The 56,211-nt window shown below is 63.3% G+C and carries 54 protein-coding genes (2 of these 54 only partly in view); 28 read left to right on the plus strand and 26 right to left on the minus strand.

Going from position 1 to position 56,211, the window contains the following annotated elements; translation table 11 throughout:
- Positions 1–1,079, plus strand: partial view of a bifunctional diguanylate cyclase/phosphodiesterase gene (locus VA599_RS15305; protein WP_346789359.1) — the end only. Its footprint begins 2,857 nt before the window's first position; 1,079 of the gene's 3,936 nt are visible here — the last part of the coding sequence; its start codon lies off the left edge, out of view; the stop codon is at positions 1,077–1,079.
- Positions 1,080–1,088: 9 nt separating this feature from the next.
- Here VA599_RS15305 and VA599_RS15310 read toward each other — a convergent pair whose 3' ends face one another.
- Complete coding sequence (locus VA599_RS15310; RefSeq protein WP_346789360.1) at positions 1,089–1,508, minus strand: hypothetical protein; 420 nt, start codon at positions 1,506–1,508, stop codon at positions 1,089–1,091.
- Positions 1,509–1,845: 337 nt separating this feature from the next.
- On the opposite strand from VA599_RS15310, the gene VA599_RS15315 reads away from it, so the two are divergent.
- The 4 genes from VA599_RS15315 to VA599_RS15330 all read left to right on the plus strand — a co-directional run bounded on the left by VA599_RS15315 (position 1,846) and on the right by VA599_RS15330 (position 6,436).
- Positions 1,846–2,244: a c-type cytochrome gene (locus tag VA599_RS15315; RefSeq protein WP_104946242.1), complete on the plus strand. Its 399-nt coding sequence runs from the start codon at positions 1,846–1,848 to the stop codon at positions 2,242–2,244.
- Positions 2,241–3,632 carry a D-arabinono-1,4-lactone oxidase gene (locus tag VA599_RS15320; protein ID WP_346789361.1) on the plus strand — a complete coding sequence of 464 codons (1,392 nt, stop codon included), beginning with the start codon at positions 2,241–2,243 and terminating at the stop codon, positions 3,630–3,632. The genes VA599_RS15315 and VA599_RS15320 overlap by 4 nt, the downstream gene beginning before the upstream one ends.
- A complete protein-coding gene (locus VA599_RS15325; protein ID WP_346789362.1) occupies positions 3,629–4,906 on the plus strand; it encodes a DSD1 family PLP-dependent enzyme in 1,278 nt (425 codons plus the stop codon). The genes VA599_RS15320 and VA599_RS15325 overlap by 4 nt, the downstream gene beginning before the upstream one ends.
- 105 nt (positions 4,907–5,011) lie before the next feature.
- Positions 5,012–6,436: a carbohydrate-binding protein gene (locus tag VA599_RS15330; RefSeq protein WP_346789363.1), complete on the plus strand. Its 1,425-nt coding sequence runs from the start codon at positions 5,012–5,014 to the stop codon at positions 6,434–6,436.
- 83 nt (positions 6,437–6,519) lie between these two features.
- On the opposite strand, the gene VA599_RS15335 is transcribed toward VA599_RS15330, so the two are convergent.
- Positions 6,520–8,019, minus strand: coding sequence for a hypothetical protein (locus VA599_RS15335; RefSeq protein ID WP_021475910.1), 1,500 nt, complete (start codon positions 8,017–8,019; stop codon positions 6,520–6,522).
- The gene (locus VA599_RS15340; protein WP_021475911.1) at positions 8,016–8,888 is read right to left on the minus strand and encodes a hypothetical protein; all 873 of its coding nucleotides are present in this window, start codon (positions 8,886–8,888) and stop codon (positions 8,016–8,018) included. The genes VA599_RS15335 and VA599_RS15340 overlap by 4 nt, the downstream gene beginning before the upstream one ends.
- 371 nt (positions 8,889–9,259) lie before the next feature.
- Between VA599_RS15340 and VA599_RS15345 the strand changes: the two genes are divergently transcribed.
- A complete protein-coding gene (locus VA599_RS15345) occupies positions 9,260–10,024 on the plus strand; it encodes an SDR family oxidoreductase (protein ID WP_346789366.1) in 765 nt (254 codons plus the stop codon).
- A gap of 16 nt (positions 10,025–10,040) precedes the next feature.
- Here VA599_RS15345 and VA599_RS15350 read toward each other — a convergent pair whose 3' ends face one another.
- The 3 genes from VA599_RS15350 to VA599_RS15360 form a co-directional block, all read right to left on the minus strand.
- The gene (locus VA599_RS15350; RefSeq protein ID WP_346789368.1) at positions 10,041–11,657 is read right to left on the minus strand and encodes a methyl-accepting chemotaxis protein; all 1,617 of its coding nucleotides are present in this window, start codon (positions 11,655–11,657) and stop codon (positions 10,041–10,043) included.
- Positions 11,658–12,094: 437 nt separating this feature from the next.
- Positions 12,095–12,700: a hypothetical protein gene (locus VA599_RS15355; RefSeq protein WP_346789370.1), complete on the minus strand. Its 606-nt coding sequence runs from the start codon at positions 12,698–12,700 to the stop codon at positions 12,095–12,097.
- Between the two features lie 165 nt (positions 12,701–12,865).
- Positions 12,866–13,321, minus strand: coding sequence for a GNAT family N-acetyltransferase (locus VA599_RS15360; protein ID WP_346789371.1), 456 nt, complete (start codon positions 13,319–13,321; stop codon positions 12,866–12,868).
- A gap of 280 nt (positions 13,322–13,601) precedes the next feature.
- Here VA599_RS15360 and VA599_RS24190 point away from each other — a divergent pair, with 280 nt between their 5' ends.
- From VA599_RS24190 to VA599_RS15370, 3 genes are all read left to right on the plus strand, one after another.
- Positions 13,602–13,859: a double zinc ribbon domain-containing protein gene (locus VA599_RS24190; protein ID WP_081665913.1), complete on the plus strand. Its 258-nt coding sequence runs from the start codon at positions 13,602–13,604 to the stop codon at positions 13,857–13,859.
- 189 nt (positions 13,860–14,048) lie between these two features.
- Entirely contained in the window at positions 14,049–14,471 is a 423-nt protein-coding gene (locus VA599_RS15365) for a hypothetical protein (RefSeq protein WP_021475916.1), read from the plus strand.
- Positions 14,472–14,956: 485 nt separating this feature from the next.
- Complete coding sequence (locus tag VA599_RS15370) at positions 14,957–16,048, plus strand: CV39L family lectin (RefSeq protein ID WP_346789373.1); 1,092 nt, start codon at positions 14,957–14,959, stop codon at positions 16,046–16,048.
- A gap of 143 nt (positions 16,049–16,191) precedes the next feature.
- Here VA599_RS15370 and VA599_RS15375 read toward each other — a convergent pair whose 3' ends face one another.
- From VA599_RS15375 to VA599_RS15400, 6 genes are all read right to left on the minus strand, one after another.
- Positions 16,192–16,605, minus strand: a complete 414-nt coding sequence (locus tag VA599_RS15375) for a GFA family protein (protein WP_346789374.1) — start codon at positions 16,603–16,605, stop codon at positions 16,192–16,194.
- Positions 16,606–16,960: 355 nt separating this feature from the next.
- Positions 16,961–17,377, minus strand: a complete 417-nt coding sequence (locus VA599_RS15380; protein ID WP_346789375.1) for a DUF1484 domain-containing protein — start codon at positions 17,375–17,377, stop codon at positions 16,961–16,963.
- Positions 17,378–18,338: 961 nt separating this feature from the next.
- A complete protein-coding gene (locus VA599_RS15385; protein ID WP_346789376.1) occupies positions 18,339–19,916 on the minus strand; it encodes a hypothetical protein in 1,578 nt (525 codons plus the stop codon).
- Between the two features lie 186 nt (positions 19,917–20,102).
- Positions 20,103–21,611 (minus strand): lysine--tRNA ligase, encoded by a 1,509-nt coding sequence (gene lysS / locus VA599_RS15390; RefSeq protein ID WP_021478558.1) that lies wholly within the window; start codon positions 21,609–21,611, stop codon positions 20,103–20,105.
- 89 nt (positions 21,612–21,700) lie between these two features.
- Positions 21,701–22,808 (minus strand): peptide chain release factor 2 gene (gene prfB, locus VA599_RS15395; RefSeq protein WP_104946273.1). Its coding sequence is split into 2 segments (ribosomal slippage): positions 21,701–22,723 and positions 22,725–22,808, totalling 1,107 coding nucleotides; the frame shifts between segments, so codons are not numbered across the junction.
- Positions 22,809–22,920: 112 nt separating this feature from the next.
- Complete coding sequence (locus tag VA599_RS15400) at positions 22,921–23,901, minus strand: malate dehydrogenase (protein WP_021478556.1); 981 nt, start codon at positions 23,899–23,901, stop codon at positions 22,921–22,923.
- A 198-nt stretch (positions 23,902–24,099) separates the two neighbouring features.
- Here VA599_RS15400 and VA599_RS15405 point away from each other — a divergent pair, with 198 nt between their 5' ends.
- The 13 genes from VA599_RS15405 to sucD all read left to right on the plus strand — a co-directional run bounded on the left by VA599_RS15405 (position 24,100) and on the right by sucD (position 38,056).
- The gene (locus tag VA599_RS15405) at positions 24,100–24,834 is read left to right on the plus strand and encodes a GntR family transcriptional regulator (protein ID WP_346789378.1); all 735 of its coding nucleotides are present in this window, start codon (positions 24,100–24,102) and stop codon (positions 24,832–24,834) included.
- Between the two features lie 217 nt (positions 24,835–25,051).
- On the plus strand, positions 25,052–25,429 hold the full coding sequence (sdhC, locus tag VA599_RS15410) for a succinate dehydrogenase, cytochrome b556 subunit (protein WP_021478554.1): 378 nt from the start codon (positions 25,052–25,054) through the stop codon (positions 25,427–25,429).
- Positions 25,423–25,767 carry a succinate dehydrogenase, hydrophobic membrane anchor protein gene (gene sdhD, locus VA599_RS15415; protein WP_021478553.1) on the plus strand — a complete coding sequence of 115 codons (345 nt, stop codon included), beginning with the start codon at positions 25,423–25,425 and terminating at the stop codon, positions 25,765–25,767. The genes sdhC and sdhD overlap by 7 nt, the downstream gene beginning before the upstream one ends.
- Positions 25,767–27,542, plus strand: a complete 1,776-nt coding sequence (gene sdhA, locus VA599_RS15420; RefSeq protein WP_231179508.1) for a succinate dehydrogenase flavoprotein subunit — start codon at positions 25,767–25,769, stop codon at positions 27,540–27,542. Before sdhD ends, sdhA begins: the two co-directional genes overlap by 1 nt.
- Before the next feature lie 13 nt (positions 27,543–27,555).
- Positions 27,556–28,266: a succinate dehydrogenase iron-sulfur subunit gene (locus tag VA599_RS15425; RefSeq protein ID WP_021478551.1), complete on the plus strand. Its 711-nt coding sequence runs from the start codon at positions 27,556–27,558 to the stop codon at positions 28,264–28,266.
- Complete coding sequence (locus VA599_RS15430) at positions 28,263–28,511, plus strand: FAD assembly factor SdhE (RefSeq protein ID WP_021478550.1); 249 nt, start codon at positions 28,263–28,265, stop codon at positions 28,509–28,511. Before VA599_RS15425 ends, VA599_RS15430 begins: the two co-directional genes overlap by 4 nt.
- Positions 28,512–28,545: 34 nt before the next feature.
- Positions 28,546–29,853, plus strand: a complete 1,308-nt coding sequence (gene gltA / locus VA599_RS15435) for a citrate synthase (protein WP_031296837.1) — start codon at positions 28,546–28,548, stop codon at positions 29,851–29,853.
- A gap of 135 nt (positions 29,854–29,988) precedes the next feature.
- Entirely contained in the window at positions 29,989–32,817 is a 2,829-nt protein-coding gene (locus VA599_RS15440; protein ID WP_104946277.1) for a 2-oxoglutarate dehydrogenase E1 component, read from the plus strand.
- A gap of 52 nt (positions 32,818–32,869) precedes the next feature.
- Positions 32,870–34,117 (plus strand): 2-oxoglutarate dehydrogenase complex dihydrolipoyllysine-residue succinyltransferase, encoded by a 1,248-nt coding sequence (gene odhB / locus VA599_RS15445; RefSeq protein ID WP_346789383.1) that lies wholly within the window; start codon positions 32,870–32,872, stop codon positions 34,115–34,117.
- Positions 34,118–34,173: 56 nt separating this feature from the next.
- Complete coding sequence (locus VA599_RS15450; protein WP_021478971.1) at positions 34,174–34,359, plus strand: hypothetical protein; 186 nt, start codon at positions 34,174–34,176, stop codon at positions 34,357–34,359.
- A gap of 16 nt (positions 34,360–34,375) precedes the next feature.
- On the plus strand, positions 34,376–35,809 hold the full coding sequence (gene lpdA, locus VA599_RS15455) for a dihydrolipoyl dehydrogenase (RefSeq protein ID WP_346789385.1): 1,434 nt from the start codon (positions 34,376–34,378) through the stop codon (positions 35,807–35,809).
- Positions 35,810–35,971: 162 nt separating this feature from the next.
- A complete protein-coding gene (gene sucC, locus VA599_RS15460; RefSeq protein ID WP_021478969.1) occupies positions 35,972–37,144 on the plus strand; it encodes an ADP-forming succinate--CoA ligase subunit beta in 1,173 nt (390 codons plus the stop codon).
- A 27-nt stretch (positions 37,145–37,171) separates the two neighbouring features.
- Positions 37,172–38,056 (plus strand): succinate--CoA ligase subunit alpha, encoded by an 885-nt coding sequence (sucD, locus tag VA599_RS15465; RefSeq protein WP_021478968.1) that lies wholly within the window; start codon positions 37,172–37,174, stop codon positions 38,054–38,056.
- 107 nt (positions 38,057–38,163) lie between these two features.
- Here sucD and VA599_RS15470 read toward each other — a convergent pair whose 3' ends face one another.
- Entirely contained in the window at positions 38,164–38,805 is a 642-nt protein-coding gene (locus tag VA599_RS15470) for a TetR/AcrR family transcriptional regulator (RefSeq protein ID WP_346789387.1), read from the minus strand.
- Positions 38,806–38,850: 45 nt separating this feature from the next.
- Entirely contained in the window at positions 38,851–40,356 is a 1,506-nt protein-coding gene (locus VA599_RS15475; RefSeq protein ID WP_346789388.1) for an MFS transporter, read from the minus strand.
- Positions 40,357–40,444: 88 nt separating this feature from the next.
- Here VA599_RS15475 and VA599_RS15480 point away from each other — a divergent pair, with 88 nt between their 5' ends.
- From VA599_RS15480 to VA599_RS15495, 4 genes are all read left to right on the plus strand, one after another.
- Complete coding sequence (locus tag VA599_RS15480; protein WP_346789390.1) at positions 40,445–41,404, plus strand: LysR family transcriptional regulator; 960 nt, start codon at positions 40,445–40,447, stop codon at positions 41,402–41,404.
- A 104-nt stretch (positions 41,405–41,508) separates the two neighbouring features.
- Positions 41,509–43,395, plus strand: coding sequence for a methyl-accepting chemotaxis protein (locus VA599_RS15485; protein ID WP_021478287.1), 1,887 nt, complete (start codon positions 41,509–41,511; stop codon positions 43,393–43,395).
- Between the two features lie 277 nt (positions 43,396–43,672).
- The gene (locus VA599_RS15490) at positions 43,673–45,556 is read left to right on the plus strand and encodes a methyl-accepting chemotaxis protein (RefSeq protein WP_346789391.1); all 1,884 of its coding nucleotides are present in this window, start codon (positions 43,673–43,675) and stop codon (positions 45,554–45,556) included.
- 97 nt (positions 45,557–45,653) lie between these two features.
- On the plus strand, positions 45,654–46,097 hold the full coding sequence (locus VA599_RS15495) for a hypothetical protein (RefSeq protein ID WP_346789392.1): 444 nt from the start codon (positions 45,654–45,656) through the stop codon (positions 46,095–46,097).
- Here VA599_RS15495 and VA599_RS15500 read toward each other — a convergent pair whose 3' ends face one another.
- From VA599_RS15500 to iscR, 12 genes are all read right to left on the minus strand, one after another.
- Positions 46,098–46,544 (minus strand): LEA/WHy family protein, encoded by a 447-nt coding sequence (locus tag VA599_RS15500; protein ID WP_346789393.1) that lies wholly within the window; start codon positions 46,542–46,544, stop codon positions 46,098–46,100. It lies immediately after the preceding gene.
- 78 nt (positions 46,545–46,622) lie between these two features.
- On the minus strand, positions 46,623–46,889 hold the full coding sequence (locus VA599_RS15505) for a hypothetical protein (protein ID WP_021478291.1): 267 nt from the start codon (positions 46,887–46,889) through the stop codon (positions 46,623–46,625).
- Between the two features lie 128 nt (positions 46,890–47,017).
- Positions 47,018–47,632 carry a uridine kinase gene (gene udk, locus VA599_RS15510; protein ID WP_021478292.1) on the minus strand — a complete coding sequence of 205 codons (615 nt, stop codon included), beginning with the start codon at positions 47,630–47,632 and terminating at the stop codon, positions 47,018–47,020.
- Between the two features lie 91 nt (positions 47,633–47,723).
- A complete protein-coding gene (locus tag VA599_RS15515; protein WP_346789394.1) occupies positions 47,724–48,359 on the minus strand; it encodes a glutathione S-transferase family protein in 636 nt (211 codons plus the stop codon).
- 134 nt (positions 48,360–48,493) lie between these two features.
- The gene (gene iscX, locus VA599_RS15520) at positions 48,494–48,688 is read right to left on the minus strand and encodes a Fe-S cluster assembly protein IscX (protein WP_346789396.1); all 195 of its coding nucleotides are present in this window, start codon (positions 48,686–48,688) and stop codon (positions 48,494–48,496) included.
- A 119-nt stretch (positions 48,689–48,807) separates the two neighbouring features.
- Positions 48,808–49,149 carry an ISC system 2Fe-2S type ferredoxin gene (fdx, locus tag VA599_RS15525; protein ID WP_021478295.1) on the minus strand — a complete coding sequence of 114 codons (342 nt, stop codon included), beginning with the start codon at positions 49,147–49,149 and terminating at the stop codon, positions 48,808–48,810.
- A 9-nt stretch (positions 49,150–49,158) separates the two neighbouring features.
- On the minus strand, positions 49,159–51,018 hold the full coding sequence (gene hscA / locus VA599_RS15530; protein ID WP_104946284.1) for a Fe-S protein assembly chaperone HscA: 1,860 nt from the start codon (positions 51,016–51,018) through the stop codon (positions 49,159–49,161).
- 45 nt (positions 51,019–51,063) lie between these two features.
- Entirely contained in the window at positions 51,064–51,591 is a 528-nt protein-coding gene (hscB, locus tag VA599_RS15535; protein WP_346789399.1) for a Fe-S protein assembly co-chaperone HscB, read from the minus strand.
- A gap of 92 nt (positions 51,592–51,683) precedes the next feature.
- Positions 51,684–52,007, minus strand: coding sequence for an iron-sulfur cluster assembly protein IscA (gene iscA / locus VA599_RS15540; RefSeq protein WP_021478298.1), 324 nt, complete (start codon positions 52,005–52,007; stop codon positions 51,684–51,686).
- Positions 52,008–52,020: 13 nt separating this feature from the next.
- Positions 52,021–52,404, minus strand: a complete 384-nt coding sequence (gene iscU / locus VA599_RS15545) for a Fe-S cluster assembly scaffold IscU (protein WP_021478299.1) — start codon at positions 52,402–52,404, stop codon at positions 52,021–52,023.
- A gap of 63 nt (positions 52,405–52,467) precedes the next feature.
- A complete protein-coding gene (locus VA599_RS15550; RefSeq protein ID WP_021478300.1) occupies positions 52,468–53,685 on the minus strand; it encodes an IscS subfamily cysteine desulfurase in 1,218 nt (405 codons plus the stop codon).
- Between the two features lie 31 nt (positions 53,686–53,716).
- Complete coding sequence (gene iscR / locus VA599_RS15555; protein ID WP_046155338.1) at positions 53,717–54,211, minus strand: Fe-S cluster assembly transcriptional regulator IscR; 495 nt, start codon at positions 54,209–54,211, stop codon at positions 53,717–53,719.
- Positions 54,212–54,520: 309 nt separating this feature from the next.
- Between iscR and VA599_RS15560 the strand changes: the two genes are divergently transcribed.
- Both VA599_RS15560 and VA599_RS15565 read left to right on the plus strand, forming a co-directional pair.
- Positions 54,521–55,642, plus strand: coding sequence for a beta-ketoacyl-ACP synthase III (locus VA599_RS15560; protein WP_346789402.1), 1,122 nt, complete (start codon positions 54,521–54,523; stop codon positions 55,640–55,642).
- A gap of 170 nt (positions 55,643–55,812) precedes the next feature.
- On the plus strand, positions 55,813–56,211 hold the start of the coding sequence (locus tag VA599_RS15565; RefSeq protein WP_021478304.1) for an ABC transporter substrate-binding protein. It continues 1,197 nt past the right edge of the window; 399 of the gene's 1,596 nt are visible here — the first part of the coding sequence; the start codon lies at positions 55,813–55,815; its stop codon lies beyond the right edge, outside the window.

Here is a 56,211-nt window from a genome sequence, read left to right on the forward strand (position 1 = left end):
CGAGGATAGGTCCGGACCAGTTCGCGCTGGTGTTGCCGCAGGCCGCCGGCGAGGACGAGGCCGTGTTGGGCATGGAGCAGATGCGGCGCGAATGCCTGGATTCCGCGATCAGTCTGGACGATAAGGAACTGCGCCTGTCGGCCAAATTCGGCGTCGCCATGTATCCGGACGACGGCGCCGCCGCGATGGGGCTGCTGGAGCATGCGGAGTCGGCCTTGAAGCGCGCGAAGGCGGGCAGCGAGAGCTTTCTGTTCTACCGGCAGGAAATGACGGATCGGGCCGCGGCGGCGCTGGAGTTGGGGAACCGCTTGCGCCAGGCCTTGGAGCAGGAGCAGTTCGAGCTTCATTACCAGCCTAAATTCACGGCGTCAGGGCATCAGATCATGGGTGTGGAGGCCTTGCTGCGCTGGCATTGCCCGGGCCAGGGCATGATCTCCCCCGCCCAGTTCGTGCCGATGCTGGAGGAGCTCGGCCTGATCGTCGAGGTGGGCAACTGGGTGCTGCGGCAGGCCGCGCGTGACTATCACGCCTGGCGCTCGTCAGGGTTGCCGGCGCCCAGGGTCGCGGTTAATGTGTCGCCGCTTCAACTGCGGCGGGCGGACTTCATCCAGTCGTTGGCGGCGGTGCTGGCCATGCATCCGCTGGAGGCGGGAATCGATATCGAGATCACCGAAAGCCAGATCATGTCCGACATCGACAGCAGCATCGCCACGCTGCGCCAGGTGAGGGAGTTGGGGGTTTCCGTCGCGCTGGACGATTTCGGCACCGGGCATTCTTCGTTGGCTTATCTAGCCAGGCTGCCAGTGCAGACGCTGAAGATAGACCGTTCTTTTGTCAGCCGCATGCTGGAGGAAGAGGAGGCGATGACGCTGGTGGAGATGATCATTTCCCTGGCCCACGCGATGGGGCTGGAAACAGTGGCGGAAGGCGTGGAGACGGAGCCGCAGGCCCAGCGGCTGGCGGAGCTGGGCTGCGATGTGCTGCAAGGCTACTGGCTGAGCCGGCCGATGCCGGCAGACGCGTTGGCGGCCAGGCTGGCCGGCGGGACGGCGCTGGCCGGACTGAGCGCCGGCCAGTGAGCGCGAGGATCAATGGTCGCGATGGTCGCCGTGCCATTCGTCGCGGCGGTCGTCGCGGTGGTCGCGTTTCCATCCCTCGTGGCGGCCGTTGTCATGATGGTATTCGCGGTAGTGCGGCACATAGACGCGGTTGTACCAGTCGTCGCGGACGAAATAGACCCGGCGACCACAGGCGCCGTACTGCCGGCAGTACCGGTCCCAATGCTTCATGTGGCCCGGCGGCACGCGCAGGTAGATCGGCGGCGCGGCCACCGGCACCGGCTGCACGATTATCGGTTGCGGGCTGATTAGTTGGGGCGGCGGGTAGCCGCCGATGTCGATCTGGCCGTAGAAGCCGGGTTCGCCGACGCTGATGGAGACCCCCGCCTGGCTGGGCAGGCTGGTCAGGGAGGCGGCGATCAGCACCGCCGCGGTCATCACGTGTTTCATGGCAAGTCTTCCTTTTACGTTACGGACGCGTATTGCGCATGCTTGCACTATGGCGTCGGTTTGTTTCGCAATCGCAAAGGAAAGATAGCCACTGATTGCGATTTGTATCTGTTCATAACCGTAACAATGTGTACAGCCGCGGCCTGCGGCCGCCGCGGCGCGCCAGCCGAGCGGCGGCGGTTCCTGAAGGGAGAAAAGACGGGAAATGAAAATGACATTAACGGCGCGCTGAAGGTATATTGAAGCCATTGTCATCAAGCGGCCGGCTTGTCCGGCCGCTTGCGCTTGAGGCGCCGCGGGCGCGCCATCGCAACATCCCGATATCCGAGGAGACGGCATGGAGGCAGGCAGGAAGACGATGGCGGGCCGGCATTGGCGCGGCATGGCCTTGGCCGGGCTGGTGGTTTTGGCCGGTTGCGGGCGGGGGGAAATCAAGCCGCAGGCGGCCGATTTGCAGCGGGCGGAAACCTTGCGGCCGATGGATGCGCAGTTGGCGCGCAAGTACGAGCGCTCCTGTCTGATCTGCCATGGCAACCAGGCCAGCCAGGCGCCGCTGGCCGGTTTCGCGCCGGCCTGGGAGGCCAGGCTGGAGAAGGGCATGCCGCTGTTGCTGACCCATGTCCGCGACGGCCTGAACGCGATGCCGGCGCGAGGTTATTGCAATGATTGCAGCGACCAGGAGTTCACCCGGCTGATCGCCTTCATGTCCGGCGGCGGGCAAGGGGGCGCGCGATGAGGCCGGCGCTGAATCGTCGGGCCTTGCTGCAACTGGGCGGCGGCGCGTTGCTGGGCGCCTGGGCCGCTCAAGCGGCCGGACCGCGGGCCGCCGCGCCCGCCGGCGGTTATCGCTGGCGCAACTGGAGCGGCCTGCAGAGCTGCGCCGCGCAGGCGCTGGCCACGCCCGGCGACGAGGCCGAACTGGCGCGGCTGCTGCGCGAGGCGGCCCAGTCTGGCACGCCGCTGCGCTGCGTCGGCGCCGGCCATTCCTTCTCCCCGCTGGTGCCCACGCCCGGCAAGATCGTGTCGCTGGACCGGATGTCCGGCCTGCTATCGCATGACGCGGGGGCCGGCGAAGCCACCTTGCAGGCCGGCACCCGCATCGGCCTGCTGGCGCGCTTGCTCGACGCGCAGGGCATGGCGCTGCGCAACCAGCCGGACGTCGATGTCCAGTCTTTCGCCGGCGCGATCAGCACCGCCACCCACGGCACCGGCGCCGGCCTGCCGGCCCTGCACGCCGACGCTCGCGCGCTGCGGCTGCTGACGCCGTCCGGCGAGACGCTGGATTGCGGCAAGGGCCGCGACGACGATCTGCTGCAGGCGGCGAGGGTGTCGCTGGGCAGCCTGGGCGTGATCGCCCGCGCCACCGTGGCGACGCTGCCTGCTTATTACTTGCAGCGCAAGCTGTGGCTGCTGCCGGCGGGGCAGATGCTGGACGTCGCGCCGGAGCTGGCGCGCCGGCACCGGCATTTCGAGTTCTACTATCTGCCGTTCACCGGCTACGCCGCGGCGATCACCCACGACATCCGCCCGCCGGGACCCGCGTCGCGGCCGGAGTCCGGCGACGAGGACATGCTGCTGGAGCTGCGCCGGCTGCGCGATTGGCTGGGAGGCATGCCGGCGCTGCGGCGCTGGACCGCGCAGAAACTGATCGATCCCAATCTGAGCGAGCAGGCCTTCGACAAGTCCTGGCGGCTGCTGTCCACCGTGCGGCCCACCCGCTTCAACGAGAGCGAGTGGCATGTGCCGCGCGAGGCCGGCATCGCCTGCGTGCGCGAGGTGATCGAACGGCTGGAGCGGCGCAACGATGTGTTCTTCCCGCTGGAGTTCCGCTTCGTCAAGGCTGACGACGCCTGGCTCAGCCCTTTCTACCGCCGCGACTCCTGCTCGATCGCCGTCCATGCCGCCGCCGGCGAGCCGCATGATTACCTGCTGACCGAGCTGGCGCCGGTTTTCCGCAAATACGAGGGGCGGCCGCACTGGGGCAAGCTGCATCCGTACGGCGCGGCCGAACTGGCTGCGCTTTACCCGCGCTGGAACGACTTTCTGAAGCTGAGGCGGGAGCTGGACCCAAAAGGCGTGCTGCTCAACTCCTACCTGCGCCGCGTGTTCGGCGTGGCCGCATGAGCGGGCCGTCGCGCGGCCGGCGCCGCTTGCTGGCGGCTTTGGGCGCGGGCGCGGCGGCAGTCTGGCTGGCGCGCCCCTCCGCGCGCGGCGCGCCGCACGACGCTTATTTCCGCCAATTGCAGGCGGCGCTGCGGCAGGCCGGCATCGCCGCGCCGACGCTGGTGTTGGACCGCGAGCGCCTGCGCGCCAACATTCGGCGCGTCACGGGTCATCTGGCCGGCAAGATGGCGCTCAGGGTGGTGGTGAAGTCGCTGCCGTGCCCGGCCTTGCTGGCCGAGGCGGCGGCGCTGGCCGGCACCCGGCGGCAGATGCTGTTCAGCCTGCCGCAACTGGAGGCGATGGCGAAGGGTGAGCGCGACATTCTGCTGGGCAAGCCATTGCCGGCCGCCGCCGCGCTGGCGTTTTACCGCCAGTTTTCCGACGCGGATTTTCGGCCGGAACGGCAGCTGCAATGGCTGGCGGATACGCCGGAGCGGCTGGCGCAGTACCGCGAGTTGGCGCGCGGGCAGAATCTTCATATGAGGCTCAACTTCGAGATCGACGTCGGCCTGCATCGCGGCGGCATCGCCGACATCGCCACGCTGCGGCGGATGCTGGACATGGTGGCCGAAGAGCCGCGGCTGCGATGGGCCGGCCTGATGGGCTACGACGCGCACGTGGCCAAGATCCCCGATCTGCCGGGGCTGCGGAGCCAGGCCTTGCGCCACGCGCGCGAAACCTATGCCGCTTTCGCTGCCGCAGTGCGGGCGCATCCGGCGGGGCAAGCCGCCGAGCCGTGCTTCAACGCCGCCGGCTCGCCCACTTACCGGCTCTATCCCGGCGACGGCCCGGAAAACGAGGTGGCGGTGGGCTCGGCAATGGTCAAGCCTTCCGATTTCGACCTGCCTGCGTTGGACGATCTGCTGCCAGCCTGTTTCATCGCCACGCCGGTGCTGAAGGCATTGCCGCGTTTCGAACTGCCTTACGGCGTGGAGTGGCTGGGTAGGCTGGCGGGCGGCTGGGACGCCAATGCGCGGCGCGGCTATTTCATCTATGGCGGCAACTGGCAGGCTGATCCAGCATCGCCCTCGGGGTTGGCGAGCAGCGGGCTGTACGGCCATTCGTCGAACCAGCAGTTGCTGGTCGGCTCCGGCATGCAGGCGCTGGCGGTCGACGACACCGTGTTCTTCCGCCCGCGCCAGAGCGAGGCGGTGCTGCAGCAGTTCGGCGATATCGCCGTGTACGAGGGCGGCCGCATCGTCGACAGCTGGCTGGTGTTGCCGGCCACCGGCTAAGGCTGGCTGAAGGGCCAGCAGCCCTGAGGGTAGGGGCGGCCTACCATGGCCGGGGCATCGGCGCTAGCGTCGGGGCCGTTCATCCATCTTCAGCAAGGGGTATGCATGAACCCATTCGCCAAACCGGACCGCGGCGCGTTGACCGCCGACACCGCGGCCATGCCGCCGCTCCCCGACCGTTTCATCATGGGCTTCTGGCACAACTGGCCATCTTCCGCCGGCAACGGTTATCAGCGCGGCACGTCGGCCGATATCGCGCTGACTGACGTGCCGGAGGACTATGCCGTGGTGGCGGTGGCCTTCATGAAAGGCGCCGGCATCCCCACCTTCAAGCCCTGGAAACTGAGCGACGAGGCTTTCCGCGCCCAGGTGGAGACGTTGAACCGGCAGGGCCGCGCGGTGCTGGTTTCCTTGGGAGGGGCCGATGCCCACATCGAACTCAAGGCCGGCCAGGAGGACGCGCTGGCCGGCGAGATCGTCCGCCTGGCGGAGCTGTACGGCTTCGATGGTCTGGACATCGACCTGGAGCAGAGCGCGATCACGGCGGGCGACAACCAGACGGTGATTCCGGCCGCGCTGAAGATGGTGAAGGACTACTACCTGGCGCAAGGCCGGCATTTCATCATCAGCATGGCGCCGGAATTCCCTTACCTGAAGCCGGATGGACACTACGCGGTCTATATTGCGGCGCTGGACGGCTATTACGACTTCATCGCGCCGCAGTACTACAACCAGGGTGGCGACGGCGTATGGGTGGACGAGCTGAACGCCTGGCTATCGCAGGATGACGAAGCCAGGAAAGAGGACTTCCTCTATTACCTGACCGACAGTCTGATCCACGGCACGCGCGGCTATCTGCGGATTCCGGCCGATAAGCTCGCTATCGGCCTGCCGGCCAATGCCGATGCCGCCGCCACCGGCTTCGTCCGTGATCCGGACGCGGTGTTCAACGCCTTCCGCCGGCTGGAGGAGGCGGGAAACCCCATCCGCGGCCTGATGACTTGGTCGGCGAACTGGGACGCCGGCCGCGATGTGGTGGGGCGCGGCTACGACTGGAGCTTCATCCGAGATTACGCGCCGTTGCTGGAGGGGGGAGAGGGCGGCCGTCCGCCCGCGCCGGGCAATCTGCGCGCCGTCGAGCGTGGCCGGGACTTTGTTTCCTTGGCTTGGGACGCGCCGGTCGGCGGCGATTTTCCCATCGTGGAGTACCGGGTGTACCGCGACGGATTGCAAGCCGGTTTGACCACTACCGCTGACTTCCGCGACGTCGGCCTGCGCCCCGGCAGCGAATACCTGTACCACGCCACCGCATTGGACGACGCGGGCCGGGAGTCCCTGCCCGGCAACGGCGTGAGGGTGCGCACTGACGGCGATGGCGAGCCGGACTATCCGGAATGGCAGAACGGCGTCCAGTATCGGGTGGGAGACGGCGCCAGCTACCAGGGGAAGCGTTACCGCTGCCTGCAGGCCCACGTATCCAATTCCGGCTGGACGCCGGACGCGGCCATTACCCTGTGGCAGCCGGTCTAGTCTGAGCGGCGCGCACAAGAAAACCGCCGCGGCATGCGGCGGTTTTTCATGCAGTCCGCAGGTTTGCGGCTAGCCGAGCAGGGTTAGACCACGGTGATGGTCGACTGGGCCTTGAGCGGGCAGGGCAGGCTGTCGTCGAAGGTGATCTCGATCGCGCTGGACACGAAGAAGCCGCCGATGTGCTGCGCCGCGATCTGCGGCGGCGTGCCCGGCTTGGTCAGATTCACATCCTGGGCGAACACGAACACCCGCCAGACGCCGCGCACGTCCTGATGCTGTTGCAGCAGCAGCCGGTAGGCGCGCTTCAGGTCCAGGCTGCCGGCATAGGTGCCGTCGTTCGCCCCCGGGTCGAAGCCCAGGCCGTCATCGGTCAGCGGGGTGACGAAATACAGTCCCTGCGGCGCTTCGAACAGGGCGAAGGAGTACAGGTCGCTGCCCTTGAACAGCGTGCCGTCCAGGCGCTGGAAGGCGGCGCGCACCCACAGGGGGTTGAAGGCGTTGACCACGTCGGGTGTCTCGACTTTCACCGGCCCGGCGGCGTGTACGTTGACCTGGGTTTCCGTCACCGCGTAGTGATAGGTCTTGCCGGTGGTGAAGCGTTCGTAGGTCCAGGACACATCGGTTTTGTACGCTTTGCCCGCCACCGGCGCCTCCAGCATTTTCCACTTGGCCACCACCCGTTCGGCAACCGTGGTCTCGCCGGCCGCGGGCGGGGTGGCCGCCTGGCCGCGCCAGAATGGATCGGCCTCGTCCGAGCACGCCACCGCGATCGCGCCCGAGGCGATGGCCGAAGCCACGCCGGCGACGGTGAATTCGGTTTTGCCCGATGCCGCGCCCTTCAGCGAGCAGCATTTGACGCTGGGGTCGGTCTCCTCTACCGAGCCGCCGACGCTGAAATTGGCCTTGCCCGCTCCGGCCGCGGCGGCGATCCCGGCCACCAGCGCCGCGATCACGGCCACGATGATGGCCAGCACCTTCCACCAGGGGTCGGAGAACGGCAGCTCGGCATGGGTGCCGGCGTAGGCCGGGTTCGGTTGCCAGGCCATGGTCAGCCCGGTGGGCACCATTGGGCCGAATTGAGGCGGGCAGCGGCACTCCTTGCCGTTGTCCGTCGGCTCGCCCCAGCCCTTGCCTGGCGAGTGGCCCTGTATGTTGGAGATGGTCAGGGTGCCTTCCTCCACCGTGCAGGTATAGGTGTTGCTGGCGCTGTCGAAGCGGGTTTGCGACACGAATATCTGCTGGATGGATCGTTGGGCGGCGAAGCCGTCTGCGCGGGCGACGAAGCTGACCAGCGGCTTGCCGGGCGTGGCGTGCTGGAAGTCCGCGTCCCAGCCGAGCAGCACGGTGCCGCCGGCGGGGATGGTCGGGAAGGAGTAGGTGTGCGCCACCGGCACGATGCCGGGATCACCGACGCTTTCCAGGTAGATGGTGACGTTGCTTAGCGGGCTGGCCGAGGTATTGGTGAAGTGCGCGGCGATGCGCAGCTGGTAGATCGCGTTGTCGAAGATTCCGTCCGGCAGCATGATGCTGCTCACCGGTTCGATCGCGAATGGGCGCGTCAGCACCTGAAGCGGCGTGTTCATAGTGTGTTCTCCTTGCCTTGCGGTATGACCACATAGCTGACGCCGCCCAGCGGCTTGCCGGCATCGTCGTGCTCGACGATGTGCAGCAGCTGGTAATGGTCGGGATGCAGCTGGCCGGCCTGGATGTCCAGATAGACCGGCACCGTCGCGCCGCGCGGCACGCTGACGGCCAGGCTGGGCGCTTTCTCGCCGTCGCTCTGGCCGCCGCAGCGCGGCTCCAGGCTCAGCCGGACCTGCACCTCAGGCTTGGGCGCGGGCCGCAGTTGCAGCCGGGCGAGCCCCAGGCGCTGCAGCTGGCGCTCGTCCAGCTCTCCGCCGAACTCGGCGGTCAGCCTCACCCGCTTGTCCTGCCGCGGCAGGCCATTGACGGCGATGCGCAGCATGGGCGCCATCTTGCTGGCGTCCAGCACGGTCAGATTGCGCTGGGCGATCTGGTCGTGGGCCGGCGGGTCGAAGCTGTAGGAGGCCGGCAACGGGTCAGGAATCGGATTGCTGTCGTTCGGGCCATGGGCGGCCGCCAGCAGGCATTCGTGGCCGTCGTTGACGATCTGCACCTGCCAGGGCACCAGGCACAGCACGTCCTGGCCCATCGCCTCTTTCGGGTCAGCCGGCAGATCGGCGTAGCCGGAGCCGATGAAATTGACCGCGCCTGCCGTCATTTGCCCGGCCGGGTTGGCCCAGTAGAAATCGATGCGGACGTTCTGCGCGTCAGCGTCGCCGATATTGTCGACATGGGCCCAGACATAGGCTTTCTGGCCGGAAACCGGCGCGCCGGGCGCGCCGTTGGGATCGTTGCCGGGCACGGCCCAGACGTCGGTGCTGAGCCACCAGTGCGGCGCACCGTCCCGTATCAGGATATGAGCTGACATGACTGTCCTTTCGCGCTCAAGAGATGGATGGAGACATCCCCTATGAAGTCGGCGCGCAAAGGAACGCGTCAGCCCATCACGGCATGGACGGGGGCTTGGGTTGGCCGCCCGTTTATGATGCGCCCGGCGTCTGCAGGCGCCGATGCGGTCAGGAACAGGGGGCGAAAGCGCTCCCCTTGCAGGTGGTGGTTAGTAATTTAGACTAGTTGTTTTTCGATGCAATTGGTTTATGCGTTCGTAGTGGTTTTTGCGGAGCGGAATACGCAACACTCGCGCGCCGGAGAGCCGGGCGGATTGGCAAGAATCGGGTCGCCGCCCACGCCGCGCTGTTCCAGACTCTGCCTGTTTTCTTGAGCCAAGGTGTAGGGAATATGGGACAGCTAGATGGAAAAGTGGCCATCGTCACCGGCGCCAGCGCCGGCATCGGTTATGAGGCGGCCTGCCTGTTCGCGCGCGAGGGCGCGCGGGTGGTAGCGGTGGCGCGGCGGGCGCATGAGCTGGAGCTGCTGGCGGCGTCCGTCCGGCGGGAGGGCGGAGAGATCGCCATCGTGGCCGGCGACGCGCGCGAGGAGTCCACCGCGCGGCAGGCGGTGGATGCGGCGGTCCGGCGCTTCGGCGGGCTGGACATCGCCTTCAACAATGTCGGCGCCATGGGAGACGCCGCGCCGGTCCACGAAATCACGACCGAAACCTGGCGCTTTGTGTTGGACACCAATCTGACCAGCGCCTTTCTAGCCGCGCGGCATCAGATCCCTGCGATGCTGGAACGGGGCGGCGGCTCTCTCATCTTCACGTCCACCTTTGTCGGCCATACCGCCGGCTTTCCGGGGATGGGGGCCTACGCCGCGAGCAAGGCCGGGCTGATCGGCTTGGTCCAGGTGATCGCCGCAGAATACGGTGCGCGCGGCATCCGCGCCAACGCGCTGCTGCCGGGAGGCGTCGACACGGAGATGGGCCGCGCCGCCGCGCCCACACCAGAGGCGCGCGGCTTCGTCGAGGGCCTGCATGCCTTGAAGCGGCTGGCGCAGCCGGAGGAGATCGCCCGCGCGGCGCTGTTCCTGGCGTCCGACGCCGCCAGCTTCGTCACCGGCAGCGCGATGCTGGCGGATGGCGGGGTGTCTATCCAGCGGGGCTAGCCGCCAGGGCGCCGCTTCACAGCCGGTAGCGGCGGACGGCTTCGTTCATTGCCAGCACCGCCTCGTCCAGTTGTTGGGCGGTGCTGGCGGTCTGCTGCGCGGCGGCGCTGGATTGCGTGGCCATTTGCGCGATCTTTTCCACCTGGTTGGCGATGCTGTTGCAGGCGTTGGCCTGCTCGCGGATGGCGTCGGCTATCTCGCCCACCATCTGCATGGCGGAGCCGGACGATTTGCCGATCTCGCTGATGGCCGCCATCGCCTCGTCGGCGCGCACCACGCCGGATGCCACCAACTGCTGGGTTTCGCTCATGCGGCTGGTGGTCTGGCGCGAGGTGTCGGTGACGCCGCGGATCACCTGGTCGATCTCGCTGGTGAGAATGGCGGTGCGTTCGGCCAGCTTCCTCACCTCGTCCGCCACCACGGCGAAGCCGCGTCCCGTTTCGCCCGCCCGCGCCGCCTCGATGGCGGCGTTCAGCGCCAAGAGATTGGTCTGGTCGGCGATGTCCTTGATGCTGCTGACCGAGTTGGCGATGCGGTCATTCTGCGTTTCCAGCTCGGTGAGGCTGGTGTTGGCGTGGCCCACGGTATCGGAGATGGAGCGGATCTCTTCCGCTGTTTTGGAGATCACCTGATGGCCGTTGCCGGCGTGGCGGCTGGCCTCCTCGCTTTGCTGGTTGCTCTGTTCCGCCCGGTCGCCCACGTGGTTGATGCTGACGGTCAGCTGTTCCATGGTGGCGGCGATGGACGCCGAGGCCTGATTCTGTTGTTCCGCCGCGGTTTGCACATAGCCGGCGGCGCGGCCGAGGTCAGTGGAGTAGCTGGCCACCTTGCCGCAGTTGCGCGAGATATCGTTCAGGCTGTGCCGAATGCGCTGCACCAGTTGATTGAAGGCTGCAGCGGTATTGCCGATTTCGTCTTTCGGGTTATGCACTTTGACCTGCAGGGTGAAATCCAGACGCTCGCCTATTTCGTTCATCGCGTGATTCAGGTCGTGTAGCGGCCGGGTAATGGACGAATAGGTGCGTAGGCCGAGCGTGGCCAACAGCAAGGTCAACGCTGCGGTGGTGGCCAGCGTGATGGTATGGGTGGCATCGATCAGCGCCTGCGAGCCCGCTACCTCCTGATCGACATGGCGCTTGTTGTAATCGATATGGGAGGCTATCGCCTTGGTGAGCGCATTGCCGACAGGCGTCACCATGCTGGCGCGGATCTTGAGCGCTTCTTCCAGCTTGTTGTTTTCCGCCGCGGCCAGCATCGGCTGCAAGGCGGCGTAGTATTGGTCGAGCAGGCGGCTGTCGTCGTTGAAATGTCCGCGATCTTCACTGTCGTTGATTATTTTCTGATATCGAGCCAACGATGCGGTCGCTGCCTGATACGCCTCGGTTACCTTGCCTTTGGCGGCGGCGCGATCGGTGGCGCTGGCGGCGGTCAACTCCTGTAAGCCCGCCAGGCGCAGCGATGCGACCGCATTGCTGAACTGATCCAGTGTGATCAAGCTGGGGTAGTCATTATTGGCGAAGTTGGTGGCGGTGGTGGCCAGCCTGGATTGGGTATACAGGCTGTATGCGCTGATGCCGATTTGGGCCAGGATGGACAGCAAAATCAGCAGGAGGATTTTTCTGGAGACAGTCATGGCGATTACTTTCGTCAGCAGGCTGGCAGAGAATTGAGTATTAGTGCGTATTTTTCTGCGTTTACCTGAAATAGAGTTAATAAATTAGTCTCAAATAATTAGGTTTTGCAGTAAATCAGGTTCTTGACACTATTGGCCATCGGGATGGCCATTAATTTATATCAAATAAACCATCTGGAAATCAGGGTGATTTTTTATTTTCATTCTGAATGAAAGTGGATCGTAATTTCATTTGGAAGCGGGCAGCGCATTTAGCGCGTGATCGGCGCGAAATCAAAAAACAGCCTGAACAATACAGTTGGAGAGGAGACGGTTTGAGAAGGCGCGAGGCGGCGCCGGCGGCTGTCGCGGGATGGGGGATTCATCCCGCGGACGGCGATTGGGAGCGAAGTGCATGTGGTTCCACCCGCGCCGCTACAGGGTTTTTGCCCGCCGCTTTAATTGGGTCCGGGGCAAACCGTGCTTTGTCCGTTGAGGCCCTGCGTCCGGATGGCGAACGAGGCGGCGCGATGGCTGCCGGAACCGTTGATGGTGATGACGTAGAGGCTGTCGTAGTCGGAATCGGACCAGGACGGGATGTTGGCCGACTGCTTGAGGTTGGTGAAGATCTGCTTGGCCAGCGTGACGATCTTCTTGTGTTCCCAGGCGACGAAAATGGTGGCCCCGGCGTAGTCCGGGTCCAGCAGCTTGGCGGCCAGGTCCGATGTCTGGGTGAAGCCGTAGCCGGTGTTGACCGGCATGCCCAGGCGGATGGCGGTGGGTTCTATCGTCGCCAGCGGGCGCACGTAGTAATAGCTGTTGCCGGAGTCCGATACCTGGGTGGCGGGATCGGGCGCGAAGATCGCGTCCGGCGCGCCGAAGGCGTTGGCCAGCACCTGCGGCAGCGCCAGCGCGCGGTTCAGTCCCTGGCAGGTGATTTGCCCCAGCCCCTGGGCGGGCTTCTCGCCATGGCGGAGCAGCACGATGGTTTCGGTGGCGGCGTGAGCGGGGATAGACAGCAGCAGCGCCATCAGCGCCGGCCATGTGGTAAACGATAGCTTCATGTGGATTATCCCGATATCAAATTGGCGCCCGCCGGCGTGGAGCCGGGGCGCGTCAGTGCTTATAGCGGATCAATTTGACAATGGCATGTATCGGGCCGCTGCTTTTGCAAGGATGGCGAGATGCGGTGGGGCGAGGCTGTTGGCGGCTGGAGAGAGGCGGGATCGTCAGGCCGGCACATCGCTGCCGTAAACGATGAAGCCCTGATGTTCGGCCACCTTGTCGTACAGCGCGCGGGCCGTATGGTTGGTTTGGTGCGTTTGCCAGTAGAGGCGGTTGCAGCCGGCGGCTGCGGCCACCTGTTTGGCGGCGTAGATCAAGGCCCGCGCCACGCCTTGCCCCCTGGCTTCCGGCGCAGTGAACAAATCCTGCAGATAGCACACATCGGCCAGGCGGGTGGTGCTGCGGTGAATGATGGTATGGGCCAGGCCGACGATTTTTCCATCAAGCTCCGCTACCAGAGCGTCCACCGGCTCCCGGTCATCAAGAAAGCGCGTCCAAGTCTGCCGGGTGATGTTCTCCGGCAGCGCCGTTTCTCCGGCGCGTCCGTAAAACGCGTTATAGCCATCCCATAGCGGCAGCCAGGCTTCGTAGTCGTTTCGGTCAACAGGTCTGATAATCATGTTCGCTCAATCCGTATTTTATTCATTTCTGTCAAAGGGGAGATGTAGTCGGAGGCGAGGGGTAGCATGCCAGTTCTTACTCGAAATGGATAGTCTGCGCCTGCTGAGAGCCGACTACCATCGAAGGCGGCGTTGCGTCTTGTTGGACGATCTTTTAGTCCGAGAGATGAGGTTGGCGCCGGTTGGCGCGGGGAAATGAAGAGCGGCGCGGCCAAGCACTTGACCCTCTAGCGGCTACAGGCGTTTTCATGGAGGTATCCACATGAAAGGGAGACAGGCAATGGGTCATTTCGGAAAACTGTTTGGCCGCCATCCCGGCCGCGATGAGCACCACGGTCGCCGCGAAGGCCACTCCGCGCCACCGCCTGTGCAGACGCCGTCGGCAAGCTGCCCGAGTTGTCGGCTGGGGAATGATCCTGCCGCGCGGTTTTGCCAGCATTGCGGCGCGGGGTTGGTCCCGCGTCGTTGCGGATCATGCGGGCAAGAGGCCGCCGCCGCGGCGAAGTTCTGTTCCCGCTGCGGCGCAGGACTGGGCTGAGTGAGGGGCGTCGATAGGGATAGAGGGTTGATATTTATTTGATTATCTAATAGGTATATTAACCAATTGAAGATGAGTATGGCCGCGCCTATGCTGGGCTTGTCATGATGTACGCATTGCCTGGCGTGAATTTACTTGCCGCATGAAAACGGCAAGCTACGTCTGGTTGACTCGCTCTGGAGCGCCGCCATGTCCATTCTGTCCATCCATCCGTCGCATGAGCCGGTTGATCACGCGCCCATTCTTGAGCGCCTTCGCGCTTTTCTTGCCGGATGGCGGAAGCCGGATGCAGGTGTGGAAGCGCCGCAGCCGGCGTCTGACAGGCTGAATTTGGGGAGTCTCACCACGGATGAAGGCAGAGCTGCGGTGAGCGCGCTGCTGAAGGCGGGCCGGATCAACCGGGAGGAGAGCCGCAGCCTGAACTTGGCGATGGATATACGGATACTCAACATCCGCTATGGCGACCCGCTTCCCGAGCGGTTCGACCTGATGGCCGAAGCGCGCGGCGCGATAGAAAGCGCGAAAAACATGGGTTGCTGGAATCAGGCGCAGTCGTTGGCCCATAGCTTGGAGGTGATGCAGGCGTATCAGTTGGAGGCTGAGTCCGTCTGAAGATACGCCATGCCGCCATGGATGGCGACGCTAAACAGCCAGTCCCGCTTTCCGGCGGCCTGGCTGTTTTTCATGCGCGCGCGGCTTGCCTATTTTCTCCAGCGGCTTGTCGTCGAGCTCTGAGGGACGGAGTGGATATCTAGGTGTCCGGCTGGCCATCCGGTCACGGCCGCTTCCCACAGCGGCATGTGCGGGATGCTCGCGCTGCGCTTGGACTCCGTGCGCCAAACAGCTTGAATGGATGGGCGCTTCGCTTGGCATGAAAAAGCAGAGTCATGCGCTGCCACATCATGTTGTTTTTGTCGTTGATGGATGCGCCGGGTTGGCTAAGTGAAAACCGCAGGATTATGTCGTCTGTTTGCCTTTCAGTCCTAAAGCATGGGGTTGAGCACCAGTTTCCGGCCTAGAGTGGCGGAGCTCGGTCATGGCCGTCGAGCCCTGAGCTGCCAGGTCGCATGCATGTTTCAACTCAAGGAGTGAGCAATATGTCATCGCAATTTCATGGTTTGGCTACTGGAAACGGCAACAGCAATTATCTTCAGATATTGGGACTCGCCAACATCACGGACACCGCTTATCTGACCGACTGGCAAGACTCTGGCGGCAACTGGCATGCGGGTTTCGCCCTGCCGGTTCCGTCCGATTATCCGAAAGGACACTTCTTCCAACTGACCACCGGCGTGGGCAACAGCAACTATCTGCAGGTGCTGGGCGCGGGCGAGGATGGCAATCCCTACCTGGTTTCGTGGCAGGACGGCAGCGGCAAGTGGCACGGCGGCATGCCGCTGCCCAAGCCGAGCGGCTACAGCGGCGGCCCGCTGGTGACCGGCATCGGCAACAGCAAGTACTTGCAGGTGATAGGCGCCCGGGTTGAATCCTCTCCGTATCTGGTGGCCTGGCAGGACAATGGCGGCAACTGGCATGCCGGCATGCCTCTGCCCAACCCCAGCGGCTATGCGGGCGGCTTCCAGCAACTGGCCACCGGCAACGGCAACGAGCACTTCCTGCAAGTCGTGGGCGTGGGCACTGACGGAAACGCCTACCTTGTGACTTGGCAAAACGGCCAAGGCCAATGGAGCCCGGGCTTCGCGCTGCCCAAGCCCAGCGGCTACAGCGGCACCTTCACGCAGCTGGCCACTGGCGTCGGCAACAGCAACTTCCTGCAAGTGCTGGGCATCGGCGCCGACGGCAACGCCTATCTGGTCGCCTGGCAGGATAATGGCGGCAACTGGCACCCCGGCTTCGCGCTGCCCAAGCCCAGCGGCTACAACGGCACTTTCGCCAAGCTGGTCACTGGCATCGGCAACAGCAACTACCTGCAAGTCTTCGGCATCGGCAGCAACGGCGTGGCCTACCTGGTTTCGTGGCAGGACAACGGCGGCAACTGGCATGGCGGCCTGACGCTGCCGCAGCCGTCCGGCTACAACGGCAGCTTCTCGCAACTGGCGACCGGCAACGGCAATAACCACTATCTGCAGGTGGTGGGCACCGACGCGCAGGGCAATGTCTACCTGGTGTCGTGGCAAGACTCCGAAGGCAAGTGGCACGCGGGTTTCGAGCTGCCCAAAGCGCCATGATGCCAAGATGAGCCACTGATTCCTGCGGGCGCAAGCTCGCCGGGACCGAGTCCAAGCCCTCCGCAGTCAGGAGGGCTTGTTGTTTAGAGGATAGGGCTTTGCCAGTTGGATGGAGAGTGGGCAGTGGGTGGGCTGGCGATGCGTCAGCCCTGGGCCGCGCCTTGTTTCTTGGGAAGCCTTGGGTCCATGAAGTCCCACGCCGCGGCGCTGGCCACATGGAAATCCAGCTTAGGTGCGTAGAGCGCGGTTTCGTTCAGCGTGCCGGCCTTGATGCCCAGCATGCCGGGGAGGTTGCTGAACTTGGCGAACAATTGAGAGCCGCAGTTCGGACAGAAGCCCCGGCTATGGGTCTTGCCGCTGTCTGCGGTCATCTCGAAATATTTAGCCTTGCCAGAAACCTCGACATTCTGTTCCGGGAACAGCATGGCCGGGATATAGGCGCTGCCCGAGCTGCGCTGGCAGTCTTTGCAGTGGCAGTTGCCGGCAAACAAGGGCTCGACATCGACCGAGTAGCGGATTTCGCCGCACAGGCACTGCCCGCTGTATTTTGCAGTCATCTCATCTCCGTATGGATTGCTGTGGGGGATCTCGTTGAAGCCGCCGTTTGCCTGACCTGAGTGGTCGGCTGGTTATCGCCGCTGAGGCTGCAAGGGGATAGCTAAGCAAAGAGCACGCATCGTGATGCGGCAGAGAATGGATATGCGACAAGACTATATCCATTTGAAATGGAAGTGTGAAGTCTTGTGGCTGGAGGGGAATGTCAGCCGCGCTGGGGCAAGACCCGGGTTGAGACCTTTCAATGTTGTCATCCCGCCGGCGTTCCCCCGGCATCGCTCCGCCAAGTTGATCCATGACATCAAAACAGCCTGCCGCTGGGAAGCGGGCAGACTGTTGGCTTGTATAGAGCAGGGCTTACAACACGCGGGTGAGCAGGGCGAGGGACTGGTTCATCCGTTTATCCAGCGGCTCCAGCAATTCCTTGATGCGGCTGGACGGCAGGCGGACATCATCGCCCAGGCAAGCCAGCAGATCGATCACGGATTGCAAACCCAACTGGCCATGGGCCAAGTGGCAGATGGACTCCACCACCGCATGCTCGATGTCGTGGCACAAATGCGCGACGCGCGCGGCAGGCGCCCTCACCGTGGATTGATCCTTGCCGGCCAACTGCTCTTGCAAGGCGGCAAAGGCTTCGTGCAGCCGGGTCATGGCCAGCAGGCTGGGCGGATGCGTGGGGGCTTGGTTGTTCAGCAGCCAACGGCTGCGGGCGGGGTGACGGTTGTTCAAGGAAACCGCGAGGTGAGACGAACTGCGGGTGATGCTAGGCATGGCAAAACCCTCCTTAGGTTGTTTCGCCTGCCGCTCGTCGCCAAACGAGGGGTGGCAGGCGCATGGCAGGGTTGGCGAACCGGACCTAAGGAACCGGCATACCCGTAGGTATCCCCACCAAGGCCCGCCATAAATTGCGCATGGCAATGGTGTGTGGACAAGCCGCAGTCGAAGCTGCGTCAGTCCGCCTTAGGTAACAGGTCGCCAAACCTGATGCCGCTATTGAACGGCACGGAAGAGATTATCCGGCTGGAAGGCTTGTCAGGCAAGCAAATGGGTACGTACTTGGAAGCTGTAAGTAGAATCCGCTGCGCGGATGATGGTTGGGATTACCGGGGCTGCCCGGCGGCAGGGAGGGGATATTTGCTTGGCCAAATATCCCCTCCACCCCTAAAAGCCACCCTGCAAGCCTGGCCTGCGGCTCTCCGCCGGTTCCCGTCAGGCCCGAGGCGCGGCTGAACTCGTCCCGCGCTACCGTCGCGGGACTCAAACAGGCAGCCGCTTAAGACCTCGGGCCTGCCACCCGGCGGCAGGCTTGAAGGGATTGGGGCGCGTCGTTAACGTGCCAGTTTTTGCGAGTGCTTGGCTGTGTTGGGGCATGTAATGGATCTTGTTTAATCGGTTTCAGAGCCGAACCGACTTGCTCCTATCCCATCAGCGCAAGCCGACTCCGAAGCCATTTCCAAGGTTTTAAGCCGCCGCCTGTTTGAGCGGGGCGACGTTAGCGCCCCGCGAGTTCGGCGGCGCCTTGGAAAGGGCTTTGGAGGCGGGGTTTCGCAGCGCTGTTGGGTCGCCTTTTCTTTCGTCCATTTCTTTTGGTGAGGCAAAAGAAATGGACCCGTCCAGCCGGGCGGAACCGGCACGGAATCATCTGTCCGCGGAGCGGACACAAAACCAATCCGTATCACGCGGTAAACGTTGGGCTTCGCGTGGCTCAGCCCAATCTGTGGACTTTGAATAGTCAATTTAGAATAAATTCAGGTACCATTCTTTTATCGCCAAATTGTAAAATAGAGCCATCGTCTGATATGCAGAAAAATAAATTCATTTCTTCATTCGTAACAATTTTTTTGCAAACGCCTGGGCTGGATTTGGATATTAATTCCGATTTTTTTTCAAGTGGTTCATATTTACTAACTTCAAAGCTTGCACTGAGTAAACCCATGTCAAGACCAACTGTGATTGCATGGGATGGTGAAGTAAATATAATATCCTGTACAGTCATTCCAGGAGTATTCATTGGAGACCATGACACGCCATAGTCAGTAGAGATACTAAGTTTTGAGAATATTCCTTGCATCTTGTAGGCGGTAAAGATGCTTGAATTTTTATCATGGGTTAGCGAGGTAATTTCATGACCTGGGTCTACTAGGTTCCAGATGCCCGTTTTAACATCAAGAACATGTAATTTATTAAATCCATTAACATAATACTTGTCGTTTACATAAAAGGCAGCAGGTCTGAAGATCTCTCGTTCGCCATCCATTGATATTTTCTTTATTTGAACTAAATTAGAGAAATTATCATTGGCGCGAAAAATTGATAGTGCTTTTACGATAGGAAAAGCCGAATAGCTGCTCGACGAAAAATCTCCGGCCAGGATGAGCCAGCCTGCGGATGTATGAACTACATTTATTACTTCAGGACTTCCTGGGATTTTGGCAACGACGTTCCAATTGTTGTCGTTTTTCTTGAGAATGGCTCCTTTACTAGTAGCAGCAACTACTATCTGGTGATCAATGGAAATGGCAGTAATATTATCAAGCGTCCCAGTGTCAAATGAAGACCACAAGCCATTCGTATTTCTTACTCGGATCTGGCCCAACTCTGCCCCAAAATATTGAGCCCCATCTGATCCGCTTACTGCTGAGTGAGTAATTGGAGGAAGCGTGCGCTTTGCTGCAGCAAAAAACTCATCTGGATCTTTTATGTTGATTAATTGCTGGTTAAGATTTGACAGTCCAATTTTTCTACCGTAGTCAAGCATTAGGTCGATAATTATCCCATGATTTGCACTTTCATGCGGAATGTATACCGGATCGGCTACGCTATTTGGCTTCCAAACCTTGATGGTATGGTCTAATAAATATGGATCTTGAATTAATTTTGCTTTCTTTACTTGAGGCTCAAGTTCCGAGTGGTGGATAGGCAAGAGTACTCTTTTGTCATGGCCAGCATTGATCCAAATCAATCCTCCAATTTCCGTAAAAGAACCTGCGCTCACTTCAATGGGAGCGTATGAATTATTTTCTAATGCACGGTCAAACATATCCACTAATTCATATTTGCCTGAGGGCACCCATAAGCCATACCCCTCAAACTTTGAGTCATTTTGCTGTAATGTATATATTTCCCCATCATTTTTGGAGCGAATTTTAACTTCCCCTAGCTCTAGTAGGGAGCTTTGAACTTTGGGGGAAAATACATATCCATGAGTAGAATTCAATTTCTCTGGTTTTTGAAATTCAGTGGGATTTATAGCGCATCCACTTAAAACAAAAAACATAGTTATAAAAATAAGCTTGGCAACGATATTCATATGGTTACAGTTATTCCGTTTTGTGTATTAAGTAGTTTGATTGGTGATCTTGCAAGAATCACAATTCAGACTAAGAAAAGGAAAATGGATCGTAGAAGTTAAGGTGGAGGCATATTTAAAGTAAGAAAAAGCCGCCCACCTTGCAGTGAGCGGCTTTTCTTTAGCCCAATGTAAGCTTGCTAAAGCTTACTCCGGACGCATATGCGGGAACAAGATCACATCCCGAATAGACGGCGCATCCGTCAGCAACATCACCAAACGGTCGATGCCGATGCCGCAACCGCCGGTCGGCGGCAGGCCATATTCCATCGCGCGGATGTAGTCGGCGTCGTAGTGCATCGCCTCATCATCGCCCGCATCCTTCTGGGCGACCTGCGCCTGGAAGCGCGCGGCCTGGTCTTCCGGATCGTTCAACTCCGAGTAGCCGTTGGCGTGCTCGCGGCCGACGATGAACAGCTCGAAACGCTCGGTCAGGCCCGGCTGGGTGTCGGAGCCGCGCGCCAGCGGGGACACTTCCACCGGGTAGTCGATGATGAAGGTCGGGTTCCACAGCAGCGACTCGGCGCATTCCTCGAACAGCGCCAGCTGCAGGCTGCCCAGGCCCGGGGCCGGGGGCAGCTTGCCGCCCAGGCGCTTGATCTCGCTTGCCACCCAGGCGGAGTCGGACAGCTGCGCGTCGGTGTATTGCGGGTTGTAGTGCTTGATCGCTTCCACGATGGTGAAGCGGTCGAACGGCTTGCCCAGGTCCACTTCCTTGCCTTGGTAGGTCACGGTGGTGGCGCCGCAGGAAACCAGCGCGCACTCGCGGATGATGGTTTCGGTCATCTCCATCATGCGCTGGTAGTCGCTGTACGCTTCGTAGAACTCGATCATGGTGAACTCGGGGTTGTGGCGCGTGCTCATCCCCTCGTTGCGGAAGTTGCGGTTGATCTCGAACACGCGTTCCAGGCCGCCCACCACCAGGCGCTTCAGGTACAGCTCCGGGGCGATGCGCAGGTAGAGCGGCATGTCCAGGGCGTTGTGATGGGTGACAAACGGCTTGGCCGACGCGCCGCCCGGAATCGGGTGCATCATCGGGGTTTCCACTTCCAGGTAGCCTTCGCCCACCATCACGTCGCGCACTTTCTGCACGATCTTGGAGCGCTTGATGAAGGTTTCGCGGCTTTCCTCGCTCATGATGAGGTCGGCGTAGCGCTGGCGGTACTTGGTTTCCTGGTCGGCGATGCCGTGGAATTTTTCCGGCAGCGGACGGATGTTCTTGGACAGCATGCGCACTTCGGTGGCCTGCACCGTCAGTTCGCCGGTCTTGGTCTTGAACAGCACGCCCTTGACGGCGATGATGTCGCCCAGGTCCCAGCGCTTGAAGTCGGCGTAGACGTCTTCGCCCACGTTGTCGCGGGAGATGAAGGCCTGGATGCGGCCGCTGCTGTCCTGCAGGGTGGCGAAGCTGGCTTTGCCCATCACACGTTTAAGCATCATGCGGCCGGCGACGGCGACTTCGATTTTCTCGGCTTCCAGCGCTTCCGCTTCTTTGGCGGCGTGGTCGTCCTGCAGCGGTTTGGCGAAGTGGCTGCGTTTGAAGTCGTTGGGGTAGGCGATGCCTTTTTCGCGGATCGCTTTCAGTTTCAGGCGGCGTTCCGCCATGATCTGGTTTTCGTCTTGGCTTTGCGCCTGTGCTTGTTCGTGATCAGACATGATGACTCCGTGCCGGGTAGGGTTCCTTCGGCAATTAACAAAAGTACAACGCGAAGGCCGGCCCCGCGGAGGGGCCGGCCCGATATGGCTTAGACGCCGTGCTTGAGGCTGGCTTCGATGAAGCCGTCCAGGTCGCCGTCCATGACGCCCTTGATGTTGCCCACTTCGTAGCTGGTGCGCAAATCCTTGATGCGGGACTGGTCGAACACGTAGGAGCGGATCTGGTGGCCCCAGCCCACGTCGGTCTTGGTGTCTTCCAGCGCCTGCTTGGCTTCGTTGCGCTTCTTCAGCTCCAGCTCGTACAGCTTGGCGCGCAGCATCTGCCAGGCCTCGTCGCGGTTGCGGTGCTGGGAACGGTCGTTCTGGCACTGCACCACGATATTGGTCGGGATGTGGGTCAGACGCACGGCCGAGTCGGTCTTGTTGATGTGCTGGCCGCCGGCGCCGGAGGCGCGGTAGGTGTCGGTGCGCACGTCCGCCGGGTTGATGTCGATCTCGAAGCTGTCGTCCACCTCGGGGTAGACGAAGACCGACGAGAACGAGGTGTGGCGGCGGGCGTTGGAGTCGAACGGCGACACGCGAACCAGGCGGTGCACGCCCACTTCGGTGCGCAAGAGGCCGTAGGCGTATTCGCCCTCGATCTTCAGCGTGGCGCTGGTGACGCCGGCCACTTCGCCTTCGGACAGTTCCAGCACGTCCACCTTGAAGCCCTTGCGTTCGGCGTAGCGGGTGTACATGCGCAGCAGCATGCCGGCCCAGTCCTGGGCTTCGGTGCCGCCGGCGCCGGCCTGGATGTCGATGAAGCAGTTGGTGGGGTCCATCGGGTCGTGGAACATGCGGCGGAATTCCATCTTCGCCACTTTCTCTTCCACTTCTTCCAGATCGGCCTGCACCGCGAGGATGGTGTCGTCGTCTTCCTCGCTCTTGCCCATGTCGAACAGTTCGCGGCTGTCGCCGATGGTGGCGTTGATGCTGTCCAGCACCAGCACCACGTCTTCCAGCTGTTTGCGCTCGCGGCCCAGATCCTGCGCCTTTTTGGGGTCGTTCCAGATATCCGGGTCTTCGGTCAGGCGGCTGACTTCTTCCAGACGGTCTTTTTTACCGTCGTAGTCAAAGATACCCCCGAATATCGGCGGCGCGGGCGGCCAGGTCTTCGATTTTGGCCGCGATTTGGTTCAAAACTTCAACTTCGATCATGCTTTCGCTCCAAATGGCAGTCTGTATTAGTAAATTCAAATGTATTTTCGCGGTTTGACCAAAGACAAAAAGCGCACCGTTTGGTGCGCTTCTCTTCGGTCAGGCCGGAAAATCAGCCAAACAGGTGAGCGATGGCTGCGCGCTCTTCTTCCAGCTCGGCCAGGGTCAGGTCCATCCGCTCGCGGCTGAACGCGTCGATCTCCAGGCCTTCTACACGTTTGTATTCGCCATTTTCGCATACAACCGGTACGCCGTACATCACGCCTTCCGGGATGCCGTAGGAGCCGTCGGACGGAATGCCCATGGTCACCCACTTGCCGTTGCTGCCCAGCACCCAGTCGTGGATGTGGTCGATGGCGGCGTTGGCGGCGGAGGCGGCGGAGGACAGGCCGCGCGCTTCGATGATGGCGGCGCCGCGCTTGCCCACGGTGGGCAGGAACACGTCGCGGTTCCACACGTCGTCGTTGATCAGGGTTTTGACCGATTGGCCGTCGATGGTGGCGAAGCGGTAGTCGGCGTACATGGTCGGCGAGTGGTTGCCCCACACGGCCAGCTTCTCGATCGAGGCCACCGGCTTGCCGGTCTTGGCGGCGATTTGCGACAGCGCGCGATTGTGGTCAAGACGCAACATGGCGGTGAAGTTTTTCGGATCCAGATCCGGAGCGGACTTCATCGCGATCCAGGCGTTGGTGTTGGCCGGGTTGCCCACCACCAGCACCTTGACGTCGCGGGCGGCGTGGTCGTTCAGCGCCTTGCCCTGGACGGTGAAGATGGCGCCGTTGGCTTCCAGCAGGTCCTTGCGCTCCATGCCCTTGCTGCGCGGGCGGGCGCCGACCAGCAGGGCGACTTTCACATCCTTGAAGGCCACGTTCGGGTCGTCGGTGGCTACCATGCCGGCCAACAGCGGGAAGGCGCAGTCTTCCAGCTCCATCATCACGCCCTTCAGCGCGGTTTGAGCCTGCGGCAGGTCCAGCAGGTGAAGAATGACCGGTTGATCCTTGCCCAGCATTTCACCACTGGCAATGCGGAACAGCAGGCTGTAGCCGATCTGGCCGGCAGCGCCGGTAACGGCAACGCGAACGGGGGCTTTCATTGGCGGACTCTCCTTTGATGTATCCGATAATGAGCTGCAGATGGTGCTCTGCAGTATAGATGTGGCCTGGAGTGTATCACGGCTGTTTATCGATTTGGGTTATCTGTCAAGAATATGTCGTTAAACAATCGTTTGAGTCTTGTGTCTTATATAAGACTTATCTTTACGCTGGAATTGTTTGGTGTTAAAACACAGACCATGACAGCCAATACGCTGAAAAGACAGCCGCTTTATGCGCAGGTCAAACAGCTGCTGATGCAGCGCATGAGCGGCGGCGAATGGCAGGCGCACGACGCGCTGCCCAGCGAATGGGAGCTGGCCGACGAGCTTGGCGCGAGCCAGGGCACGGTAAGGAAGGCGCTGTCGGAGCTGGTGGACGCGGGCTTGCTGTACCGCCAGCAGGGCAGGGGCACTTATGCGGCGCCGGTGCCCGGCGATTGGGGCGAGGCCTCGTTGCTGACGCCGGGCCTGTTTTTCGAGCGGCCGGACGAACTGGTCAGGGAATTTCTCGGCATGTCCCGGCTGAACGCCAGCGAGGACATCGCCGAGGCTTTGCAATTGCGGCGCCTTGCGCCTTTATTGAGAATTCGCCAGCTGTGGCGCTGGCATGGCGCGCCGGTGGCGCTGGACGACGCGCTGCTGCCGGCGGAGACGTTCGACGGCATGGACGCGCGCTGGCTGCGCAATTCGGCCGGCGTGTACGCCACGCTGCAGCAGCGCTTCGGCGTGCGGGTGAGAGTGGTGTGCGAGCAGTTCCGCGCCGAGATGCTGCCGCGCGAGGAGGCGGGGCTGCTGGGCGTGACCGGCATGGTGGCCGACGTGCCGGCCCTGTGCCTGCTGCGGCTGTCTGCGGACATGGACGGCCGCCCGCTGGAGTGGCGGCAGCGCTACTGCTTGACGCACCAGCTGGCTTATACAGTGAAACACGGCTGAACGCCGCTGTCCTTGACGCAGATTAAGCGGAGAGCGGCCAGCGGGATAGACCAACTTTTGTTAGAATCCCCGGCGCATATTGCAAATGAATTACGCAATATGCCAGGTAAAGGCGGATACCGCTCCCAGGAAAAAGGACGGGTCCGCCAGGCGCTTCGCTCGCGGTGGGCGGGCGTCATGTAAACCACTTGGTCACAAAACATCCAAGGAAAGCCTTATGCAGAAGCAAAGACCGAAGCATCTGGACTTGGCCAGGATCAGACTGCCCGTTCCGGGTTTCGTCTCCATCCTGCACCGGGTCAGTGGTGTGGCGTTGTTCTTTTCCCTCCCGCTGTTGATCTATCTGCTGCACGGTTCGCTCAGCTCCGCCGAATCGTTCGACACCTACAAGGCGGTAGTGTCCCACCCGCTGATGAAGCTGGTCTTGCTGGGCCTGATCTGGGCCTACCTGCATCACTTCTGCGCAGGCATCCGTTTCCTGTTTCTCGACATTCACAAAGGTCTCGAACTCGAGACCGCCCGCGCCACCGCCAAGACCGTGCTGGTCGTCAGCCTGGTGCTGACCGTGGTCCTGGGAGGTATCGCTCTATGGTAAACCGTCACGTCGTCGGCGCCGGCTATGGCCTGCGCGATTGGATCATGCAGCGCGTCACCGCCGTGGTGATGGTGCTCTACACCGTGGCTCTGGCGTTGTTCCTGCTGGCGCTGCCGTCCGGCTACGAAGGCTGGAAGTCTCTGTTCAGCCATGCTTGGGTCCAGCTGTTCACCCAGGTGACCTTGTTGGCGCTGTTCCTGCACGTATGGGTGGGCATCCGCGACGTGTGGATGGACTACGTGAAGCCGGTGGGCATCCGCCTGGCGCTGCACGTGTTCACCATCGTCTGGCTGGTTTCCTGTTTCATCTATTCCGTTAAAGTGGTCTGGGGGCTGTAATGGGCGTAGCTGTTCGTCATTTTGATGCGGTAGTCGTGGGCGCCGGCGGCGCCGGCATGCGAGCCGCGCTGCAACTGTCGGAAGCTGGTCTGAAGACCGCCGTGCTGTCCAAGGTGTTCCCGACCCGTTCCCATACCGTGGCCGCCCAAGGCGGCGTGTCCGCTTCGCTCGGCAACTCCGAGCCGGACAACTGGCACTGGCACATGTACGACACCGTCAAGGGTTCGGACTGGCTGGGCGATCAGGACGCCATCGAATTCATGTGCCGCGAAGCGCCGAAAGTGGTGGTCGAGCTTGAGCACTACGGCATGCCGTTCGACCGCAATCCGGACGGCACCATCTATCAGCGTCCGTTCGGCGGCCACATGTCCGACTTCGGCGAAGGCAAGCCGGTCCGCCGCGCCTGCGCCGCGGCCGACCGCACCGGCCACGCGATGCTGCACGCGCTGTACCAGCGCAATGTGCGCGCCAACACCCACTTCTTCGTCGAGTGGATGGCGCTTGACCTGATCCGCGACGCCGAAGGCCGCGTGCAGGGCGTTGTCGCCATGGAAATGGAAACTTCGGAAATCGTGGTGTTCCAGGCCAAGGCCACTCTGTTCGCCACCGGCGGCGCCGGCCGCATCTTCGCCTCGTCCACCAACGCCTTCATCAATACCGGCGACGGCTTGGGCATGGCCGCCCGCGCCGGCATCCCGCTGGAAGACATGGAGTTCTGGCAGTTCCACCCGACCGGCGTGGCCGGCGCTGGCGTGCTGATCACCGAAGGCGTGCGCGGCGAAGGCGGCATTCTGCGCAACAGCTCCGGCGAGCGCTTCATGGAGCGCTACGCGCCGAACGCCAAGGACCTGGCCTCCCGCGACGTGGTGTCGCGCGCGATGGTGTCCGAGATCAACGAAGGCCGCGGCTGCGGTCCGAACAAGGACCACGTGCTGCTGGACATCACCCACCTCGACCCCGAGGTGATCATGTCCAAGCTGCCGGGCATCCGCGAGATCTCGATCAAGTTCGCCGGCGTGGACCCGATCAAGGCCCCGATCCCGGTGGTGCCGACCTGCCACTATCAGATGGGCGGCATCCCTACCAATTACCACGGCGAAGTGGTGATCGACGGCCAGCCGGTGCACGGCTTCTACGCCGCCGGCGAAGTGGCGTGCGCGTCGGTGCACGGCGCCAACCGCCTGGGCACCAACTCGCTGCTGGACCTGCTGGTCTTCGGCAAGAGCTCGGCCAACTCGATCATCGAGTTCGTCAAGCAGCAGCCGGAAGACCTGCCGCAGCTGGCGATGGCCGATGTGGAGCGCTCGGTCGCCCGCGTCGCCCGTCTCGACAACCAGACCAATGGCGTGCAGGTGCATGATGCCCGCGCCGAGATGCAGCGCGTGATGCAGGCGCACTGCGGCGTGTTCCGCTTCAAGGACATGCTGGCCGAGGGCGTGGAGAAGATCCTGGAAGTGGCCGGCATGGTGGCCAAGACCGAGATCGGCGACAAGTCCAAGGTGTTCAACACCGCCCGCATCGAAGCGCTGGAGCTGGAAAACCTGATCGAAGTGGCCAAGGCCACCATGGTTTCGGCCAACGCCCGCACCGAAAGCCGCGGCGCCCACGTGCGCGACGACGCGCCGGACACGCCGGAAACCCCGAACGGCCGCGACGACACCAACTGGCTGAAGCACACCCTGTGGTTCCGCGACGGCAACCGTCTGCAGTACAAGCCGGTGAACATGAAGCCGCTGACCGTGGACACGATCAAGTTGAAGGCCCGCTCCTACTAAGGGTTGAACAGAAATGACTACCGAAAACGTCAAATTCCGCATCTACCGCTACGACCCGGACAAGGATGCCAAGCCGTACATGCAGGACATCAGCGTGGACATGGACGCCACCGAGCACAAGCTCTTGGACGCGCTGGTCAAGCTGAAGACCAAGGACGACACGTTGTCCTTCCGCCGCTCCTGTCGCGAAGGCGTATGCGGCTCGGACGCGATGAACATCAACGGCAAGAACGGTCTGGCCTGCCTGACCGATTTCCGCACGCTGAAGCAGCCGATCGAGCTGCGTCCGCTGCCGGGCCTGCCGGTGGTGCGCGACCTGATCGTGGACATGGCGCAGTTCTTCAAGCAGTACCACTCGATCAAGCCGTACGTGATCAACGACACGCCGCCGCCGGAGCGCGAGCGTCGCCAGTCGCCGGAAGACCGCAAGGAGCTGGACGGCCTGTACGAGTGCATCCTGTGCGCGTGCTGCTCCACGTCCTGCCCGTCGTTCTGGTGGAACCCGGACAAGTTCGTCGGCCCGGCCGGCCTGTTGGCCGCCTACCGCTTCATCGCGGATACCCGCGACGAAGCCACCAACGAGCGTCTGGACAACCTGGAAGACCCGTACCGCCTGTTCCGCTGCCACAGCATCATGAACTGCGTCGACGTGTGTCCGAAGGGCCTGAACCCGACCCGCGCGATCGGCAAGATCAAGGACCTGATGGTCAAGCGTGCGGTATGACGGCTTACGATCCGATCGAACTGAAACGGATCCGCTGGCGGTCGCGGCGGGGTCTGCTGGAACTGGACCTGGTGCTGGAGAAGTTCTTCGCCGGCCCGTTCGACCAGCTGGCGCCCGCCCAGATCGACGCGTACCGGCAGCTGCTGGATCTGCCGGATACTGATTTTCTGGATGTCGTCAACGGCAAGGCCGATCTCGACGATCCGGAATTGATGGACATCGTGGCGATCCTGCGATCGCTGTGATGGCCTGGCCCCAAACCATTACAACAACGAAATAATGACTGGGAGTATTGCTGTGGAAACTAATCGCAAAGTCACGCTCAGCTACAACGAGGGTAAGGAAACCCTGGACCTGCCGGTCCTGGGGGGCTCGCTGGGTCCGGATGTCGTCGACATCCGCGCCTTTGGCAAAACCGGCATGTTCACCTTCGACCCGGGTTTCCTGGCCACGGCCAGCTGCGAATCCAAGATCACCTTCATCGATGGCGATCTGGGCCACCTGTACTACCGCGGCTACCCGATCGAGCAACTGGCCGAGAAGAGCGACTATCTGGAAGTGTGCTACCTGCTGCTGAACGGCGAACTGCCGACCGCGGCCCAGCGCAAGGATTTCGAACGCGGCGTCATGCGCCACAACATGCTGCATGACCAGCTGATGAGCCTGTTCAAGGGCTTCCGCCGCGACGCGCACCCGATGGCCGTGATGGTCGGCGTGGTGGGCGCGCTGTCCGCCTTCTACCACGACTCGCTGGACATCTCCAATCCGGAGCATCGCCGCATCTCCGCGCACCGCCTTGTGGCCAAGCTGCCGACCATCGCCGCGCAAGCCTACCGCTACAACAAGGGCCTGCCGTTCTCCTACCCGAAGAACGGCCTGACCTACGCGGAAAACTTCCTGCACATGATGTTCTCCACCCCGTGCGAAGAGTACAAGGTGAACCCGGTTCTGGCGCGCGCGCTGGACCGCATCTTCACCCTGCACGCCGACCACGAGCAGAACGCCTCCACCTCCACCGTGCGTCTGGCCGGCTCTTCCGGCGCCAACCCGTTCGCGTGCATCGCCGCCGGCATCGCCTGCCTGTGGGGCCCGTCCCACGGCGGCGCCAACGAAGCCGTGCTGAAGATGCTGGACGAGATCGGCTCGGTGGACAACGTCGCCGACTTCATGCAGGGCGTGAAGGACAAGCGCTACAAGCTGATGGGCTTCGGCCACCGCGTGTACAAGAACATGGACCCGCGCGCCGCCATCATGAAGCAGACCTGCGACGAAGTGCTGAACGAGCTGGGCCTGCACAACGATCCGAAGTTCAAGCTGTCGATGGAGTTGGAAAAGATCGCGCTGTCCGACCCGTACTTCATCGAGCGCAAGCTGTACCCGAACGTGGACTTCTACTCCGGCATCGTGCTGTCCGCGATCGGCATCCCGGTTTCCATGTTCACCCCGATCTTCGCGCTGGCCCGCACCGTGGGCTGGATCGCGCACTGGAACGAGATGATCGGCGATCCGGGCATGAAGATCGGCCGTCCGCGCCAGCTGTACACCGGCGCCGCGCGCCGCGACGTCGTGGAAGTCGCCAAGCGCTGATGTGAAAGACAGGGTTGGTTGAAGCGGGGGCTTCAGCCAGCCCTTTTTTACAGAGCGCTGGGGCAAGGACGCCTTGCCCAAGCGCTTTGAATAATGCAGCAACGTCGTTAAGACAAGACAAAGGGTAGCCAGACCATGATGCAATCCATGTACAGCCATTCCTATCTGTTCGGTGGGAATGCCCCGTTCATCGAGGAGCTGTACGAACAGTACCTCGTTGACGCCAACTCGGTTCCGAACGAGTGGCGCGACTACTTCGACAAGCTGGCGCAGGCGCCGGGCGCCGCCGAGCGCGATGTGCCGCACCTGCCGATCCAGGAGTCGTTCATCCAGTTGGCGAAAAAGCCGGTGATCGGCCAGCGCGGCGCCGCCGCCACCGATTGGGAGGCGATGCAGAAACAGGTGGGCGTGCTGAAGCTGATTTCCGCCTACCGCGTGCTGGGCGCGCGCCAGGCCAATCTGGACCCGCTGCGCCGCATGGATCAAGCCATCGTGCGCGAGCTGGACCCGGCTACCCATGGTCTGAACGACGCCGACATGGCGGTGCAGTTCAACGTCGGCTCGCTGGCCGGCCCGCAGAAGCTGCCGCTGTCCGACATCATCGCCCGTTTGAAGCAGACCTACTGCGGCAATATCGGCGTCGAATTCATGCACATCACCCAGTCCGACGAGAAGCACTGGGTGCAGAAACGCTTCGAGGAGGCGCTGTCCACCCCGCGCTACGACGCGGCCAAGAAGCAGCGCATCCTGAAGCAGATCACCGCCGCCGAAACGCTGGAACGCTACTTGCACACCAAGTACGTCGGCCAGAAGCGCTTCTCGCTGGAAGGCGGCGAGTCCGCGATCGCGGCGCTGGACCACCTGATCCAGAACGCCACCGAGCAGGGCGTGCAGGAATTGATCATCGGCATGGCCCACCGCGGCCGCCTGAACGTGCTGGTCAACACCCTGGGCAAGCAGCCGCGCGACCTGTTCGCCGAATTCGAAGGCAAGGCCGCCCAGCAGATGGCTTCCGGCGACGTGAAGTACCACATGGGCTTCTCGTCCGACATCCCGACCGCCAGCGGCCCGATGCACGTGTCGCTCGCGTTCAACCCGTCGCACCTGGAAATCGTCAACCCGGTGGTGGAAGGTTCGGTGCGCGCGCGCCAGGAACGCCGCAAGGACACCGAGCGCAAGACCGCGGTTCCGGTGCTGATCCACGGCGACTCCGCCTTCGGCGGCCTGGGCGTCAACCAGGGCACCTTCAACCTGTCGCAGACCCGCGGCTACGGCACCGGCGGCACCATCCACATCGTCATCAACAACCAGGTGGGCTTCACCACTTCGGACACCCGCGATATCCGATCGACGATGTACTGCACCGACGTGGCCAAGATGATCGAAGCGCCGATCCTGCACGTGAACGGCGATGATCCGGAAGCCGTCTGCTTCGTGATGCAGGCCGCGCTCGACTACCGCATGACCTTCAAGAAGGATGTGGTGATCGACCTGGTGTGCTACCGCAAGCTCGGCCACAACGAGGGCGACGATCCCTTCCTGACCCAGCCGATGATGTACAAGAAGATCGCCAAGCACCAGGGCGTGCGCGCGATGTACGCCGAGCGTCTGGTGCAGGAGGGCGTGCTGAAGGCCGAAGAAGCCGACGCGCAGATCCAGGCCTACCGCGACGCGCTGGACAAGGGCGAGCACGTCGAGCAGACCGCGCTGACCAACTACCGCCGCGAGCACGCGCTGGACTTCAGCCAGTACCTGGGCACCCACTGGGCGCACCCGACCGACACCTCGCTGCCGCAGGCCGACATTCAGCGCCTGACCGACAAGTTCACCACGCTGCCGGAAGGCTTCAAGCTGCACCCGACCGTGCAGAAAGTGCTGGCCGCGCGCAAGGCGATGGCCGCCGGCGAGCAGAACGTCGACTGGGGCATGGCCGAGACGCTGGCCTACGCGTCGCTGGTGACCAACGGTTTCGGCGTGCGCCTGTCGGGCGAAGACTCCGGCCGCGGCACCTTCTCCCATCGCCACTCGGTGCTGCACGACCAGAACCGCGAGAGCTGGGACCAGGGCAGCTATGTGCCGCTGCGCAATATGTCCGACAACCAGGCCGATTTCCTGGTGATCGACTCCATCCTGAACGAGGAAGCGGTGCTGGCCTACGAATACGGCTACGCCTGTTCCGCTCCGGACCAGCTGGTGATCTGGGAAGCCCAGTTCGGCGACTTCGCCAACGGCGCCCAGGTGGCTATCGACCAGTTCATCTCTTCCGGCGAGACCAAGTGGGGCCGTCTGTGCGGCCTGACCACCATCCTGCCGCACGGCTACGACGGCCAGGGCCCGGAGCACTCCTCCGCCCGCCTGGAGCGCTGGCTGCAGCTGTGCGCCGAGCACAATATGCAGGTGGTGATGCCGTCCGAGGCCGGCCAGATGTTCCACATGCTGCGCCGCCAGGTGCTGCGCCCGTACCGCAAGCCGCTGGTGATCTTCCTGTCCAAGCGCCTGCTGCGCTTCAAGGATTCGATGAGCCCGGTCGAAGACCTGACCACCGGCAGCTTCCGCCCGGTGATCGGCGACGTGGTGGTCAAGGACGCCAAGAAGGTCAAGCGCGTGCTGCTGTGCGCCGGCCAGGTGTATTACGACCTCGCCGCCGCCCGCAAGGAGCGCGGCCTGGACGACGACATCGCCATCGTGCGCATCGAGCAGCTGTACCCGTTCCCGACCGAGCAGGTGGCCGCCGAGCTGGCGCGCTTCACCCAGGCCAAGGAAGTGATGTGGGTGCAGGAAGAGCCGCGCAACCAGGGCGCCTGGTACCAGATCCGCCACCGCCTGGAAGGCCTGCTGACCGCCAAGCAGCAGCTGTCGTTCGCCGGCCGTCCGTCGTCGGCTTCGCCGGCGGTCGGTTATATGAGCAAGCACGTCGCCCAACTGAAGGCCTTCGTCGAAGAAGCGATGTCGGTCGCCCGCTGAGCCAACGAGAAAGAAGGGGCGGCATCGCGGCCGCCCCGCCATGGAGAAGAACATGCTGATTGAAGTCAAAGTCCCGCAACTGCCCGAATCCGTATCCGAAGCCACGCTGATGAGCTGGCACAAGAAGGTTGGCGAGTTCGTCAAACGCGACGAAAACCTGATCGACCTGGAAACCGACAAGGTTGTGCTGGAACTGCCGGCGCCGCAAGCCGGCGTGGTGGTGGAAATCATCGAGCAGGATGGCGCCACCGTGACCTCCGGCCAGCTGATCGCCAAGATCGATACCGCCGCCAAGGCAGGCGACGCGGCTCCGGCCGCAGCCGCCGCCCCGGCGCCCGCAGCCGCCGCTCCGGTTCAGGCCGCTCCGGCCGCCGCCGCCGCCGCGATGCCGTCCGCAGCCAAGCTGGCCGCGGAAACCGGCGTGGACCTGTCCAAGGTGGCCGGCTCCGGCCGCGACGGCCGCGTGCTGAAGGAAGACGTGCAGTCCGCCGCCAAGTCGGCCGCTCCGTCCCAGGCCGGTCCGGTGCTGGCTCCGAGTTCCGCCGGCGCGGCGCTGTCCGCCACTCCGGCCGCCGTCAACGTGGCCGGCATCCTGTCCGGCCGCGCCGAGCAGCGCGTGCCGATGTCCCGTCTGCGCCAGCGCGTGGCCGAGCGTCTGATCCTGTCGCAGCAGACCAACGCCATCCTCACCACCTTCAATGAAGTGAACATGAAGCCGGTGATGGACCTGCGAGCCAAGTACAAGGACAAGTTCGAGAAAGAGCACGGCATCAAGCTGGGCTTCATGGGCTTCTTCGTCAAGGCCGTGGTCGCCGCGCTGAAAAAGTACCCGATCGTCAACGCTTCGGTGGACGGCAACGACATCGTCTACCACGGCTACTTCGACATCGGCGTGGCAGTGGGCAGCCCGCGCGGCCTGGTGGTGCCGGTGATCCGCAACGCCGACCAGCTGTCGCTGGCCGACATCGAGAAGCAGATCGCCGAATTCGGCAAGCGCGCCCAGGAAGGCAAGCTGACCGTGGAAGAACTGACCGGCGGCACTTACACCATCTCCAACGGCGGCACCTTCGGCTCGATGATGTCCACCCCGATCATCAACCCGCCGCAATCGGCGATCCTGGGCATGCACGCCACCAAGGAGCGCGCCGTGGTTGAGAACGGTCAAGTGGTGGTGCGTCCGATGATGTATCTTGCCCAATCCTACGACCACCGCATCATCGACGGTCGCGAAGCGGTGCTGAGCCTGGTGGCGATCAAGGACGCCATCGAGGATCCGGCGCGTCTGCTGCTCGACCTGTAATGAAGCACCGGGCCGGCGCAAGCCGGCCTGTTTGAATCTGCATGAACGGAGCCAGAATGAATCTGCCGGATTGGGTTTACGCGTTCGCCTCGGTATTGGCCGGGGTGGCCTTGTTGTTCCTTACCTGGAAAAAACGCCAGCAGGGAATGCGCGAAGACCGCTACGTGTTGTTCGGCAAGATCGTCATCGCGCTGTTCATGATCGCTTTCGGGGCCTTGCTGTTCAAAGTGGGCAAGGCCTGATCCCAAGGGAAAATCCATGAGCCAACAGTTTGATGTTGTAGTGATCGGCGGCGGTCCCGGCGGCTACGTGGCCGCCATCCGCGCGGCCCAGCTGGGCTTCAGCGCGGCTTGCGTCGACGCGTTCAAGAATCCGGAAGGCAAACCCAGCTTGGGCGGCACCTGCCTGAACGTCGGCTGCATCCCGTCCAAGGCGTTGCTGCAATCGTCGGAAAACTTCCACGCGGTGCAACACGACTTCGCCAAGCACGGCATCAGCGTGTCCGGCGCCAAGATGGACGTCGGCCAGATGCTGGGCCGCAAGACCGACATCATCAACAAGAACGCCGCCGGCATCGGCTTCCTGTTCAAGAAGAACAAGGTCGCCAACATCCATGGCCTGGCCGCCTTCAAGGGCCGCCAGGGCGACAAGTGGCTGATCGAAGTCACTGACGGCGGCAAGGTGGTGGACACCCTGGAAGCCGGCCACGTGATCGTGGCCACCGGCTCCAGCCCGCGCGCGCTGCCGGGCCTGGCCACCGACAACCAGCTGGTGCTGGACAACGAGGGCGCGCTGGCGCTGACCGCGGTGCCGAAGCGCCTGGGCGTGATCGGCGCCGGCGTGATCGGCCTGGAAATGGGCTCGGTGTGGAAGCGCCTGGGTTCGGAAGTGACCGTTCTGGAGGCGATGCCGACCTTCCTGGCCGCCGCCGACCAGCAGATCGCCAAGGAAGCGTTCAAGATGCTGACCCGCGACACTGGCCTGGACATCAAGCTGGGCGTCAAGATCGGCGAAGTGAAGGCCGGCAAGAAGAGCGTCACCGTCAATTACGAATTGAACGGCGAAGCGGTGAAGGCCGAGTTCGACAAGCTGATCGTCTCCATCGGCCGCGTGCCCAACACCCAGGGTCTGGGCGCCGAGACTGTCGGCCTGCAGCTGGACGAGCGCGGCTTTGTCGCCGTGGACGACCATTGCCATACCAATCTGCCCAATGTCTGGGCGATCGGCGACGTGGTGCGCGGCCCGATGCTGGCGCACAAGGCGTCGGAAGAGGGCGTGGCCGTGGCCGAGCGCATCGCCGGCCAGAAGCCGCACGTCGATTTCGGCGTGATCCCGTGGGTGATCTACACTTCTCCGGAGATCGCCTGGGTCGGCAAGACCGAAGAGCAGCTGAAGGCCGAGGGCGTCGAGTACAAGAAGGGCACGTCGGGCTTCGGCGCCAACGGCCGCGCGCTGGGCCTGGGCCAGGCGCAGGGCACGGTGAAGATCCTGGCCGACGCCAAGACCGACCGCATCCTGGGCCTGCACATGATCGGCCCGATGGTGTCCGAACTGGTCAGCGAAGGCGTGGTGTCGATGGAGTTCAAGGCCGCCAGCGAAGACCTGGCGCGCATTGTCCACGCCCACCCGTCGCTGTCGGAAGTGATCCACGAAGCCGCCCTCGCCGCCGACAAGCGCGCGTTGCACGGTTGAGTGAACACGGGTCGTGTACAATGCGCACGACCCGACCGGTACAGGGCCGGAAAACGCGCGCCGGGGGGCGCGCGCCGGCTCCGCCAACAAGGTTTGGCAAGCGATCAAGGAATAGAGGCAGAGGCGCATGCCCGCCATCATTTCCCCGAAAGGAAACCATAGATGAACCTGCATGAATACCAAGCGAAAGAGCTGCTGAGCCGTTACGGCCTGCCGGTGCAACAAGGCATTCTGGCCAAGTCGCCGGAAGAAGCGGCTGCCGCTTACGACAAGCTGGGCGGTAAATTCGCCGTCGTGAAGGCCCAGGTGCACGCCGGCGGCCGCGGCAAGGCCGGTGGCGTGAAAGTGGTGAAGAGCCGCGAAGAAGCCGCCGAAGTCGCCAAGACCCTGATCGGCACCAATCTGGTGACCTATCAGACCGACGCCGCCGGCCAACCGGTGAATTCGGTTCTGGTCTGCGAAGACATGTACCCGGTGCAGCGCGAACTGTACCTGGGCGCGGTGGTGGACCGCGGCAGCCAGCGCGTCGTATTCATGGTTTCCACCGAAGGCGGCGTGGAAATCGAGAAGGTGGCTGAAGAGACCCCGGAAAAGATCATCAAGATCGAAGTGGACCCGCTGGTCGGCATGCAGCCGTTCCAGGCGCGCGACGCCGCTTTCGCGCTGGGCCTGTCCGGCGCGCAGATCGCCGCTTTCTCCAAGCTGATGCTGGGCTCCTACCAGGCCTTCGTCGAGAACGACTTCGCCCTGTTCGAAGTGAACCCGCTGGCGCTGCGCGAAAACGGCGAGCTGGCCTGCGTGGACGGCAAGATCAACCTGGACTCCAACGCCCTGTACCGCCACCCGGAACTGCTGGCCCAGCGCGACAAGAGCCAGGAGAACGAGCGCGAAGTGAAGGCTTCCGAGTTCGACCTGAACTACGTGGCCCTGGAAGGCAATATCGGCTGCATGGTGAACGGCGCCGGCCTGGCGATGGCCACCATGGACATCATCAAGCTGAAGGGCGGCCAGCCGGCCAACTTCCTGGACGTGGGCGGCGGCGCCACCAAAGAGCGCGTGATCGAAGCGTTCAAGCTGATCCTGGCCGACACCTCGGTGCAAGGCGTGCTGATCAACATCTTCGGCGGCATCGTCCGCTGCGACATGATCGCCGAAGCCATCATCGCCGCCGTGAAGGAAGTGAACGTGACCGTGCCGGTCGTGGTCCGTCTGGAAGGCAACAACGCCGAGCTGGGCGCCAAGATCCTGGACGAATCCGGCCTGAAACTGACTTCCGCCCAGGGTCTGAACGACGCTGCCGAGAAGATCGTCGCCGCCGTCAAGGCCGTGGCCTGAGACCCGCACTGAGCTGAGGAATACAAAATGAGCGTATTGGTAAACAAAGACACCAAAGTGCTGGTGCAAGGCTTCACCGGCAAGAACGGCACCTTCCACGCCGAGCAGGCGCTGAAGGTAGGCACCAAGGTCGTGGGCGGCGTGACCCCGGGCAAGGGCGGTTCCGAGCATCTGGGCCTGCCGGTGTTCAACACCATGAAGGACGCCGTGCGTCAGACCCAGGCCGACGCCTCGGTGATCTACGTGCCCGCAGCCTTCGCCAAGGATTCCATCCTGGAAGCCATCGACAGCGGCGTGAAGCTGATCGTCTGCATCACCGAAGGCGTGCCCACCCTGGACATGCTGTACGTGAAGAAGGCCGTCGACGAAGCCGGCATCCGCCTGATCGGCCCGAACTGCCCCGGCATCATCACCCCGGGCGAGTGCAAGATCGGCATCATGCCGTGGCACATCCACAACCCGGGCCGCATCGGCATCGTGTCCCGCTCCGGCACCCTGACCTACGAAGCCGTGGCGCAAACCACCGCGTTGGGCCTGGGCCAGTCCACCTGCATCGGCATCGGCGGCGACCCGATCCCGGGCACCAGCCACATCGATGCCTTGCGCCTGTTCCAGGATGATCCTGACACCGACGCCATCGTGATGATCGGCGAAATCGGCGGTTCCGCCGAGGAAGAGGCGGCCGAGTTCGCCAAGTCCTACGTGACCAAGCCGGTAGTCGGCTACATCGCCGGCGTCACCGCGCCGAAGGGCAAGCGCATGGGCCATGCCGGCGCCATCATCTCCGGCGGCAAGGGCACGGCGGAAGAGAAGTTCAAGGCTTTCGAGAAGGCCGGCATCGCCTACACCCGCAGCCCGGCCGAAATCGGCAAGACCATGTTCGACCTGCTGAAAAGCAAAGGCATGATCTAAGCCCGGTTTCCCGGTCTGAACGAAAACACCCCGCGAGCGATCGCGGGGTGTTTTTTATGGGCTACGCCGCAGCGCTGTGGCGCGGGCCCGCCGGCGGCGAGGCGGTGTCAGGCGAAACGGGCGCAGGCGCGTTCGAACGGCGACTGGAAGCGCGGGCTGACGTAGGGCGTCAGCAGGTACATCAGGCTGCGGCAACCGGACTGCACCAGCTTGTCCAGCTCCGCCGCGCTGGCGTTCTGCTTGATGGTGCTGATCCAGCCGGTCTGCACCATCTGGAAGTGCTGCACCAGGTGGGTGAGCTGTTGGTCGTCGACCAGGATCATGCCTTGTTCGCGCAGGCGGCCGAACAGCTGGCCCAATTTGCCGTTGAGCTGGCCGCGCGACAGCTGTTGATGCTCTTCCTCCAGCTGCGGATTGATGCAGAACAGGCTGGGCAGGCTCTTGGGCAGGAAGCGGAAGCTCCAGATGTGGCGCAGCGTCTTTTCCATCGCCATCACCATCGCCTCGATCGAGTTGCTGTGGCTGAGCGCGGCGGACAGCTGATCGGCCATGCCCTTGACGTAGCGCTGGTACAGCTCGTTGATGATCTCTTCCTTGTTACGGAAGTGATAGTAGAGCTTGCCGGTGCTGATGTTCATCCGCTCGGCGATGTGGTTGGTGGTGATGACGCGCTCGCCTTCCTGATTGAACAGTTGCAGGCTTGCTTCGACGATCTTGTTGAAGGTCTCCGATTGGACGCTTTTGCGCATGATTTGATTCTTCCCGCTGAAACTGAGATGCCACGGAGCGCCGGCTCAGCCGATCTTTTTGGCCGCGAGCAGGCAGGCCGCCAGCGCCAAGCCTATCCAACTTTCCAGGCGGAAGAAGTCCAGGCAGGAAACCAGCGTGGCTTGCCGGGCGAGTTCGCCGGCCAGCACTCCGAGGCGTTGAGTATCGCTCAAATCGGGCATGAATTGTCGTAATTGATGCAATGAGTCGAGAAACTGTGGCGAATTCCAGGAAAAACGTTCGGACAAACGGCTGTAATGCAGCGCGTTGCGCGCCTGCATGAACACGCTGGCCAAGGAGACGCCGGCCGAGATCGACACCTGGCGCACGATGTTCTTGGCCTGGTAGGCGCGGCCGAACGCCGCCGGGGCGATGTCGCGAAAGGCGCTTTGCGCCACCGCCATGATGAACAGCGACATGAAGCCGCCGTTGAGCAGCAGGATGGCGGCGACGCGGCCCAGCGTCGCCTCGCCGTTCAGGCCGCTCATCAACCAGCCGTAGCCGGCCAGCAGCAGGCAGCCATAGGCCATGGTCTCCGTCAGGCCGGGCGCTTTGCCTTTCAGCAGCAGCTTGGCGTACAGCAGCGCGAAGGCGATGCCGGCCAGATAGCTGACCGACAGCAGCATGCCGCTGGTGGGCAGGTCGAAGCCCAGCGCCTGTACCGACAGCATCGGCAGAATGTAGCTGTTGGCCGATACCAGCAGATAGCAGCAGCTGTAGCCCAGCAGGCCCATGCGGTAGCCGGGACGGCGCAGCGGCCGCCAGCGGCGGCGGTCGGACGCCTGGCGGCGGTGCGCGGCGCGGAATAGCAGGAAGGCGACGACGGCCGCCGCGGCCAGGCCGGCCAGCCATCGGGGATGGGCGAACAGTTGGTACGGCGTTTGCTGGATCAGCCACTGCAGCAGGAAGGCGGCCGCCAGCAGCAGCATGAAAGTCCAGGTCGGATAATGCGCGGGGCGATGCGCCGGCGGCCGCAGCGGCAATTGGCCGGCCGCCCACCAGGCGGGCAGCAGCAGGGGCAGGATGCCCCAGCACAGCGCGCGCCAGCCATAGGCCTGCAGCAAGACGCCGCCCAGCAGCGGCCCCAGCGCGCTGCCCAAGAGCAGCGCCTGGCCGAAGGCGACCAGGCCCAGCCCGCGCTTGGCGGGCGGCAGTTGCGCCACCTCCAGCCGGGCGGCGGTGAAGAAGGCGGCGCCGCCCAAACCCTGCACCGCGCGGCCGGCGATGAAGGCCGCCGGAGACGCGGCGGCGCCGGCGAGCAGCGCGCCCAGCGCGAACAGCAGGAGGGAGGCTTGCAGATGGCGGCGCGTGCCGAAGCGCTCGACGCACCATTGATGATTGAACAACGCCACCACCGCGCACAGCGCGTAAGCCATCGCCGCCTGGCTGAATTCCTCCGGCCCGGCGCCGACGCCGCCCATCACCTGCGACGAGGCGAAGTTGAGCAGGCCGTTCTGCAGGAATTCCAGCCAGGCGAGCAGGGCGATCGCCGCCAGCCGGCTCCAATGTGGTTGATGGGAAAAAGCGTGCATGCGCGGCATACCGGTGGTGGGGGATGCCGCCAGTGTAGAAAGCGCTTATGATTTAATGAAATCGATGTTTTTCATTGGATATATTACTGTGAATGATATTGACGCGCTGAAGCTGCGGCGGCTGGATCTGAACAGTCTGGCGGCCTTGCACGCGCTGCTCAGCACCCGCAGCGTCAGCCGCAGCGCCGACTTGCTGTGCCTGGGCCAGCCGGCGGTCAGCCACATTCTGAAGAAGCTGCGCGAACAGTGCGGCGACCCCTTGCTGTGCCGCGACGGCCGCGGGCTGACCGCCACGCCTTACGCCGAGGCGCTGCTGCCGGCGCTGGAGGCCTGGCTGGCCGAGGCGCAGCGGCTGCTGGCGCCGCCGCTTTTCGATCCGGCCGCGCTGGATGGCGTTTATCGGCTGGCGATGCCGGACTTGCTGGAGGCGGCCTTGTTGCCGGACCTGATCGCGGCCTTGCAGAGCCAGGCGCCCGGCCTGCGGCTGGAGGTGGCGGCGATGGCGGCTGGCGAGGCCGAGGCGGCGCTGGAAGCGCGGCGGATAGACGGCGCCATCGGCCATTTCCCGGCGCGGTCCGCGCGGTTGTCGCGGCAAGCCCTGTTCCGCAGCCGCTTCGTCTGCGCTCACCACGCCGGCAGGCTGGCATTGCCGGACGCGCTGGACGCGGAGGCGTTGGCGAAACCGCCGCATTTGTACACATCCTATATCGGCAACAGCGCCAGCCTGGTGGACGACTATCTGGCCGCGCATGGCCAGGCGCGGCGGGTGATCGCCTCGACCGCCAGCTTGCTGGCGATTCCCTTGCTGCTGGAGCGTTTGCCGGCGGTGGCGGTGCTGCCGGAGTTGATCGGCCGGGTATTGAGAGCGGAGGCGGGCGGCCTGACGCTGCGGCCGGTGGCCGACGCGGCGCTGGAGATCGCCGTCGAGCATGTCTGGCATCCGCGCTGCGACGCCGACCCGTTGCGGCAATTCATCCACGCATTATTGCTGCGGCAGACGGCGGCATGGCGCGGCGGGCAGGAAGAGGCAGGATTAAGCGCGGTTTGATTTAAATTTGCCGCAAGTATTTAAATGGTATGTGATTTTTAACAATGCGTGCCAGCTGATATGACGGATAATAAAGCTTTTATCAGCATCGGCTTATCATTATCATGCGCTCCATCCGACACAAGCTCATCTTGTTGACGGCGGTGTCCATCCTGGTCGCCACGATCAGCGTGACAGTCATCGCCTGCCTCAACATCCGCAATCACGCCTACGACGAAGCCAAGCGCGAGGTCACCCAGGTTCTGCAACTGCAGGGCGGACTGGTGTCGGAGTGGCTGACCGTGCGCAAGAACCTGATCACCGCCAGCCTGTCCCGCGCCGGCGACCCGCAGGCCAGCTACTATCTGCAGCAGATCGCCAAGGGCGGCGGCTTCAACATCATCTACGCCGGCCACGGCGACAGCGGCGAGATGTTCTACTCGGTGCCGGGCCGTCCGAAGCCGAGCGCCGACTACCAGCCCTCGCAGCGCCCGTGGTACCAGCAGGCCAAGGCGCAAGGCGGCATCATCGTCACCGATCCTTACAAGGATTCGGAGCCCGAGACCAAGGACAAGCTGGTGATCACCATCGCCGACAAAGCCCAGGGCCAGGAGATCGTGGTCGGCGGCGACATCCTGATCGACAAGCTGGTGAAGTCGGTGCTGGACATCAAGCTGGCCGGCGACGGCCATGCCTTCCTGTTGACCCGCCAAGGCAAGGTGATCGCTTACCCCAAGCCGGGCCAGGAACTGCGCCCGATCAACGAGCTGATTCCGGGCCTGGACGACAGCCGCTTCCAGCAACTGGTAGGCAGCGGCGACGTCGCCCCGCTGGACATCGACGGCCGCACCTTCCTGGTCACGCTGAAGCCGGTGGCCAACACCGATTGGGTGATGGGCGTAGCCGCCGATGAGGAAGCGGTGCTGGCGCCGGTGACTCAACTGATCTGGCTGATCTCCGGCGGCGTGGTGATCGTGCTGCTGGTGCTGGTGGCCTTGAGCTCCGGCTACCTGACCCGTTTGCTGCGCGGCCTGATCCAGGTGCGCGACGCCATGCATGAAATCTCGCAGGGCGAGGGCGATCTGACCCGCCGCATCGAGATCCACGGCGAAGACGAAGTGGCGCAGACCGCCGAAGCCTTCAACCAGTTCGTCGGCCGCCTGAATGGCATGTTCCGCGAGCTGCGCGGCGAGGCCGATGAGCTGGCGCACGGCGTGATCGAGGTGGGCGGCGCGGTGAAGCAGGTGGCGGCGGATTCCCATCGTCTGGCCGACATCTCCAGCTCCAACGCCGCGGCGATCGAGGAAGTGACTGTCAGCATCTCGCACATCGCCGACGCCACCCGAGAAACCGATTCGCTGGCGCGCAACACCGGCGAGCACTCCCGCGAGAGCGCCGGCGACATGCAGCGCATCAGCAACGAAATGGAGCAGACCAGCCAGTCGGTGAGCGAGCTGTCGGCGCTGCTGGCCTCGCTGGAACAGCGTTCGCAGGAAATCTCAAAGATCACCAATGTGATCAGCGACATCGCCGACCAGACCAATCTGTTGGCGCTGAACGCGGCGATCGAAGCGGCGCGCGCCGGCGAGCAGGGCCGCGGCTTCGCGGTGGTGGCCGACGAAGTGCGCAAGCTGGCCGAGCGCACCGGCAAGGCGACAGTGGAAATCAGCGAGATGGTGGAAAACATCCTGAGCGAGACCGGCAAGGCGGTGGGCAATATGCAGCGCACCGTCGGCGCGGTGGATACCAGCGTGGAACTGACCAGCCAGGCGCGCGGCCGACTGATCGCCATCAGCGACGCGATGCAGCAGGTGATAGACAAGATCGGCGACGTGGCGCTGTCCACCAGCGAGCAGCACAACGCCACCACGGCGATGGCGCAGAGCACCGAGTCCATCAACAACCAGATCCTGGACTCCGACGCCGCGCTGCAGGGCGCGATGCAGACGCTGGAGTCGCTGAAGCAGCTGGCCCACAATATGCAGGGCGCGTTCGGCCGCTTCAAGTTGTAAGCTTTTCGCCGCGCCGGCTTGCCGGTGTGGCGAAAAAGCCATGGTTTGGATGGTTTTTTTCAGCAAAATCAAAACCATTTGCATAATCGATTGGCGCTTCATCCCCGTGCTTGTAAACGTTGTTTACAATCCACCCGGTCTGAATAAGCGCCAATCCTTACAAGCCGTGATGAGCGGCATGCGCCGACGCGAGTCGGCGGAACAAAAAGGGCGTCGTCGACGCCCTTTTTGCTGTCCGGAGGATTGGCAACGAGAGAGAAGCTACAAGTCGATTGCCATGAAATCCATACGAAGCAAGATTGCCCTGTTGCTGGCGCTGGCCATGCTGGTGGCCACGCTGAGCACCGCCGTCAGCGCCTATTTCCAATTCCGCGACAACCTGTCATCCGGCGTATCCGCCCAGCTGGACCTGGCCATCACCGGCCAGCAGCGTTTCGTCTCATCCTGGCTGGAGCAGCGCAAGCAGATCATCGCCAGCGCCGTCCGCCACGGCGGCGAAGCCGACCCCACCCTGTATCTGCAGCAGCTGGCCGAAGCCGGCGGTTATGCCCAAATCTTCGTCGGCGACGGCTACAACAAGGGCATGGTGTATTCCATTCCCGGCAAGCAGAAGCCCAGTCCTGAATATGATCCGGCCTCCCGCGCCTGGTTCAAGGCGGCCAAGGCGCAGGGCGGCGTAATCGTCACCGCGCCGTACAAGCCTGCCAGCGCGTCGATCAAGGACCTGGTGATCACGCTGGCACAGGCCTTGCCGGCCGGCAACAAGGTGGTCGGCGGCGACATCGCCATCGGCCAGCTGGTGAAATCGGTGCTGTCGGTGTCCTTGCCGGGCAACGGCTTCGTGTTCCTGATGGGCAAGGATGGCAAGCTGATCGCCTATCCCAAGGCCGACACCGCGCTCAAGCCCTTGTCCGAGCTGATGCCGGGCATGGACGCCTCCCGCATCGCCGGCCTGCTGGATAAATCCGAGCTGGCGACGGTGGAGCTGGATGGGACGAGCCGCATGTTGCGGCTGAGCTCGGTCGAGGGCAGCGACTGGGTGCTGGGCGTGGTGGTGGACCGCGAGCTCTTGGACGCGCCGCTGCGGCAGATGATGGTGTCGATGGCGCTGTCGCTGCTGGCCGCGCTGGCCATCACCCAGCTGCTGGCTGGCGCTTACCTGCGCCGCCTGCTCAAGGGCCTGTTCCAGGTGCGCGACGCGCTGCGCGAGATATCCCAGGGCGAAGGAGACCTGACCCGCCGCATCGAGGCCGAGGGCAGCGACGAAGTGGCGCAGATGGCCCAGGCGTTCAACCTGTTCGTCGACCGCCTGAACGGCATGTTCCGCGAACTGCGCTCCGAGGCCGAGCAACTGGCGCAAGGCGTGATCGCGGTCGGCGCCGACGTGGCGCGGCTGGCCGAGGATTCCCACATGCTGGCCGACATCTCCAGCTCTAACGCCGCGGCGATCGAGCAGGTGACGGTGAGCATTTCCCACATCGCCGACGCCACCCGCGAAACCGACGAGCTGGCGCGCGACACCGGCGCCAACTCCCAATCCAGCGCCGAGGAGCTGCAGCGCATCAGTGGCGAAATGGCGCGCACCAGCCAATCCGTCGGCGAGCTGTCGGCGTTGCTGGCCTCGCTGCAACAGCGCTCGCAGGAAATCTCCAAGATCACCGGCGTGATCCGCGACATCGCCGACCAGACCAATCTGCTGGCGCTGAACGCGGCGATCGAAGCTGCGCGCGCCGGGGAGCAGGGCCGAGGCTTCGCCGTGGTGGCCGACGAAGTGCGCAAGCTGGCCGAGCGCACCGGCAGCGCCACCGTCGAGATCGGCGACATGGTGCAGAACATCCTGGCGGAGACCGGCAAGGCTGTCGGCAATATGGACAGCACCATCGGCGCGGTGGACGGCAGCGCGGCGCAGACTGAGCTGGCGCGCGAGCGCCTGGTGGACATCACCCGCGCGATGAAGCTGGTGGTGGAGAAGATCGGCGACGTGGCGCTGTCCACCGGCGAGCAGCATAACGCCACCACGGCGATGGCGCAGAGCACCGAGTCGATCAATAACAAGATCCTTGATTCTGACGCGGCGCTGCAGAGCGCGCAGCGAACCTTGAGCACGCTGGACGGCGTGGCGCGCGGCATGCAGCAGGCGTTCAGCCGCTTCAAATTGTAAACCGCGGCCGTTTCCTTGCGTCGACGCCAGCCCACGGGCTGGCGTTTTTATTGCCCAGACGCGAGAATGTCGCAACGTTATCAATCGGAAAAGACTCATGATGAAGAAGTTATGCTTGCCGTTGCTGGCGCTGAGCCTGGCCGGCTGCGCGATGTTTCCCACCCAGCAGGGCTATGCGCAGAAGGTGTACCGCTGGCAGGGCCGCGACGTCAACGAGCTGCTGGCGCAATGGGGCGCGCCGACCAAGACCATGCAGATGCCCAACGGCAACAGCCTGTACACCTATGTGAAGGAAAGCACCGAGCAGCGGCCGCTGCAGGAGAACACCCGTTACGAGCCGGGCACCAAGCTGACCATGACCGACAAGGATGGGCAGTCCCGGGTGGTGGAAACCCCGGGACGCTGGGTCAGCAACGGCGTCACCGGCGGCGGCACCGTCCATCGCGAGTGCACCACCAATTTCGTCGTCGACAAGAAAACCAAGGAAGTGCTGAGCGTCAGCTTCGACGGCAACAATTGCCTGGCGATGGAGCAGCAGTGATCAGCGCTTGGGCAGCTGCCATTCGCCCTTGTTGTCGAATGGCAGGTCCTTGAGGCCGCCCAGGCCGTGCAGCTGGCCGCGGATCTCGTAGTTCAGCTTGCCGCCGGGCAGTTGCTGCCAGTTGGCCAGCTGCCGTATCCAGGCGGCGAGCGAGGTATGCACCTGCAAGGTGACCGCGCCTTCGCCGCGCGAGGGGATGGACAGCGGCTGGTTGCTGCTGCCGCCGCCCAGCTTTTCTCCGCCCAGCATCAGCTCGAAGTCGACGCCGCTGGCGTTCAGCGGGATGGGGTTGGGGTTGGCGACGCGCAGCGTCACCGCGAAGTTCTGCTCGAACAGCGTGCTGCTGCCCGGCTCGATATTGCTGAGGCTGACTTCCGGCTTCTTCAGGCCCATGCTGCCGCAGCCGGCGAGCGAAAGCAGCAGCAGGGCGGTGCTTATCCATTTCATGGCGACATTTCCGATTGAGACGCCCTCTATTTTACGGGCAGCGCTTGTGGCGTTGTGTAAACGGAGTGTGCGGAATTGTTAGCGGACGAGCGTCCAAAAGCAACAGGCCATCGGATGATGGCCTGTTGCTTTTGGATACTCGGCGGAGAAAAACGCCTCGTCGGCGTCCTGGCCGCGCTTGGCGGCCATCGGCTGCCGGTCGCGCTCTTCGCGCCAGTCTTCCAGTTCCGCCCAGAGCGAGTGTTTCTGCGATTGGCGCAGGCCGGATCGGCTGCGGCCGTGGGCGCCTCCCTTTTTCAGGATGGCTGCGCAAGCCAGCGGATTGCGCGGTTTGATGGTGTGCATCGTGTGTCCTTGATCATGCGCGCCGGATGGCGCGAGCGGCGATTGTCCGTCCGCGCGGCGGGCGGCGTCAACCGGACAAGCAAAAAGCCGCCCTAGGGCGGCTTTCGCGTATTCGGCGTCTTGCGCCGTCACACCATCAGGCTGGCGACCTTGGTGGTGATGATGTCCACCGCCGGATCGTTGGCGCCGTGCGGCAGGATCACGTCGGCGAAGCGCTTGGTCGGCTCGATGAACTGGTTGTGCATCGGGCGCACGGTGGACAGGTATTGCTCGATCACGTTCTCCATCGTGCGGCCGCGCTCGGCGATGTCGCGTTTCAGGCGGCGGATGAAGCGGACGTCGGAATCGGTGTCGACGAAGATCTTCAGCGACATCATCTCGCGCAGCGCCGCGTCGTACAGCGGGAACAGGCCTTCGATCACGATCACAGGCGCCGGCTGCACGGTGACGGTCTTGTCGGAGCGGGTGTGGTTGGAGAAATCGTACACCGGCATCTCGATGGAGCGGCCATTGCGCAGATCGTCGATGTGGGAGATCAGCAGCGGCCAGTCGAACGCTTGGGGATGGTCGTAGTTGGTTCCCAGGCGCTGTTCGAAGGTCAGGTGGCTCTGGTCGCGATAGTAGTAGTCCTGGATGATCACTGCCGCCATCTCGGAACCAATGGTCTCCAGCACCTTGTTGGTTACCGTGGTTTTTCCGCTGCCGCTGCCGCCGGCAACGCCAATGATGAACGGGGTGCTCATGTGAAGTCCTTGACGTAATGAAAATGTAAAAAACGCGCCATTCTAATGACTTATGGCGCGTTGATCCACCCGTTTTGCGACATTCTCTGACTCAGAACGGGCGTTTGCTTTCCGCGGCCGCCGCCGAATACCATTCCTGTATGGCGGGCAGGGACAGGATATGGCGGACATAGGCTTGAGAGCGCTCGGGCAGCCTGACGTTGTAGGTCTGGAAGCAGGTGCAGATCGGCGCGAAGCAGGCGTCGGCGATGGTGAAGCCGCCGAACAGGAATTCGCCGTCGGCGACGTGCCGTTCGCGCTGTTCTTCCCACAGCGCGATCACGCGGGCGATGTCGGATTCCACCGCCGGCGAGCTCTCGTAATCCACCTGGCGCAGCGTGATGTCCATCGGCAGGTTTTCCCTGAGCGCGGCGAAGCCGGAGTGGACTTCGGCGACGATGGAGCGGGCGACGGCGCGCAGCGCGCTGTCGGTGGGCCACAGTCCGGCTGCGGGGAAGCATTCGGCCAGGTATTCGCTGATCGCCAGCGAGTCCCATATCCTGAGCTTGTCGTCCACCAGCACCGGCACCTTGCCGGCCGGATTGGCGGCCAGAATGCGGGCCTTGCTGTCGGACAGGTAGAGATCGATTTGCTGCTCCTTGAACGGCTCGTCCAGCATCTTGAGCAGCAGCCAGGGGCGCAGCGACCAGGGGGAGTAATTCTTGTTGCCGATGATCAGGGTGAACATGGCGGCTCCGTAGCGGAGCGCCGGCGAAGGCCGGCGCGTGTCTACCGATGATAAACCGGGTCGGCGCGATTTTCACGCGCCGCCGCGGCCGCATGACAAAGGCCCCGGAATACGGGGCCTTTGTCGTGAAGCGATCACTCCGCTTCGTCTATCCACGCCTGCTGGATCGCCTCCAGCACGCGCTCGCCGCCGCGGGCGTGGTCGTCGTCGAAGCCGGGCAGCTCCACCACCCAGTTGTGCAGGTCGATGAAGCGCACGGTCTTCGGGTCCACGTCCGGATGGGCGTCCGCCAGTTCGATGGCGATGTCGTTAACGTCGGTCCATTTCATAGATGTCTCCTGGAGAGATTTCGTCTATCGGACGGCGATGCCGCGAAGCCGAGCCGAAGGCAGTGCATACGGCACGACGAGGCGAGGGCGACAAAGGCAGCGCTGTCCGAGAGGCGGAATCAATGATGTTCGCGGGCGTGGTTGATCGTGTACTTCGGAATCTCGATCACCAGATCCTCGTCGGCGACGATGGCCTGGCAGGACAGGCGCGATTGCGCTTCCAGGCCCCAGGCCTTGTCCAGCAGGTCTTCTTCCAGCTCGTCGGCCTCGTTCAGCGAGTTGCCGCCTTCGCGGACGATGCAGTGGCAGGTGGTGCAGGCGCAGGACATCTCACAGGCGTGCTCGATTTCGATGTCGTGGGCGAGCAGCGCGTCGCAGATGCTCTGGCCGGTTTCTACGTTGTCTATCACGGCGCCTTCCGGACACAGGTCCGGATGGGGCAAAACGATGATGCGCGGCATGGCGTATCCTTACAGATCGGTAATCTTGTGGCCCTTCAGCGCGCGCTGGATATTGCGGTCCATGCGGCGGGAGGCGAAGGTTTCGGTGGCGTGGTTCAGCGCGGCGCTGGCCTCGTTGATCCGGCGGGTGACGCCCTCGGTGATGGCGGCGCCCACCGCGGCGGCGGCGGCCTCCACTTCGGCGCGCTCGGCGTCGTCCAGCAGGTCGCCGTCCTGCGCCAGCGCGTTGATGGTGGCGTCGCGCAGGCTTTCGGCGTCGACGATGGCCTCGCGCAGCTTGCGCGCCTCGATGTCTTCCTGCACGTTGGCCATGGAGTCGGTCAGCATGCGGCTGATTTCGTCGTCGGACAGGCCGTAGGATGGCTTGACCTCGATGCTGGACTCCACGCCCGAGGTTTGCTCGCGCGCGGTGACCGACAGCAGGCCGTCGGCATCCACCTGGAAGGTGATGCGGATGCGCGCGGCGCCCGCCACCATCGGCGGGATGCCGGTCAGCGTGAATTTGGCCAGACTGCGGCAATCGGAAACCAGCTCGCGCTCGCCCTGCAGCACGTGGATGGACATCGCGGTCTGGCCGTCCTTGAAGGTGGTGAAGTCCTGCGCGCGGGCCACCGGGATGGTGCTGTTGCGCGGGATGATCTTCTCGGTCAGGCCGCCCATGGTCTCGATGCCCAGCGACAGCGGCAGCACGTCGAGCAGCAGCCACTCGTCGTCCTGCTTGTTGCCGGCCAGCACATTGGCCTGGATGGCGGCGCCCAGCGCCACCACTTTGTCGGGGTCCAGATTGGTCAGCGGCGCGCGGCCGAAGTGGTCGGCCACGGCTTTTTGCACATGCGGCATGCGGGTGGCGCCGCCCACCATCACCACGCCCTGGATGTCCTCGGGCGCGATCCTGGCGTCGCGCAGCGCCTTGCGCACCGGCGTCAGGGTCTTGTCGACCAGCGTCTTGGTGATGGCGTGCAGCGTGGCCTGGTCCAGCTCTAGATCCAGCGACTGGCCGTCGGACAGGATGGCGGTGACGCGGGTGCTGGCGTGGTCGGTCAGCGCTTCCTTGGCTTCGCGGGCGCGGGTGTGCAGCAGGCGCATGTCGTGCGCGGACGGCGCGGTCACGCCGGCCTGCTCCAGCAGCCAGCAGAACACGCGGTGGTCGAAGTCGTCGCCGCCCAGCGCGGAGTCGCCGCTGGTGGCCAGCACTTCGAACACGCCGCGGGTCAGCCTGAGGATGGACACGTCCAGCGTGCCGCCCCCTAGATCGTATACGACGTATGTGCCTTCGCTGCCGTTGTCCAGGCCGTAGGCGATGGCGGCGGCGGTGGGTTCGTTCAACAGGCGCAGCACATTGAGGCCGGCCAGGCGCGCGGCGTCCTTGGTGGCCTGGCGCTGGGCGTCGTCGAAGTAGGCGGGCACGGTGATCACCGCGCCGGTCAGCTCGCCGCCCAGGCTTTCTTCGGCGCGGTCTTTCAGCGCGCGCAGGATGTCGGACGACACCTCGACCGGGCTTTTGACGCCGGCGCGGGTGACCAGCTGCACCATGCCCGGCGCGTCGACGAAGCGGTAGGGCAGGCTGCCGGCGTCCTTGATGTCGCTGACGCCGCGGCCCATGAAACGCTTCACCGAGACGATGGTGTTGTGCGGATCGCGGTTTTGTTCCTTCTGCGCGTCGTAGCCGACCGCCAGCACGCCCTCGTCGCCGTAGCGCACCACCGACGGCAGCAGGCTGCGGCCGGTTTCGTCCGGCAGAACGGCGGCGGAGCCGCTCCGGACAGTGGCCACCAGCGAGTTGGTGGTGCCCAGATCTATGCCCACGGCCAAGCGGTGCTGGTGGGGGGCGGCGGAAAGGCCGGGTTCGGCGATTTGCAGTAGAGCCATGTCTTGATCTTTATGTCGTTGCTCGGGAGCGGCGGCGCGCGGGACTCAGTCCAGCAGGTTTCCGATGGCGTCGCCGATCTCCTGGTCCAGCTTTTCCATGAAGCGCAATTTTCTCACCAGGATGGCGGCGGCGTCCAAGTCGGCGCGGGCGTCGAGCGCGGTTTCCAGCTCGGCTTGCAGGTCCTTGACCTCGGCGCGCAGGCGGCGCGACAGCGACTCCAGCGCGTCCACGTTGGCGCGGGCGTCGTCTATGCTCTCGCGCCATTCCATCTGCGCCATCAGGAAGTCGCCAGGCATCCGGGTGTTGTTCTCTTCCTGGGTATCCACGCCGGACAGCAGCAGCAGGTAGCGGGCGCGGTTCAGCGGCGACTTCAGCGTCTGGTAGGCTTCGTTGACCCGGGTGGCCAGCATCAGCGCGCTGCGCTTTTCGGCGTCGGAACTGGCGGCGTAGCGGTCGGGATGGACCTGGGCGGCGGCGGCGCGCCAGGCGGCGTCCAGGCCGGCCGCATCAATCGCGAAGCGGCGCGGCAGGCCGAACAGGCTGAAGAAATCCTGGTTGAAATCGTGGTTCATCGATGCGTCCGGACCAAGGCATAGGGACTGAAATAACGAAGGCGGAGCATCAGCGCTTGCGCGTCAACGCTCCGCCCCGGGGCGGCGGCGGATCAGACGTTGAAGCTCTCGCCGCAGCCGCACTCGTTCTTGACGTTGGGGTTGTTGAAGCGGAACCCCTCGTTCAGACCTTCCTTCACGTAGTCCAGCTCAGTGCCGTCGAGGTAGGCCAGGCTCTTGGCGTCGGTGTAGATGGCCACGCCATAGCTTTCGAAGCGGACGTCTTCGCCGTTCTCGACATCGACGAACTCCAGCTTGTAGGCCATGCCGGAGCAGCCGGAGGTCTTGACGCCCAGACGCACGCCCAGGCCCTTGCCGCGCTTGGCGAGGAAGGCGCCGACGTGCTCGGCGGCGCGTTCGGAAAGAGTGAGTGCCATCTGTCGCCTCCGCTTACTTGCCGTGTTTCTGCTTATAGTCCTCCACCGCGGCCTTGATCGCGTCTTCGGCCAGGATGGAGCAGTGGATTTTCACCGGAGGCAGCGCCAGTTCTTCGGCGATGGCGGTGTTCTTGATCGTCAGCGCCTCGTCCAGCGACTTGCCCTTCACCCACTCGGTCACCAGCGACGAGGAGGCGATGGCGGAGCCGCAGCCGTAGGTCTTGAACTTGGCGTCTTCGATCACGCCGTCCGCGCCCACCTTGATCTGCAGCTTCATCACGTCGCCACAGGCCGGCGCGCCGACCATGCCGGTGCCGATGCTGTCGTCGCCCTTGTCGAACGAGCCGACGTTGCGCGGGTTTTCGTAGTGGTCCAACACTTTTTCGCTGTATGCCATGTCTTTTCTCCTGCGGGCCGCGGCTTCTGTAAAAGTTTCCGCGGCCGGTAATCTGTTATCGGCTCAGTGGGCCGCCCATTGAACGCTGTTCAGATCCACGCCGTCCTTGTACATCTCCCACAGCGGGGACAGCTCGCGCAGCTTGCCGATCTTGGATTTAAGCAGCGCGATCGCGTAGTCGATCTCTTCCTCGGTGGTGAAGCGGCCCAGCGTGAAGCGGATGGAGCTGTGGGCCATTTCGTCGTTGCGGCCCAGCGCGCGCAGCACGTAGGACGGCTCCAGCGAGGCGGAAGTGCAGGCGGAGCCGCTGGACACGGCCAGGTCCTTGATGGCCATGATCAGGCTTTCGCCTTCGACGAAGTTGAAGCTGACGTTGAGGTTGTGCGGCACGCGCTGGTCGGCGTCGCCGTTGATGTACACCTCTTCCATGTCCTGGATGCCGTGCCACAGGCGGTCGCGCAGCATGCGGATGCGCTCGCTTTCGCTGTCCATCTCTTCGCGGGCGATGCGGAAGGCTTCGCCCATGCCGACGATCTGGTGGGTGGCCAGGGTGCCGGAGCGGAAGCCGCGCTCGTGGCCGCCGCCGTGCATCTGCGCTTCCAGGCGCACCCGCGGCTTGCGGCGCACATACAGCGCGCCGATGCCCTTCGGGCCATAGGCCTTGTGCGCGGACAGGCTCATCAGGTCCACTTTCAGGGTGTTCAGGTCGATCTTGACCTTGCCCGGCGCCTGGGTGGCGTCGACGTGGAAGATGATGCCCTTTTCGCGGCAGATCTCGCCGATCTGAGGGATGTCCTGGATCACGCCGATTTCATTGTTCACGTACATCACCGATACCACGATGGTGTCCGGACGGATGGCGGCCTTGAAGGCGTCGATGTCGAGCAGGCCGTTTTCCTGCACGTCCATATAGGTGACTTCGAAGCCTTGGCGCTCCAGCTCGCGACAGGTGTCCAGCACCGCCTTGTGCTCGGTCTTGACGGTGATGATGTGCTTGCCCTTGCTCTTGTAGAACTGGGCGGCGCCCTTGATCGCCAGGTTGTCGGACTCGGTGGCGCCGGAAGTCCAGACGATTTCCTTGGAGTCGGCACCGATCAGCTTGGCTACTTCGGCGCGCGCGTTCTCGACGGCTTCCTCTGCTTCCCAGCCGAAACTGTGGCTGCGCGAGGCGGGGTTGCCGAACTTGCCGGTCAGATAGGGAATCATCTTTTCGGCGACGCGCGGGTCCACCGGGGTGGTGGCCGAGTAATCCAGATAGATCGGTAGCTTGGGCTGGCTCATTTATTTAATCTCCGCAAGATTTTTCATGCGCTCACAGGGCGCTGCTGGCAGCTGCACGGGAGCTGCTACAGCTGTCGCGCTTGTCCTGCACGACGCTGCTCTCCTTGGTTTGCTGCTCTTTGGTGTGTTGCTCTTCCACCAGGCTGGCGAGGCTTACCTTGGAGAGGTAATCGAAAATGGTGACGTTGAGGTTGGTCCACAAGTCGTGGGTCATGCAGCGCTGGCTGCCGCGGCAGTTCTCGCGCCCGCCGCACTGGGTGGCGTCCACCGGCTCGTCCACGGCGACGATGATGTCGGCCACGGAGATGTCGCAAATTTGTTTGGCTAGCGTGTAGCCGCCGCCGGGACCGCGCACGCTGTCTACCAGTTCGGCGCGTCTGAGCTTGCCGAACAGCTGCTCCAGGTAAGACAGCGAGATGCTCTGGCGCTCGCTGATGCCGGCCAGGGTGACCGGCCCGCCTCCCTCGCGCATCGCGAGATCGAGCATCGCGGTGACGGCAAAACGTCCTTTGGTGGTAAGGCGCATGATGTTCAGTTCCGGTGGGTGGTGGTTCTGCCTCAGATTATACCTAATATCCGACTAAAATAGTCAAGTATTTGGCGAGGCAAGCTAGCGCCGGAAGTCGCAAAGTTGAGCATTTTACTTGGTTTAAGCCATTAAAGGCTATGGATTTCTTACACCTGCGCGCCGGGTGCTGTGTAAAATCGCTGCAATATTTTCATGAGATCGCCCGCAAGGGCGCCGAGTGGCGGCGGGCGCAACCGGCCGGGCCGAGGAAGGCCGGGTTCGCCGCCATGCTTTCGTTCCTGCTCATTGGGATGAGGACATAAAAAGATGCATAAGGTTGTTATCAGCGGGACGGGCTTGTTCACCCCTCCCCACGCGGTCGGCAACGCCGAACTGGTCGAGGCGTTCAATGCCTACGTGCGCGAGCGCAACGAGGCCCGCGCGGCCGAAATCGCCGCCGGCGAAATGGAGCCGCTGGCCGAGTCCAGCGCCGAGTTCATCGAAAAGGCTTCCGGCATCAAGCAGCGCTTCCTGATGGACAAGAGCGGCGTGCTGGACCCGGCGAGAATGGCGCCCCATTTGCCCGAGCGCGGCAATGACGAGTTGTCAGTGCAGGCAGAAATGGCCGTGGCCGCCGCCAAGCAGGCGCTGGAGGCCGCCGGCCGCGCCGCCGCCGACATCGACATGGTGATCGTCGCCTGCTCCAATATGCAGCGCCCCTATCCGGCGATGGCGATCGAAGTGCAGCAGGCATTGGGAATCGATGGCTGCGCCTTCGACATGAACGTTGCCTGCTCGTCGGCGACGTTTGGCATCCAGACCGCGGTCAACGCGGTGGCCGCCGGCCAGGCGCGCGCGGTGCTGATGGTGAATCCGGAGATCTGTTCCGCCCACCTGAACTTCCGCGACCGCGACAGCCACTTCATCTTCGGCGACGCCTGCACCGCTGTGGTGCTGGAGCGCGCCGACGCGGCCATTTCGGCGCACCGCTTCGAGGTGTTGGGCTGCAAGCTGGCGACGGTGTTCTCCAACAACATCCGCAACAACTTCGGCTTCCTGAACCGTTGCGACGAGACCGGCATCGGCCAGCCCGACAAGCTGTTCGTCCAGCAGGGGCGCAAGGTGTTCAAAGAAGTGTGTCCGATGGTGGGCGAGCACATCGTCGGCCACCTGGGCAGCCTGGACATCGCGCCGGAAGGCGTGCGCCGCTTCTGGCTGCACCAGGCCAACCTGGCGATGAACCATCTGATCGCCCGCCGCGTGCTGGGCCGGGAGGCCGATACGGTGGAGGCACCGGTGATTTTGGACCGTTACGCCAACACCAGTTCCGCCGGTTCCATCATCGCCTTTCATCTTCATTCGCATGATTTGAACGTCGGCGATGTTGGCGTCATTTCGTCGTTTGGAGCCGGCTATTCCGTGGGTTCCGTCATATTGCGCCGGGTGTAGTTAACTTTCCGTTTACGAATTGTCATAGTCGGATTGCGCATGAAAAGCCAGAGGGCGCTTGTCAAAAGCGCCCTCTGTGAATAATGTATCCCCCACCAGCCGAAGCCTAGACATGCTCAGGTTGAATATCAGAAAAGACTAATTAGTCTGTACAAAGGAAGGGAAACATTATGCAAACTTTCAAGAAGTTGCTGCTTGCTGGCGCGATTGCTGGGGCTTCCGTGGCATCGCAGGCCGCGGGGACGTTGGTGTTTTGTTCCGAGGGCAGCCCGGCGGGCTTCGACCCGGGCCAGTACACCTCCGGCACCGACTTTGACGCTTCGGCCGAAACCGTGTTCAACCGCCTGGTGCAATTCCAGCGCGGCGGCACCAAGGTCATCCCGGGCCTGGCCGAGAAGTGGGATGTGTCTTCGGATGGATTGTCCTACACCTTCCATCTGCGCAAGGGCGTGAAGTTCCAGACCACCGACTACTTCAAGCCGACCCGCGAATTCAACGCCGACGACGTGGCCTTCACCTTCGACCGCATGCTCAACAAGAGCAATCCGTTCCGCAAGGCTTACCCGACC

This window comes from Chromobacterium indicum (assembly GCF_039708975.1).
In the GTDB taxonomy this organism is placed as follows: domain Bacteria; phylum Pseudomonadota; class Gammaproteobacteria; order Burkholderiales; family Chromobacteriaceae; genus Chromobacterium; species Chromobacterium piscinae.

What these genes read in the sequence shown, in the direction of transcription:
- VA599_RS15375 (WP_346789374.1), bottom strand. Translation starts at nt 16,605, where the DNA reads ATGACTGCAAAATACAGCGGGCAGTGCCTGTGCGGCGAAATCCGCTAC.
- VA599_RS15425 (WP_021478551.1), top strand. Translation starts at nt 27,556, where the DNA reads ATGACTACCGAAAACGTCAAATTCCGCATCTACCGCTACGACCCGGAC.
- VA599_RS15365 (WP_021475916.1), top strand. Translation starts at nt 14,049, where the DNA reads ATGTCCATTCTGTCCATCCATCCGTCGCATGAGCCGGTTGATCACGCG.
- VA599_RS15560 (WP_346789402.1), top strand. Translation starts at nt 54,521, where the DNA reads ATGCATAAGGTTGTTATCAGCGGGACGGGCTTGTTCACCCCTCCCCAC.
- sucD (WP_021478968.1), top strand. Translation starts at nt 37,172, where the DNA reads ATGAGCGTATTGGTAAACAAAGACACCAAAGTGCTGGTGCAAGGCTTC.
- VA599_RS15325 (WP_346789362.1), top strand. Translation starts at nt 3,629, where the DNA reads ATGAGCGGGCCGTCGCGCGGCCGGCGCCGCTTGCTGGCGGCTTTGGGC.
- VA599_RS15505 (WP_021478291.1), bottom strand. Translation starts at nt 46,889, where the DNA reads ATGCACACCATCAAACCGCGCAATCCGCTGGCTTGCGCAGCCATCCTG.
- iscR (WP_046155338.1), bottom strand. Translation starts at nt 54,211, where the DNA reads ATGCGCCTTACCACCAAAGGACGTTTTGCCGTCACCGCGATGCTCGAT.
- VA599_RS15310 (WP_346789360.1), bottom strand. Translation starts at nt 1,508, where the DNA reads ATGAAACACGTGATGACCGCGGCGGTGCTGATCGCCGCCTCCCTGACC.
- gltA (WP_031296837.1), top strand. Translation starts at nt 28,546, where the DNA reads ATGACTGGGAGTATTGCTGTGGAAACTAATCGCAAAGTCACGCTCAGC.
- VA599_RS15470 (WP_346789387.1), bottom strand. Translation starts at nt 38,805, where the DNA reads ATGCGCAAAAGCGTCCAATCGGAGACCTTCAACAAGATCGTCGAAGCA.
- VA599_RS15345 (WP_346789366.1), top strand. Translation starts at nt 9,260, where the DNA reads ATGGGACAGCTAGATGGAAAAGTGGCCATCGTCACCGGCGCCAGCGCC.
- iscA (WP_021478298.1), bottom strand. Translation starts at nt 52,007, where the DNA reads ATGGCACTCACTCTTTCCGAACGCGCCGCCGAGCACGTCGGCGCCTTC.
- VA599_RS15450 (WP_021478971.1), top strand. Translation starts at nt 34,174, where the DNA reads ATGAATCTGCCGGATTGGGTTTACGCGTTCGCCTCGGTATTGGCCGGG.
- VA599_RS15490 (WP_346789391.1), top strand. Translation starts at nt 43,673, where the DNA reads ATGAAATCCATACGAAGCAAGATTGCCCTGTTGCTGGCGCTGGCCATG.
- sucC (WP_021478969.1), top strand. Translation starts at nt 35,972, where the DNA reads ATGAACCTGCATGAATACCAAGCGAAAGAGCTGCTGAGCCGTTACGGC.
- VA599_RS15515 (WP_346789394.1), bottom strand. Translation starts at nt 48,359, where the DNA reads ATGTTCACCCTGATCATCGGCAACAAGAATTACTCCCCCTGGTCGCTG.
- lpdA (WP_346789385.1), top strand. Translation starts at nt 34,376, where the DNA reads ATGAGCCAACAGTTTGATGTTGTAGTGATCGGCGGCGGTCCCGGCGGC.
- sdhA (WP_231179508.1), top strand. Translation starts at nt 25,767, where the DNA reads ATGGGCGTAGCTGTTCGTCATTTTGATGCGGTAGTCGTGGGCGCCGGC.
- sdhD (WP_021478553.1), top strand. Translation starts at nt 25,423, where the DNA reads ATGGTAAACCGTCACGTCGTCGGCGCCGGCTATGGCCTGCGCGATTGG.
- hscB (WP_346789399.1), bottom strand. Translation starts at nt 51,591, where the DNA reads ATGAACCACGATTTCAACCAGGATTTCTTCAGCCTGTTCGGCCTGCCG.
- VA599_RS15400 (WP_021478556.1), bottom strand. Translation starts at nt 23,901, where the DNA reads ATGAAAGCCCCCGTTCGCGTTGCCGTTACCGGCGCTGCCGGCCAGATC.
- VA599_RS15385 (WP_346789376.1), bottom strand. Translation starts at nt 19,916, where the DNA reads ATGAATATCGTTGCCAAGCTTATTTTTATAACTATGTTTTTTGTTTTA.
- VA599_RS15550 (WP_021478300.1), bottom strand. Translation starts at nt 53,685, where the DNA reads ATGAGCCAGCCCAAGCTACCGATCTATCTGGATTACTCGGCCACCACC.
- VA599_RS15485 (WP_021478287.1), top strand. Translation starts at nt 41,509, where the DNA reads ATGCGCTCCATCCGACACAAGCTCATCTTGTTGACGGCGGTGTCCATC.
- iscX (WP_346789396.1), bottom strand. Translation starts at nt 48,688, where the DNA reads ATGAAATGGACCGACGTTAACGACATCGCCATCGAACTGGCGGACGCC.
- VA599_RS15335 (WP_021475910.1), bottom strand. Translation starts at nt 8,019, where the DNA reads ATGAACACGCCGCTTCAGGTGCTGACGCGCCCATTCGCGATCGAACCG.
- VA599_RS15355 (WP_346789370.1), bottom strand. Translation starts at nt 12,700, where the DNA reads ATGAAGCTATCGTTTACCACATGGCCGGCGCTGATGGCGCTGCTGCTG.
- VA599_RS15500 (WP_346789393.1), bottom strand. Translation starts at nt 46,544, where the DNA reads ATGAAATGGATAAGCACCGCCCTGCTGCTGCTTTCGCTCGCCGGCTGC.
- udk (WP_021478292.1), bottom strand. Translation starts at nt 47,632, where the DNA reads ATGAGCACCCCGTTCATCATTGGCGTTGCCGGCGGCAGCGGCAGCGGA.
- VA599_RS15440 (WP_104946277.1), top strand. Translation starts at nt 29,989, where the DNA reads ATGATGCAATCCATGTACAGCCATTCCTATCTGTTCGGTGGGAATGCC.
- VA599_RS15350 (WP_346789368.1), bottom strand. Translation starts at nt 11,657, where the DNA reads ATGACTGTCTCCAGAAAAATCCTCCTGCTGATTTTGCTGTCCATCCTG.
- VA599_RS15330 (WP_346789363.1), top strand. Translation starts at nt 5,012, where the DNA reads ATGAACCCATTCGCCAAACCGGACCGCGGCGCGTTGACCGCCGACACC.
- VA599_RS15475 (WP_346789388.1), bottom strand. Translation starts at nt 40,356, where the DNA reads ATGCACGCTTTTTCCCATCAACCACATTGGAGCCGGCTGGCGGCGATC.
- fdx (WP_021478295.1), bottom strand. Translation starts at nt 49,149, where the DNA reads ATGCCGCGCATCATCGTTTTGCCCCATCCGGACCTGTGTCCGGAAGGC.
- VA599_RS15430 (WP_021478550.1), top strand. Translation starts at nt 28,263, where the DNA reads ATGACGGCTTACGATCCGATCGAACTGAAACGGATCCGCTGGCGGTCG.
- VA599_RS15360 (WP_346789371.1), bottom strand. Translation starts at nt 13,321, where the DNA reads ATGATTATCAGACCTGTTGACCGAAACGACTACGAAGCCTGGCTGCCG.
- hscA (WP_104946284.1), bottom strand. Translation starts at nt 51,018, where the DNA reads ATGGCTCTACTGCAAATCGCCGAACCCGGCCTTTCCGCCGCCCCCCAC.
- VA599_RS15370 (WP_346789373.1), top strand. Translation starts at nt 14,957, where the DNA reads ATGTCATCGCAATTTCATGGTTTGGCTACTGGAAACGGCAACAGCAAT.
- iscU (WP_021478299.1), bottom strand. Translation starts at nt 52,404, where the DNA reads ATGGCATACAGCGAAAAAGTGTTGGACCACTACGAAAACCCGCGCAAC.
- VA599_RS15405 (WP_346789378.1), top strand. Translation starts at nt 24,100, where the DNA reads ATGACAGCCAATACGCTGAAAAGACAGCCGCTTTATGCGCAGGTCAAA.
- VA599_RS15495 (WP_346789392.1), top strand. Translation starts at nt 45,654, where the DNA reads ATGATGAAGAAGTTATGCTTGCCGTTGCTGGCGCTGAGCCTGGCCGGC.
- VA599_RS15315 (WP_104946242.1), top strand. Translation starts at nt 1,846, where the DNA reads ATGGAGGCAGGCAGGAAGACGATGGCGGGCCGGCATTGGCGCGGCATG.
- VA599_RS24190 (WP_081665913.1), top strand. Translation starts at nt 13,602, where the DNA reads ATGGGTCATTTCGGAAAACTGTTTGGCCGCCATCCCGGCCGCGATGAG.
- lysS (WP_021478558.1), bottom strand. Translation starts at nt 21,611, where the DNA reads ATGTCTGATCACGAACAAGCACAGGCGCAAAGCCAAGACGAAAACCAG.
- VA599_RS15380 (WP_346789375.1), bottom strand. Translation starts at nt 17,377, where the DNA reads ATGCCTAGCATCACCCGCAGTTCGTCTCACCTCGCGGTTTCCTTGAAC.
- VA599_RS15340 (WP_021475911.1), bottom strand. Translation starts at nt 8,888, where the DNA reads ATGTCAGCTCATATCCTGATACGGGACGGTGCGCCGCACTGGTGGCTC.
- sdhC (WP_021478554.1), top strand. Translation starts at nt 25,052, where the DNA reads ATGCAGAAGCAAAGACCGAAGCATCTGGACTTGGCCAGGATCAGACTG.
- VA599_RS15320 (WP_346789361.1), top strand. Translation starts at nt 2,241, where the DNA reads ATGAGGCCGGCGCTGAATCGTCGGGCCTTGCTGCAACTGGGCGGCGGC.
- odhB (WP_346789383.1), top strand. Translation starts at nt 32,870, where the DNA reads ATGCTGATTGAAGTCAAAGTCCCGCAACTGCCCGAATCCGTATCCGAA.